Raw genomic sequence first — 57,255 nt, forward strand, 5'->3', positions numbered from 1 at the left:
CAGCAACCCCATCCAGCGCTGGCGACGGGTGGCCCACCTCTGCGAAGCGTCGGCCTCGTTCAAGTGCCGGGTCCGCAACTGCGCCTGCGTCACCACGACGAACAAGTCGCTCCACGGCCAGGGCACCTGCTCCTGACCCCTCCCGAGGGGAAGCCCAGGGCCCAGGCCGCATGAGGCGCGTCCGGACATCATCCTGGAAGAAGGCTACAAACCCGGATACCGGTTTCCATGGCGGGAGCCGCCGGGGAGGACGTCTGATGAAGGGCCTGTGGCTGCTGGGAGGGATGTTGCTGGGCGCGGTCCTGACGCTCATCGCCGGGGTCGCGTATTGGTTGCACGACAGCCGCCCGCTCCGGGATCAGATCCACGTGCGCGTGGAGAACCGCACGGGCCAGGACGTGCGCGAGGTCCGCGTCGAGTACGACCAGGGGCAGGTCCTCCATCGCGTGCTGCTCCAGGGGAGCACCGTGGCCCTGGCCTATCCCGCGGGGGGCGACTCGTCCTATCGCCTCATCGCCGTGCTGGAGGACGGCAGGCAGCTGACGGGCGGCTCCAGCTACATCGGGCGCGGCGCGCAGACGCGGGAGGTGCTGGAGCCGGAGCGGGTGGTGTCGTCGGATCCCTGAAGACTTGGGGGCGTGGCGTCCTGGCCGCGCAACCGAAGCTCGCGAGGCGACAGCGCCCGCGTCCGGCCTTCCTCGCCTCCTCCCGCTGCGCCATGCTGCCCGCGCACTCAGCAAAGGGGTCGAGGGATGGCGTCAGCGGAGTACGGACTTCCACGGGATGAGCAGGAGCTGGCCGCCATCGCGGACATCACCGCGCAGGCCTTCGCGATGTCCGCCACGGACGCGGAGACGGTGGTGCTCAAGAACAGCGCGGAGTCCTCGCTGCGCATCCTGCGCGTGAACGGGGAGGTGGCCGCGACGCTCACCCTCATCCGCATGGGCCAGTTCCTGGGCGGCCGTGGGGTGCCCCTCATCGGCGTGGGGGGCGTGGGGGTCGCTCCGGCGCACCGGGGCGCGGGGGCCGCCACGCGCCTCTTCCGCCACTTCCTGCGCGAGATGCGCGACGCGGGCTCGCCGCTGTCCGTGCTCTACCCCGCGACGCAGCCGCTCTACCGGCGCGTGGGCTACGAGCTGGCCGGCGCCCGCTATGAGATCCACGTCGACGCCGCCTCGCTGGAGCTGGGGGAGCGCTCGCTGTCCCTGCGGCCCTCGCGGCTGTCGGACGACGCGGCGGTGGAGGCGTGTTACCGGCGCTTCGCCGCCCAGCACCACGGCTGGTTGGACCGGGGGGATTACATCTGGCGGCGCGTGCGGACGCCGCGCAACGACACCGCCCACGGCTTCGTCGTGGAGGGGGACTCCGGCGTGGAGGGCTACGTGTACCTCGTGCGTCAGCTCGCGCCCCAGGGCGCCGTGCCCAAGCAGGTGTTGAAGCTCACGGACCTCACGGCCACGACCCCCGCCGCCGCGCGCCGGCTCCTGCGCTTCCTGGGCGACCACCGCTCGCTGGCGCAGGACGTGGTGTGGTTCGGCGGCGCGGACGAGCCGCTGCTCACGCTGCTGCGCGAACAGACGTACCAGGTGAAGCTGTCCATGCACTGGATGGCGCGGCTGCTGGACGTCCCCCGGGCCCTGGAGGCGCGCGGCTTCGTCCCCGGCCTCTCCGGCGCGCTGCACCTGGACGTGGAGGACGACCTCTTCCCGGAGAACCAGGGGCGCTTCGTCCTGGAGGTGGAGGGGGGCACCGCCCGCGTGCGGCCCGGCGGGGAGGGCCGCATGCGGCTGCACGCGCGCGCCCTGGCCCCGCTCTACACCGGCTTCCTCACGCCCCGGGCGCTCCAGCTGGCCGGGATGCTGAGCGCGGACGACGCGTCGCTCGACGCCGCCAGCGCCCTGTTCGCGGGCCCCTCGCCGTCGATGCGCGACATGTTCTGACGCGGGCCCGGGCTACCCGGGGCCCCTCCGGGGATGGTAGGAGCGGCGTGCTCTGGCAGGGAGGCTTCACACGTGCGCGCGTTCGTCACTGGTGGCTCGGGGTTCGTCGGGAAGCACCTGCTCACGGCGCTCGCGAAGCGCGGGGAGCCGGCGCGCGCGCTGGCCCGCTCGCCCGGCGCCGCCCAGGCGGTCCAGGCCGCGGGGGGCGAGCCGTGGGAAGGCGAGCTGACCGACCCGGAGCGCCTGCGCCTGGGCATGGAGGGCTGTGACACCGTCTTCCACGCCGCCGCGCACGTGAAGATGTCCGGCCCCCGCGCGGCCTTCTACGAAACCAACGTGCGCGGCACGGAGGCGGCGCTGGAGGCGGCGAGGGCGGCGGGCGTGAAGCGCTTCGTGCACGTGAGCACCGAGGCCGTGCTGGCGGATGGCGGCCCCATGGTGAACCTCCATGAAACGCACCCCTTGCCCGCGCGCGCCGTGGGCCCGTACCCGTCCACCAAGGGCGAGGCCGAGCGGCGCGTGCTCCAGGTCCACTCGCCGGAGTTCACCACCGTCGCCGTCCGGCCCCGGCTCGTCTGGGGACCGGGTGACACCACCGTGCTGCCGTCGCTGGTGGCCGCGGTGAAGGCGGGGCGCTTCCGCTGGATTGGCGGCGGGCACTACCTGACGTCCACCTGCCACGTGGCCAACGCCGTGGAGGGGATGCTGCTGGCCGCGCAGAAGGGGCAGGGCGGTCAGGCGTACTTCCTCACCGACGGGGCGCCCGTGGAGTTCCGCGCCTTCGTCACCGCGCTCCTGAAGACGCAGGGCGTGGAGCCCGGCGACAAGTCGCTGCCCACCGCGCTCGCCGCGGCGGTGGCCGTGGTGGGCGACTTCGCCTGGGACCTGCTGGGTTTCAAGGGCGCGCCGCCCCTGTCGCGCACGGAGCTGCTGCTGGTGGGCCAGGAGGTGACGGTGAGCGACGAGAAGGCCCGGCTGGAGCTGGGCTACACGGGCAGCGTGTCGCGGGAAGAAGGGCTGCGGGCGCTGGCGGCGAACGCCGGCGGGGGCGCGCACGAAGGCCCCCAGCTGGGGTAGCCTCTCGGGCCATGCGCAGGTTCGAGTTCGTCGACGGCAACAGCTCCAAGTTCTGGGTGCCCGAGGTGCAGGGCGCCACCTTCATCGTCACCTACGGCCGCATCGGCACGGCCGGGCAGCGCAAGGAGAAGGTCTTCCCGGACGAGGAAGCCGCCCTGCGCGAGTACACCAAGAAGGTCGCGGAGAAGACGCGCGAGGGCTACGCCGAGGTGGGCGCCGGAGAGGCCCCGCCCGCGCCGCCCCCGAAGGCCGCCGCCGCGCCGCCCCCGGCGCTCGTGCTGCCCCGCCGCGTGGTGCCCGCCACGCCGGGCCCGGAGGCGGTGGCCGCGGCGGGCTCGGCGCTCGCGCTGCTCCAGACGCGCCTCAAGGGCCCCAGCTGGAAGGTGACGCGGCTGGCGCGCAAGGCCCGGCACGCGCTGCGCGCCCTGGGCGGCGTGGACCCCGCGGCGCACCCGGCCCTGGCCGCGCCCTTCGCCGCGCTGATGGCGCGCGTGGTGGGGCCCAAGGCGGAAGGCCGGCTCCCGCTGCGCCATGCGCTGGGGCTGCTGTCGCAGGTGGACGTGGCCGCCTTCCAGCGGGCGGCGGAGGCGTGGAAGGCCGCGCCCCAGGGCTCGGTGCCGCCGGGCGTGGCCTCCGCGCGCACGCTCAACGACCCGGAGCTGGCGCTGCGGGTGACAGCGCTGCTCGCGGAGCGCCCCGACCTGCGCGACGGCTCCGAGGACGCCTGGGCCAAGCGCTGGACCGCGCTCAAGCCGCACGTGGAGGCCCACCTGTCCGGCGCGGGCAGCTCGCTCGCCGCCTTCGTCGGTGGCGTGGAGGCGGGCGGCGACGCCCACCTGTCGAAGCGGCTGGCCCGGCTGGGGGCGTGACGCGCTGGACGCCCGCGCCCGCCTAGTTCGCGGTTCCCGCCGCGCTGCCGCTCCCGGGAGCGGCCGGGGCCTGGAGGGTGGCCGCCGTGGGCTGGCGGTCCATCTCCTCCGTGGGATAGGCGCGCGCCGCGTCCAGGTACTTCTTCGGCTGTACGCGCCGGCGCTCCGCCTTCGTCAGCCCCTCCGGGCTCAGGAGCGCGGGCTCCGCGTCCCCCGTCTTCTCCACGACGTGCCCGTCGCAGAAGAGCCACTCGGTGTGCCCCTCCGGCGACTGGCGCGCGAAGTAGAGGTCCGGCTGGCCCACCTGGGACGGCTTCGGGCACCACGTCTCGCGCGCCTTCGCCTCGCGCGCCGGGCCCTCCTCGCGCCACTGCCGCTGGGCCTCGCGCAGCGCCGCGGAGGCCTGGATGCGGGGCGCCAGGGCCATCCGCCCCTGCGCCTCCGCGAGCAGCGCCGTGCCCCGCTGCGCCAGGTCCGGGAAGGCCCCCGTGCGCCGGAAGCCACAGGTCGTCAGCGCCCGGAGGTTGTTCTCGTGCACCTTCAGCACCGGCGGCAGCGTGCGCAGCCCCTCCTCCAGGAGCGCCAGGTGCTGCGGGTGCTCCTGCGCCTGCGCGTCCTCCGCCTGCTCCGTCTCCTTGACGAAGCGCGCCAGGAGGCCGTTCACCGCGGTCAGCTCCTCCGCGAACCAGCGCGGCTCCGCGTCACAGGGGCTCGCCTTCGACCCCGTGTAGTCCCGATAATCCGCGCGGGACATGCCCAGGGCATAGTGCTGGACGGGAGGGGGCTGCTTCGCCGCGCAGCCTCCGAACACCGCTCCCAATCCCAGGAGCGCGATGCTTCGAGCCAGGGTCATCATCCGGTCCATTCTGTCATCCATTTGGGGCCAAATAAACCGGCGGAGTCCTCTCCTGGAGGGGGAGCGGCCAGGGGAGAAACCGTGAGTGATAGGGATGTGACAAGTGCGCCGCCGGGCTCCGCCGGAGTGCGACCCGGAGTACGAGGGCGGACATGAAGCCCCGGGTCCTCCTCTTCATTGGCTTGCTGGCCGCGGCGCTGGGGGTGTTCTACCTGCTGGCGGCACCGGAGGCGCCCGTCGCGCAATCGCTGGATCCGGAGCCGCGGGCTTCACCGCTCCCGTCGCGCCGGAGGGTGACGGACATCACGTTCCTCTACAGCACGGAGAAGCGCGAGTGGGTGGAGGCGGCGCTCGCGGACTTCCAGCGGACGCACCCGGGGGTGCGGGTGACGCTGGTGGGGAAGGGCTCGCTGGAGGCGGCGCGGGCCATCCTGGAGGGGCGTGAGCAGCCCACGGTGTGGAGCCCGGCGGACAGCGCGGAGCTGCGCATGCTCGCGGCGGACTGGGCGACGGACGCCTCGCACGGGCCGCTGTTCGCGACGCAGGGCGAGGCCGTGCCCCAGCCGCTGGTCATCACGCCGCTGGTGTTCGTGGGCTGGCAGGACCGGATGGAGGTGCTGCGCAAGGCGGGCGGCGGCGGAGCCCTGTCCTGGAAGACGCTCCAGCGCGCGGTGGCGAGCGACCGGGGCTGGCCCGCGGTAGGGGGCCCCGCGGAGTGGGGCTTCGTGAAGCTGGGCCACACGGACCCCACGAAGTCCAACTCCGGCCTGCAGGCGCTCCTGTCCGCGACGCTGGAGTACCTGGGCCGCCGCGCCGGGCTGACGCAAGGCGACCTGTTGGATCCGGGCTATCAGGCGTGGCTCCAGGGGTTGGAGCGGGGCGTGACGCGCTTCGAGCCGTCCACGGGCACGTTCATGACGGACCTGGTGCGCTACGGGCCCTCTCGCTACGACCTGGCGGTGGTGTACGAGAGCCTGGCCATCGCGCAGCTGGGCAACGCGCAGGGGCGGTGGGGCGCGCTGCGGGTGGACTACCCGCCGGTGACGCTGTGGAGCGACCACCCGGCGGCGGTGCTCCAGGCGGACTGGGTGACGCCCGAGCAGCGCGAGGCGGCGCTGGAGTGGGTGGGCTTCCTGCGCAGCCCGCAAGTGCAGGCGCGCGCGCTGACGTTTGGGTTCCGGCCGGCGGACCCGTCCGTGCCGTTGAAGACGCCAGACGCGGACAATCCGTTCACGCGGCTGGCGGCGCAGGGCATCCGGGTGGACGTGCCGCCCGCGGCGGACGTGCCGGACGTGTCGGTGCTGCGCACGCTGTTGGAGCTGTGGACGCGCATGGGCGTGGGGCGCTGAGGGCCCTGCCGCGGGGGCACCTCCGTCCTCCGCGTGCTGTCCTATAGGCAGACGTCTGGATACGACCGGGTGGGCCCGGGGCGCTCTTTTTTCAGCCAGCCGGGCCCGCCGAGGCCGTATGGCCTTCAGGGCCGGGGAGAATTCAATGACAAGTCATGGAAGAGTTCCGCTCCCTGTTCGTGGACGGAAGCTGTTGGGGCGGGTGTTGCTCGGGCTGGGCCTGTGCTCCTGCCAGGCGGATCCGGTGGGGGGCGTGGACGCCGGAGTGGACGCCGGCACGGAGCTGGACGGGGGCGTCGTCTTCCCGGAGCTGGCCTCGGAGGCGCGGCTGCTCCAGGTGGATGCGCGGCAGACCTTCCTCGTGTCCGCCCGGGAGGACGGGACGTATGCGCAGCCGCTGCCCACGGGTGCGGCCGTGCGCATCGCGGGCCCGGTGGAGGCCGCCGTCGCGGCGAACGACGGCAGTGCCGCGCTGCTGAGGAGCGCGCCGGTGGACGGAGTGCGGTCGCTCTGGTGGTGGCGCCCTGGCGGCTCGGACGCCATCTCCCTCACGACGCGTGCGCGGGGCGACGAGGTCCATGACGCGGCCTTGAGCTACGTGGCCTTTCTCGAAGCCGGTGCGGGGGACGTGACGTCCCTTCGCATGGCGCGCAAGGATGCGTGCACGCCGGAGGGGTGCGCGCTCACCACGGTGGTCGAGCTCCAGGGTGGGGCGCCCGAGCTTCGCGCCGCGGGGGGAACCCTGTTCCTCGTGGATGGCACGAAGGCGTGGTTTGTCGACGTCGCGACGGGCGCGGTCACGAACCTGGGCGCGCTGCCGGGAAGGCCCTTCATCTCCCCGGAGGGGACTCGGTATGGCTGGGCCGTGGAGGACCAGGTCCTGCTGTTCGACGCCGCCACCGGCTCGCCCGTCTGGGACCACGTCTGGCGCAATGACGAGGCGAGGCCGGGATGGCTGCCCCTGGACACGCCCATCATGCTCGACGAGGTACACGTCCTCGTGAACACCGAAGGCCGGTGGAAGGGCGCGCCCCAGGAGGTCCCGCTCGGGCATTCGCTCTTCGCGTGCGATGGCCAGGGCTGCCGCGAGGCGGTCTCCAGCAACATGTGCTGGACCGTCCGGCTCGCGGAGGAGCAGCGGGCCCTCTACTGCCGTGAGGACCTGTGCCCCTTCGTCCGGTGCAGCCTGGTCAATACCCTGCGGGACAGCGCGGCGGGGCTCCTCTCCATCTCGGGGGAGTCTGGCACCCTGCTGGGGCCTGCCTTCAGCGAGGGCTTCACGGCCAAGGCGCGGTTGAGGGCTGCGACGGCTCCGGACGCGGTCCCCTCACTGGAGTGGGAGCAGGGCGGCGTCACGACGAAGCGGGCCGTGCAGGGCGCGGTGCCACAAGCGCCGCTCCTGTTCGTCCCTGGCCCCCGGCGGGTGCTGTACCTCCAGGAGGTGACCGAGCCGGACGGTGTGCAGCGACACCACCTGTGGACCTGGGATCTCCAGCACGCAGTCGACCTGGGCGCGCTGGAGGGTTTTCCGCTCCACCAGGGGGCCGTCCTCGTCCGTGACAACCCGCCCGCGCTCTATCTGGACACCGTCCGGCCGGGCGCGGATGGACGTCTGGGGACGGCCGTCGTCCGCGTGCCGCTGTAGCGCGCGAAGGGGCGCGCGGCGGATTCAGGTCGCGGCTCCAACCTCGCGGTCGAAGCGTGGGTTCGTGCCTCGATGGCGCTGACGACCTGATTCCTCCGCCCAGGGCTGGATGGCCCGGCCCTGGGTTGTTGGTTCCGGGTCGTCAGTCTCCATGAACAGCGTCGCGGGGCGCTTCGCGCGCTGCCCTTCGCGCGGTCACCCGAGCGTGACCACGACCTTGCCCTTGGCGCGGCCTCCCTCGAGGTAGGCGAACGCGTCGGCGATCTGGTCGAAGGCAAAGACCCGGTCGACGACGACCTCGAGCTTCTTCGCGTCGACGAGGGCGGCGAGCTCTTCGAGCTGCTTCCCATCAGGCCGCATGAACAGGTAGCGGTAGTTGACGCCCGCGCGCCAGGCACGGAAGCGAATCCCCGCGCTCGCGAACCAGAAGAGCGTCGCGAGGCCCGCGCCGCGGCCCAGATCCTGGGTCGCGGTCTTGGGCTCGGGGAGACCGGCGATGCTGACGACCTTGCCGCCGCGGCGAACGACGGACAACGCGCCCGTGAGTGTGTCACCCCCGATGAGGTCGAAGGCCGCGTCGTAGTCGCGCAGCACGCTCGTGAACGCCTGGGTCGTGTAGTCGACGATGACATCCGCGCCGAGGTGCTCGACGAGCGCTCGGCCACGGGGCGATGCCGTCGTCGCGACCGTCGCTCCGAGGTGCTTCGCGATCTGGAGCGCGAAGGTCCCGACGCCGCCCGCGCCGCCCGGAATGAAGACGCGCATCCCTGGCTTGATCGCCAGCTCGTCGCGAAGTGCTTGAAGCGCGGTGAGCGCCGCCAGCGGTATCGCCGCGGCGTGAACGAAGTCGAGCGACGCCGGCTTCCGCGCGACGAGATCCTGATGCACGCACGCTGTCTCGGCGAAGGCACCGAGGCGCTCCTTCGACACGCGGGTGAAGACCGCGTCCCCGGGGCGAAACCGCGTCACCCCCTCCCCGACGGATGCGACCACTCCCGAGAGTTCGCAGCCGAGGACGATGGGGAGTACGTACGGATGGATGACACGCAGCATGCCTTCGCGCGTCTTGAAGTCGACGGGGTTCAGGCCCGCTGCCTTCACGTCGATCCGGACCTCACCGGGTCCGGGTTCGGGAGGAGCCACGTCGCGAAGCTCGGCGGCCCCTGGGCCGCCATATCGGTTCAGAACGAAGGCGCGCATGAGGAGGCAACGCTAGCGGTGCCTCGGCGAGCACGTCCATCCAGACGGTCTTGATCCGCGGGTTCTCCTCAACGGGAGGACCGCGCCTACCGGGGCGCCTGCGCCAGGAACTGGGCGACGCGCAGGGCCCAGGCCTCCGCGGAGTCCAGCTCGGCGCGGGCGCTCGCGTAGCGGTACAGCGACTCATCGGAGTCGTCCCGACCGAAGAGCGCGTCGTTGAACTCCTTCTGCGCGGTGGTGAGCCAGAGGCCCGCGCGCATGCGCAACCACTTCGCCACCTGCGGCGTGTGCTCGACCTGATCCAGGTCGAGCGCCGTGGGGTGGATCTCCACCGACTCTCCATCCTTCTCAAACTCTGGCATCACGTTCATGCACCGGATGTTCGCCACGGACCCAGGCGCTAGCACCCGGCCCGGTTGGACGAGACAAACGTCGATGGTGAGCAGTTGCCCGTGCTGAAATCTTCGCTGTCGGACGGAACCCAAGACTGGCGGGCTGCGTCAGATGACGCCGTCCCAGCCGGAGTCCTGGCGATGGAACGCGTCCCGGATGGCCTGGACGACAGGCTCCGGCAGGGCGCCCTGTTCCAAGGCCCGCGCGTTGGCGCGCAGGTTGTCCAGCCGCGTGGTGCCCACGATGCACGTGGCGACACCCGGCGCGAACGCGGTGAACCGCAGCGCGAGCTCCGGCCAGTCCAGGCCGTCCGTCTGGAGGCCCATGCGCTGCATCCGGTCCCAGTACTCGCCGACGTCGTGCGCGAGCGGACGTCCCGGAAAGCGCCACGGCGCGTTGGCCAGGGGCCGCTTGGCGATGACGCCCACGCCGCGCGCCCGGGCCTTCGCCACGCCGTGGTCGAGCGAGCGCTGATCGAAGAGGTTCACGGACGTCTGCACGACGGAGAACGCGCCTGTCTCCAGCGCGGCGTCCAGCCCGGCGTTGTCGCCCGAATACGCGGCGGCGCGCACCTTGCCCGCCTCCACCGCGCGGGTGAGCGCCTCCACCAACCCGGGCCGGTGCAGCACGTCCGGCGGACACGAGTGGAAGTGCAGCACGTCCAGCACGTCGGTGCGCAGCCGCTGGAGGGCCAGGTCCACGCCGCGCGTGATGCACTCGGGCGTCCAGTCCTCCACGCCGGGCACGCCGTAGCCGCACTTGGTGGACAACACGAACTCGCGGCGGCGCGAGCCCAGGAACCGTCCGATGCGCTGCTCGGACACGCCGTAGCTGGGGGCGGTGTCGATGAGGGTGATGCCCGCGTCCAGCACGCCGTGCAGCAGCGCCTCCGCGTCGGCGTCACTGAGGGCCTCACTGCCCACGGGCCCCGCGCCGAAGCCGAGCGCGGACACGCTGAGGCCGCTGTCTCCCAGAGGGCGCTGGATCATCGGGTGGGGCCCTCGCCACGCGCCGCCAGGTCGATGAAGCCGCGGATCCACACCAGGTTCACGGCGTCGCACGTCGCCAGGGGCGTGGGCGTGGTGGTCTCCAGCGCGGCGGTGTACGGCACGCCCTGGCGCATGTACCAGTCGGTGACGCTGCCATCGTGGAAGACGACGAAGCCGCTCTCGTCGGCGAAGCTGTTGTCATCCACCTTGCGGCTGCGCACGACGGTGGCGTGCGCGGCGCTGGCGTCCATCAACGGGCGGTAGGCGGCCTTGTCCCCGAAGGTGTACGCGTACGTGGCGACGCCGCCCAGGTAGTTGTCCTGGTGGATGTCGAGCGCGGCGTCCGGAGGCGGGAAGCGGGCCAGGTCGCTTCGCACGGCGCGCGTCTCCTTGGGGCCGCCGTCGTAGAGGGCCCAGCGAAGGATGGGTGGGTCGCCCATCAGCTCTCCGCGCCACTCGCCGGGGGCGATCTCATAGCGCATGAAGTCGTTGTTGGGTTTCTCGCCGCTGCGGTTGTAGCGCGTGCCGTCCTCGAAGCCGGAGGGGTTGATACACGGGTAGACGCGCAGGCCCACGCCCTTCGACTTCGCGTAGGCGACGATGTCTGGCAGGTGCTGGACGAGCGTCAGCGGGCCCGCGGGTTCCTCGCCGTGGAAGCCGGAGGTGATGACGAGCCAACGGTCGCCCGGGACGATGAGGCGGAAGAGGGGATAGTCGCGCCCTCCTTCGTTCACCTGGCCGTATTCGGAGAGTTCGCCCAGGGAAGCGTGGGCGCGGATGCGTCGTGCGTAGTCGGTGTAATCCACCCACCGACAATAACCGTGGCGACACGGCCTGCCCACGCTCGTGCGCGGTGTCACACGCCATGTGTCATGTCGCGCGCAACACCGGCGGCCCGGCCAGCGAAGACCCGGGCCGCCAGGGCAGGGCTACTGCTGACCGGTGCGCTCGCGGATGTCGCTGGCCAGCGTCTGACGCTGGGCCGGCGTGAGGGTGCGGTGGATCTCCAGCACGGCGTCCGTGGCCTTGTGGGCGAAGGCGCGGAAGGCGTCGATGCGCGCGTCCACCAGGGCGTGGAGCTTCGCGGCGTCGGGCGTGGCGGACTCGAGCTGGGTCAGGGCCTCGGTGCGCGCGGCCTTCTGCTCCTCCATGAGCGCCTGGCCGTCGTTGAGCAGGCGGTCCTTCACGGCGTGGATGGACGTGCGCTGGGCCTCGGTGGCGTCCAGGTCATCCAGCTTGTCGTCCAGCTTCCACGTCACCATCTGGCGGATGCGCTCCGGATCCGGCGTGCCACGGTGATGGCGGCCGAAGCCGAAGCCGGTGAGCAGCGTGACGGCGGCGATGGCGGTACCAGCGATGATGAGCGTCTTCTTCATGGCGTGTGTCTCCAGGCGTGGGGTTCGTTCCCGCTTCTTGACTGGAGCCAAGATGGACGCTGGCGGTTGCGTGGGTTTGAGCCAGGGGTGAAGAAGTGTGAAGGCGCGGGTCACGGACCGCGGACAGCGCCGTCCATCATGGGGGCCTCCTCGAGGATGAAGCCGTACTGGCGAACAGCCTCCTCGACGCTTGGGTCCAGGATGCAGTGGGCGTACACCGGCCGGTCGTTCACGCGCGCCGTGGAGAGGAAGTCCCAGGTGATCGCCCCCTCGATGGGCACGATCAGCCGCTTCGCCACGGGGCCCGAAGGTGCCTCGAGCTTCAGCAGGAGCCCCACCCTGCCGCGGTCGCCCCTCATCGTGTGAACCTCCTTGATGATGGCGAGATAGCGCCTCCCCTCGCGGCGGACGCGCTCGTAGCTCTTCTTCTCGCTGGCGAACAGGGCGAAGATCAGCAGCGGCGTCAGGACCAGGGGCGCCACGACGCACAGGATCACCAGGATGGGGCTCATGGGGGCTGCTTCTAGGGGAGCGAGGCGCTCCCCGAAAACCCCGCCATGGCCTCGGTGACCCCAGGAGCGTGCCCACGCCCGGACGGACGGGGGGCGGTGATTCCGCTCCGGGTGTCTCCCGGGCCGGATTCCAGGGCCCCGCGCGCGAGGGCGAACGCTTCTTTCCCCCAGGCCTGTCACTGGACTGGCGAGCAGGGGTTGCGGGCTCTAGTGTTCAGGCGCCTCTTTCTCCACCCGGGAGCCGGAACGCCCATGTCCTTCACCCACCTTCACCTCCACACCCTCTATTCGCTGCTGGATGGGGCCATCCGGATGAAGGACCTCATCAAGACGGTGAAGGAGAAGGGCATGTCGAGCGTGGCCGTGACGGACCACGGCAACATGTTCGGCACCATCGACTTCTACAAGAAGGCGAAGGACGCGGGCATCAAGCCCATCCTGGGGCTGGAGGCGTACGTCGCGGGCCCCAAGGGGCGCGAGGACCGTTCGGAGAAGGTGGCCCACCACCTCATCCTCCTGGCCAAGAACGCGGAGGGCTACGCGAACCTGCGCTACCTGTCCTCCACCGCGTACATGAACGGGTTCTACTACCACCCGCGCATCGACAAGCAGGTGCTCGCGGAGCACAGCAAGGGGCTCGTCGGCCTCACCGCGTGCCTGGGCGGCGAGGTCACCAGCGCGTGCTTCCGCGGCGACATGGACCACGCCCGCCGCGTCGCCGCTGAGTACAAGGGCATCTTCGAGCCCGACAGCTTCTACCTGGAGGTCCAGTCCAATGGCATGGCCGAACAGGACAAGGCCAACGAGAACCTGAAGCAGCTGTCGCGCGACCTGGACATCCCGCTGGTCGCCACCGCGGACGCGCACTACATCAAGCGCGAGGACGCCAAGGCGCACGAGCTGCTCATGTGCATCGCCAGCGGCAAGACGCTGGCGGACAACAAGCGCCTGCGCCACTCCACCGACAAGCTCTACGTCACGAGCCCGGAGGAGATGCTCGGCTTCTTCGCGGACTCGCCGGAGGCCGTGCACAACTCCATGCGCATCGCGGAGATGTGCAACGTGGAGCTGAAGCTGGGCAAGCCCATGCTCCCCACGTTCAAGGTCCCGGACGGCCACACCCCGGACACCTTCATGTCGGAGCTGGCGTACGAAGGCCTGCGCCAGCGCTTCAAGGAACTGGAGGGCCAGTACCCCATCGACCGCGAGCAGTACCAGGCGCGCCTCACGCTGGAGCTGGGCGTCATCCAGCGCATGGGCTTCAGCGGCTACTTCCTCATCGTCCAGGACTTCATCAACTGGGCCAAGGACCACAACATCCCGGTGGGCCCGGGCCGTGGCTCCGGCGCGGGGTCGCTCGTCGCCTACGCGCTGCGCATCACCGACCTGGACCCCATCCCGTACAACCTCCTCTTCGAGCGCTTCCTCAACCCGGAGCGCGTGTCGATGCCGGACTTCGATATCGACTTCTGCCAGGACCGGCGCGACGAGGTCATCAAGTACGTGGGCCGCAAGTACGGCGAGATGAACGTGGGGCAGATCATCACGTTCGGCTCGCTCAAGGCCAAGAGCGTGCTGCGCGACGTGTGCCGCGTCTTCGGCCTGCCCTTCAGCGAAGGCGACCGCATCGCCAAGCTGGTGCCGGAGGTCCTCAACATCACCTTGAAGGAGGCCATCGAGATGGAGCCTCGCCTCAAGGAGATGATCGAGAAGCCCCAGAACATCGGTGAGGTGGAGGGCAACCCCGTCACCACCAAGGACGTGCTCGAGATCGCGCTCGCGCTGGAGGGCCTGCACCGCCAGCCCGGCATGCACGCCGCGGGCGTGGTCATCGCGGACAAGCCGCTCTGGGAGTTCGTGCCCGTCTATCAGCCGCCGGGCGAGAAGATCCTCATCACCCAGTTCGCCAAGGACGAGGTGGAGGCCGCGGGCCTCGTGAAGTTCGACTTCCTGGGCCTGAAGACGCTCACGGTCATCCAGCACGCGCTGGACCTGGTGAACCGCAACCACGGCAAGGACATCAAGCGGCACGAAATCCCGCTGCACGACGAGAAGATGTGGCAGCTGATGGCGGACGGAGACACCGCCGGCGTCTTCCAGATGGAGTCCAGCGGCTTCACCGAAATGGTGATGAAGCTCAAGCCCACCTGCTTCGAAGACGTCATCGCCGCCGGCGCGCTCTACCGCCCCGGTCCGCTGGACTCCGGCATGGTGGACGTCTTCATCAACCGCAAGCACGGCCGGGAGAAGGTGGCCTATCCGCACCCCAACCTGGAGCCGGTGCTCAAGGACACCTACGGCGTCATCGTCTACCAGGAACAGGTGATGCAGATCTCCCAGGTGCTGGGAGGCTACACCCTGGGCCGCGCCGACCTTCTTCGCCGCGCGATGGGCAAGAAGAAGGCGGAGGTCATGCAGGCCGAGCGCGCCGGCTTCCTGGAGGGCTGCAAGACCAACAACGTGGACCTGAAGGTCGCGGGCGAAATCTTCGACCTGATGGAGAAGTTCGCCGAGTACGGCTTCAACAAGAGCCACTCCGCGGCGTACGGCCTGGTCACCATCCACACGGCGTGGCTCAAGGCCCACTACCCGTGCGAATTCATGGCCGCCCTTCTCACCAGCGAGAAGGACAACACCGACAAGGTGGTGAAGCACATCGGCGAGGCCCGCGAGTCGGGCACGCAGGTGCTGCCGCCGGACGTGAACCAGTCCGACCTGGCCTTCGGCGCGGTGGAGGGGAAGATCCGCTTCGGGCTGGGCGCCATCAAGGGCGTGGGCGAGGGCGCCATCGAGTCCATCCTGGAGGCGCGCAAGGAGGGCCCCTTCAAGAGCCTCTTCGACTTCTGCGAGCGCGTGGACGGCCGGCGCGTCAACCGCAAGGTGCTGGAGGCCCTGGTGAAGGCGGGCGCCTTCGACTTCGAGAAGCGCCCGCGCGCGCAGCTCTTCGAGACCATCGAGCGCGCGATGAACCGCGGCTCCTCCAGCCAGAAGGACCGCGCCGCGGGCCAGAGCTCGCTGTTCGGCATGCTCGCGGGCCCCGCCACCTCCGGCACCGGCCTCAAGGACGACTACGCCGCGGTGGAGGAGTGGCCGGAGAAGGAGCGCCTGGCCTTCGAGAAGGAGGCCATCGGCTTCTACGTGTCCGGCCACCCGCTGTACCAGTACGAGAAGGAGCTGAAGCGCTACGCGCGGCCCATCACCGCCGTGCAGCGCGCGCGCCGCGACGAGAAGCTCACCGTGGCCGGCATCATCACCGTGCTGCGCGAGCGCCCCACCAAGACGGGCAAGCGCATGGCGTGGGTGACCATCGAAGACCTGTCCGGCTCCACGGAGCTGGTGTGCTTCCCGGGCAAGGACGGCACGCGCAACGTGATGGGCAAGGACGGCAAGTGGTCCAAGCAGGGCCCCAAGCCGGGATACGAGCACTGGGAGCACCTGCTCAAGTCGGATGACCCCATCCTCGTCTCCGGCACCGTGCAGATCTCCCAGCGCGATGAGAACACGCCCACCGCCGAACTCATCGTCGACGACATCCAGAGCCTGAAGTCCGTGCGCGAGAAGCGCACCAAGCGGCTGGAGCTGCGCCTGCCCGCGGAGGTCGTCACCGAGGAGCGGCTGGCGAAGCTCAACGAGCTGGCGAAGAAGTACGCGGGCGCGACGCCCGTGGCGGTGAGCGTGCTCTTCCCCGGCGAGGCGGAAGCGCACATCGCGGGCACCACCCTCAAGGTGCAGGTGAACGACGATTTGCTCCTCGCGGTGGACAAGCTCTTCGGGCAGAAGGTCGTCGAGTTCGGCTGATTTCCAAAGGGAGCGATTCCATGGCGGACAGCGTGTTCAAGGACGGGCTGCTCAAGGGCAAGACGGCGTTCATCTCCGGGGGCAGCAGCGGCATCAACCTGGGGATCGCCACCGCGCTCGTGAAGGCGGGCGCGAAGGTGGCCATCAACGGCCGCAACGTGGAGAAGCTGGAGGGCGCGGTGAAGGGCCTCCAGGCCCACGGCACCGCCATGGGCGTCGCCGCCGACGTGCGCGACTACGCGTCCGTGGAGAAGGCGCTCCAGCAGGTGAAGGACGCGTACGGCGAAATCGACGTGCTGGTGTGCGGCGCCGCCGGCAACTTCCCCGCGCCCGTGCTGGGCATGTCCTCCAACGGCTTCAAGGCGGTGATGGACATCGACGTGCTGGGCACCTTCAACGTGTCCCGCGCCGCCTTCGAACACCTGCGCAAGCCGGGCGCCGCGGTCATCAACATCTCCGCGCCCCAGGCCTACCTGCCCATGGCCATGCAGGCCCACGTGTGCGCCGCCAAGGCCGGCGTGGACATGCTCACCCGCGTGCTCGCCATCGAATGGGGTGGGACGGGCGTGCGCGTCAACGCCATCACCCCGGGTCCCATCGAGGGCACCGAGGGTATGAGCCGTCTGGCCCCCAGCGAGGCGTCGCGCCTGGCCATCGAGAAGGCCCTCCCGCTCCAGCGCTTCGGCACCCCGGATGACATCGCCCGGCTGGCCCTCTTCCTCGCCTCTGACGCGGCCTCCTTCATCACCGGCGCCATCATGGTCTGCGACGGCGGCCAGTCCCTCCTGGGCGGCGCCGCGCTGCTCCAGGCGATGACGGGGTGAGTTACAGTTGAAATGCAAAATTCCGGTCTCATTTCGCGGAGGCCGGAGGATGTCTGCTAGAAAGCGATGCAACTCCGCGCAGGCCTTCACTGCCGCGCGGAGCTGCTCGCTGGTCGGAGACATCCATGTCCCCACGTTTCGAAATGCTCGCCCGCGCTGTGGGTTTGAGCGTGTTGTGTCTGGGTCTATCGCTGGGATGCAGTGACTCCGGGGACTCCCCTCAGCCTCCGCCGGTGGTGGAAGGCGTGGTGGACGCGGCGGCCTCCACGGTGGTGGTGGACCGGGCCACGGGAGTGCTGGCGGACGGCCAGGACACGGCGGTCGTCACGGTGACGGCGCTGCGCAAGGCGGACGGCTCGCGGCTGTCCGGGCGCCCCGTGACGGTGACGGTGGAGGGGGAGGGCGCCACCGTCGTGCAGGCCGCGGAGGTGACGGCCAGCAACGGCGAGGCGAAGGCGCGCGTGGCGTCCACGGTGGCGGGCGTGAAGACCGTGAAGGCGTCGGTGAAGGATGAGAACGGCAAGCAGGTGCCGCTCACCGCCACCGCCACGGTGGAGTTCGCCGCGGTCTCCAGCGTGACGAAGCTGGTGTTCCGCGCGCCGCTGCCGGACGGCGTGGCGGGCGTGCCGCTCAGCGGGCTGGTGGTGGAGGTGCGGGATGGACGCGGCGCGGTGGTGGCCGACAGCACGGCGGAGGTGACGCTGTCGCTGGGGTCGGGTGGCATCGTCTTCCCGGAGGGCCTGCTGAAGGTGGCCGCGGTGAACGGCGTCGCGACCTTCCCGGACGTGGTGCTGAAGCAGGCGGGCGCCAACTACCACTTCATCGCGAACGCCCCGGGCTTCGAGCCCGCGGCGAGCAGCTTCTTCAAGGTCCTGCCGGGGGCTCCGGCGGCCCTGGGGCTGAGCACGCTGCTGGACTCGGTGGCCGCGGGCGCGACGCAGGACCTCCAGGTGACGGTGCAGGATGCGTACTTCAACACGGTGACGAACTACGCGGGCACGGTGACGCTGACGTCCACGGACGGGGCCGCGACGCTGCCCGCCGCCCACCTGTTCACCGCGACGGACGCGGGTGTCTTCACGTTCAAGGGCATCACCTTCCACACCGCCGGGCACCAGTTCCTGGGCATCAGCGACGGGACCAGCGCCCTGACGTTCACCCTGGCCGTGGACGTGACGGCGGCGGCTCCCGCTCGCCTGGCCTTCTCGCAGCAGCCCGCCTCCCGCGTGTCGACGCGCGCGTCACTGGGGAGCGTGGCGGTCCAGGTGCGGGACGCCTTCGGCAACACGGTGCCGGTCACGGCTCCTTCGGTGAAGCTGTCGCTGCCGCAGGGCGCGCTGGTGCTGTCGGGCACGGCGCAGGGGGCGCCGGTGGGTGGCACCGCGACGTTCACGGGGTTGAGCATCGCGGGCCATGGCACCACGCACCTCGTCGCCTCGGCGCAGGGGTTCGCGGACGTGAGCAGCGCGGACGTGCAGGTGGTGGACGACGTGGCGCCCGCGAAGCCGGTGCTCGCGCAGACGGGCTCCACGGAGACCAGCCTCACGGTGCAGTGGACGGGCGTGGGCGATGACGGCGACCAGGGACAGCTCGCGTCGCACGAGCTGCGCTACTCCGTGACGCCCATCACGACGGACGCGGCGTTCACCGCGGCCACGCCGGTGAGCATCGGCGCTCCCGTGCCTCCGGGCACCGCGCAGGCCGCCACGATCTCCAGCCTCGCGGCGGGCAAGACGTACTACGTGGCGCTGAAGGCGACGGACGCGCACGGCAACTCCGCGCGCTCGGACAGCCTCGCGGTGTCCACGGCCAACCCGCTGGTGACGCAGCTGGCGTTCGTGACGCAGCCGGCGAACGGCACCGCGGGCTCGGCGCTCGCGGACGTGCGCGTGGCGCTGGAGGATGCGCGCGGCGACGTCGTCACCTCGGCCACCACGGCGGTCACGCTGACGCTGACCGGGCAGGGGGGCTTCACGGCGGTGACGGTGTCGGCGGTGAACGGCGTGGCCACCTTCAGCGGGCTGCGCGTGGACACGGCGGGCTCGTTCACGTTCACCGCCACGGCGGGCGCGTTGAACAAGGCGAGCCAGTCCTTCACGGTGGGCGCGGGCGCGGCGTCGAAGCTCACCGTGTCGAACCTCCCGGCCTCCGTCTCCGCGGGCACCGCGTCCTCCGTGGTCGTGGCGGTGACGGATGCCTTCGGCAACCGGCTCCAGGGCTACACCGGCACGGTGCACTTCTCGTCCACGGACGCGCAGGCGGTGCTGCCCGCGGACGCGACCTTCACCGCGGCGGACCAGGGCCAGCGGACCCTCTCCGGCGTCGTCTTCAAGACCGCCGGGACGCAGTCCCTCACCGTCAAGGACACCGTCAACGCGGCCCTCACCGCGACGGTGACCACGGAGGTGCGCTCCAGCGCGGCGACGTCGTTCGCGGTCGTCGCGGGCGCGGGCCCCTTCGTCGCGGGTGTGGCCACGGGCTTCGAGCTGGTGGCGCGGGACGCCTTCGGCAACGTGGCGAAGGACTACGCCTCCACGGTGACGTTCTCCTCCACGGACGCGCAGGCGGTGCTGCCCGGCGCCTACACCTTCACCCTGGTGGATGAGGGCCGGCATTCCTTCAGCGTGGAGCTGCGCACCGCCGGGAACCAGGACGTCGTCGCGGCGGACGTGGCGGCGCCCACCCTGAAGGGCACGCACACCTATGCCGTCGTGCCCGCGGCCGCGGCCCGGTTGGCGTTCGCCTCCGCGCCCACGACGGGCTCGGTGCGGCAGGCCCTGGCGGACATCCAGGTGGCGCTGCGCGACGCGTATGGCAACACCGTCAGCGGCGCGCAGGCCGACGTGACGCTGTCGCTCGCGGGGGGCGCCTTCGCGCAGGGCGCGCTCACCCGCACCACCGTGAGCGGCGTGGCGACCTTCTCCGGGGCCGTGGTGAACGACGAGGGCACCTATCAGCTCCATGCCCAGGCGGCGGGCCTGCCGGACATCACGTCCGGGGACCTGAGCATCTCCGACACCGTGCCCCCGAACGCCGCGCAGGGCTTCCACGCGACCGCGGTGTCCGACTCCAGCATCCGTCTGGACTGGGTGGCCCCGGGTGACGACGGCGACCTGGGCACGGCCGCGAGCTACGAGCTGCGCTACTCCACGGCGGCCATCACCAGCGCGAACTTCGACGCGGCGACCCGGGTCTCGGGCGTCGGCGCGCCCCAGGCGTCCGGCACGGCGGAGTCCTTCACCGTCACGGGCCTCCAGGCGGGCGTGACGTACCACTTCGCGCTGAAGACGTTCGACGGCGCGGGGAATGCCAGCGCGCTGGCCACCGCGAGCAGCGCGACCACCAACCCGTGTGACGGCTACGTGTGCACGCCGCCCGCGTCCCAGTGCGCGGAGGACGGCACGTCGCTGGAGGTGTACGCGTCGGTCTGCGTGGTGCAGGCGGGCGTGCCGACCTGCGAGCCCGGCAACACCACCCTTCAGCCGTGCCCCGGCGCGGACGCGGTCTGCTACGCGGGCGCGTGCGCCACGGCGCCGCACCCGGGCGCGGGCGAGCTGGTCCTGTCGGAGGTGATGCACTCGCCGTCCTCGGGGACGACGGAGTACCTGGAGCTGACCAACACCACCACGAAGCTGCTGGATGCCAACGGCCTCGTGGTGAACCTGGTGGACGGCGCGGGCACGGCCACGTCCTTCACGGTGAACCACGGCCACGCGCTGCTGGTGCCGGCGGGAGGCCGCACGGTGCTCGCGCAGGACGCGAACTTCAACCGGAACGGTGGCGTGTCGGCGAACGACGCTTGGGGCACCGACATCTCCCTGGGGAGCACGGGCTCCATCACCCTCAAGCAGGGGACGACGACGGTGGACAGCCTCGTCTACACGAGCGCGTTCCCGCAGACGCCGGGCCGCGCGATGAGCCTCGCGGCCAGCATCGTGGGGACCCCGGGCAGCGCGCGGGCCTGGTACTGGTGCGACTCCACCGGCAGCCTGCCCGGCGGGGACCGGGGCACGCCCGGCAAGCCCAACGACGACTGCGGCCTGAACGTGGAGAAGCCGCTGAACTCCTGCGTCATCCAGTACCCGAAGACGTTCCCGTCGGGTGACGGCGCCTACCCGGCGATCATCGTCACCACCGACAGCTACGACATCTTCAGCCAGTTCTACAGCTACGACGTCACGACGCGGAACACGAAGGGCAACGACTTCTTCCCGCGCATCGAGGCGCAGCTGGGCTACGGCGCGGACGCCACCAACCCGGCGGGCTGGACGTGGACGGCGGCGGACTTCAACTCCAGCTACAGCCCGGCGAACTCCAACAACGACGAGGTGAAGGCGACGCTGCAGATCCCCACGCCCGGCACGTACAGCTATGGCTTCCGCTACCGCTTCACGGACGCGGGCGAGCCGTGGGTGTACTGCGACCAGAATGGCAAGACGGTGCCGCCCGCGGGCACCTACGGCTCGGTGACGGTGGGCAAGGCGCCGCTGACGAACCACGTGGTCATCAGCGAGTTCAGCGGCGGCACCACCGCCTCCTCGACGGACGAGTTCATCGAGCTCTACAACCCGACGAACTCGGACGTGGACCTGTCCAACTGGCAGGTGAGCTACAAGTCCGCCACCGGGGCCACCTGGGGGGCGCCCGTCACGATTCCCGCCGGGAAGGTCATCCGCGCCCATGGCTACTTCCTCCTGGGCGGGACGACCTACAGCGGCACGGCCATCAAGGACGTCGGCTACACCTTCGATGCGTCGGCCTCGACGACGGGGGGTGGCAACATCCGCGTCCAGCAACTCGTGGGCGGGACGTACGTGGACGTGGACAGGCTGGGGTACGGCACCGGGAATGCCCCCGAGGGCACCGCGTCCCCTGCGCATCCGGCGTCGGGCGGGAGCCTGGAGCGCAAGGCCGTGTCCAACTCCACTCCCGCCACCATGGGCACGGCCGGCGCGGACGCCCTTCGTGGCAACGGGTACGACACGGACAACAACAGCGCGGACTTCGTGACCCGCGCCGCCCGGCAGCCGCAGAACTCCACGAGCCCGCTCGAGTTCTACTGACGCCTCCGTCTCCCCCTTGAAGTCCCAGGAAGGCCGCCCCCGGCACCCACGCCGGGGCGGCCTTCCGCCTTTGGGGCACCGACCGCCCGTCCGCCGCCCGACGGACGGGGCAGGGGAGGGCGTCCACTGCACGGCACCCGCTCACGCCACGCCACACGGATGCTGCCAGCGCCGACGGAGCGCATTAGCTTTGGGCACCTTCCCTGACACCCACGGCTTGAGAGGAGCCCCTCCCGTGTCCGAGCCCCTGGTCCCCGACGCCGCCCGCCATGTCACCTGCCCGCCGGAGGAGTTCCGTCGCGCGAGCGAGGAGGCCCTGGCCAAGGCCCGCGACGGCATCGCGCGCCTGAAGACGCTGCCCGCCTCCACGCCCTCCCAGGACGTGCTGGAGCTGTTCGACGAGTCCTCCGCGGCGCTGGATGACGCCGCCGCGCGCGCCAGCGTCGTGCGCCACACGCACCCGGAGGCTGCCCTGCGCGAGGCCGCGGAGCAGGCCGAGCAGGCCATCGAGAACCTGGCCAACGACATCCGCATGGACCGGGGCGTCTACGATGTCCTGGCGCGCGTGGACCTGTCCCAGGCCGACGCCGCCACGCGCAAGTGGATGGAGAAGGTGCTGCGCGACTTCCGCCGCGCTGGCGTGGATCGCGACGACGCCACCCGCGAGCGGGTGAAGGCGCTCCAAGAGGAGCTGGTCCGCATTGGCCAGGAGTTCAGCCGCAACATCAGCCAGGACACCCGCACGGTGGCCCTGCCCCCGGTCGCGCTGGACGGCCTGCCGGAGGACTATGTCCGCGCGCACGCCCCCGGCCCGGACGGCCAGGTGCGCATCTCCACCGACTACCCGGACCTGGTGCCCTTCCTCACCTACGCGCGCGACGGCAAGGCCCGCGAAGAGCTCTGGCGCGCCAACCGCCAGCGCGGCTACCCCGCCAACGTGGACGTGCTCCAGAAGCTGGTCCAGAAGCGCCACGAGCTGGCCACGCTGCTGGGCTACCCGCACTGGGCCGCCTACGCCACCGAGGACAAGATGGTGCGCACCGCGGACGCCGCGGGCACCTTCATCCGGAAGATCGCCGACGCCGCGGAGGCGCGCATGAAGCGCGACTACGCCGTGCTCCTGGAGCGCAAGCGCAAGGACGACCCGGGCGCCGCCAACGTGGACCCGTGGGACTCCGGCTACCTGGATGACCGCGTGAAGGCGGAGCAGTACGCCTTCGACTCGCAGACGGTGCGCCCCTACTTCGAATACACGCGCGTGAAGCAGGGCGTCCTGGACCTCACCGCGCGCCTGTTCGGCGTCACCTACCGCCCGGTGAAGGACGTGCCCGTGTGGCACCCGGACGTGGAGGCCTATGACGTCTACGAGGGCGCCACCCTCAAGGGCCGCTTCTTCCTGGACATGCACCCGCGCGCGGACAAGTACAAGCACGCGGCCCAGTTCACGCTGACCAGCGGCAAGGCGGGCCGGCGGCTCCCGGAGGGCGCGCTCATCTGCAACTTCCCCAAGCCCGGCGCGGAGCCCGCGCTGATGCAGCACGGCGACGTGGTGACCTTCTTCCACGAGTTCGGCCACCTGCTGCACCACATCTTCGGCGGCCACACGCGCTGGGCGGGCCTGTCCGGTGTGCGCACGGAGTGGGACTTCGTGGAGGCCCCGTCGCAGATGCTGGAGGAGTGGGCCCGCGACGTGACGTGCCTCCAGACCTTCGCGAAGCACTACCAGACAGGAGAGGCGCTGCCCGCGGAGCGGGTGGAGCGCATGCTCCGCGCGGACGAGTTCGGCAAGGGCCTCTTCGTGCGCCAGCAGATGTTCTACGCGGCGCTCAGCCTGGAGCTGTACCGGCGCGACCCCAAGGGCCTGGACGCCACCTCCCTCGTGCGCGAGCTGCAGGGCCAGTACATCCCCTTCCCATACCTGGAGGGGACGTACTTCCACCTCACCTTCGGGCACCTGGACGGGTACTCGTCCAACTACTACACGTACATGTGGTCGCTCGTCATCGCGAAGGACCTCTTCACGGTGTTCCAGAAGCAGGGCCTGCTCAGCCCCGCGCCCGCGCAGGCCTACCGCCGCGCGGTGCTGGAGCCGGGCGGCTCCGACGACGCCGCCCACCTCGTGCACCACTTCCTCGGCCGCGACTACGACTTCCGTGCGTACGAGGCCTGGCTCAACAAGGCCGCGTGAGCGGCGGCGCGGTGGCCCCGGCGAGGATGCCGGGGCCGTCCGCGCCCGGGGCCCGCGTCACTCCACGCGGGTCTGCTGCACGTGCCAGATCTCCTCCGCGTACTGCTTGATGGTGCGGTCCGAGGAGAAGATGCCCGCGCGCGCCACGTTGATGATGCACTTCTTCGTCCAGGACTCCACGTCCCTGTACGCGCGCGCCACGTCCTCCTGCTTCGCCGCGTACGCCGCGAAGTCCGCCAGCACCAGGTAGCGGTCCTCGTTGAGCAGGCTGTCCACCAGCGGCTGGAAGAGGTTGCGGTCCTCCGGGGAGAAGAAGCCGGAGCGGATGAGGTCCAACGCCTCGCGCAGCTCCGTGTTGGCCTCGTACACGTCGCGCGGCCGGTAGCCCGCCTTCTTGCGCGCGATGACCTCGTCCGCCGTGAGGCCGAAGAGGAAGAAGTTCTCGTCGCCCACCGCGTCGCGGATCTCCACGTTGGCGCCGTCCAGCGTGCCCAGCGTCAGCGCGCCGTTGAGCATCAGCTTCATGTTGCCCGTGCCGGAGGCCTCCCAGCCCGCCGTGGAGATCTGCTCGGACACGTCCGCCGCGGGGATGATGCGCTCGGCCAGGCTCACCCGGTAGTTGGGCAGGAACACCACCTGCAACCCGGTGGCGCCCGCGTCGCTGTTCACCACCTCCGCGATGCCGTTGATGAGCCGGATGGTCAGCTTCGCCAGGTGGTAGCCCGGCGCCGCCTTCGCGCCGAAGAGGAAGGCCCGGGGCGTGATGACGCTCGACGGGTCGCGCCGCGCCTTCATCCACAGCGCCACGATGTGGATGGCGTCCAGCAGCTGCCGCTTGTACTCGTGCAGGCGCTTGATCTGCACGTCGAAGATGGCGTCCGGGTTGAGCTGCACCCAACGCAAGTCCCGCACGTGCTGCGCCAGCTCCTCCTTGTTGGCCCGCTTCACCTCGCGGAAGGCCTTGCGGAACTCCGCGTCCTCCGCGTGCGGCTCCAGCTTGAGCAGCTGGTCCAGGTCCGTGGTCCACCCCTCGCCGATGCGGCTGGTGATGAGCTTGGACAGGCGCGGGTTGCACCAGGCCAGCCAGCGGCGGGGCGTCACGCCGTTGGTCTTGTTGTTGAAGCGCTCCGGGTACATCTGCGCGAAGTCCGGCAGCACGTCCCGGCGCAGCAGGTCCGTGTGCAGCGCGGCCACGCCGTTGATGCTGTGGCTGCCCACCACGGCCAGGTGGGCCATGCGGATCTTCTTCTCCGGGCCCTCCTCCACCAGGCTCATCCGCTGCTGCTTCTCCACGTCGAACGGGTAGCGGATCTGCACCTGGCGCATGAAGCGCTGGTTGATCTCGAAGATGATCTCCAGGTGCCGGGGCAGCAGGCGCTCGAACAGCGACACCGGCCAGCGCTCCATCGCCTCCGCCAGCAGCGTGTGGTTGGTGTAGCCGAACGTCTCCTGGGTGATGGACCACGCCTCGTCCCAGAGCAGGCGCTTCTCATCCACCAGCACGCGCATCAGCTCCGCCACGCCAATGGCCGGGTGCGTGTCATTGAGCTGGATGGCGCACTTGCGGGAGAAGTCCCGGAAGTCATTGTGGTTCTTCAGGTAGCGCCGGACGATGTCCGCGATGGAGCACGCCACGAAGAAGTACTGCTGCTTGAGGCGCAGCTCCTTGCCCGCCTGGAACGCGTCGTTGGGGTAGAGGACCTTGGAGATGACCTCCGAGTCGTTCTTCTCCACCACGGAGCGCTCGTAGTCGCCCGCGTTGAACAGGAGCAGGTCGAACTCCGCGCTCGCGCGCGCCTGCCACAGCCGCAGCGTGTTGACGGTGTTGTTGCCGAAGCCCGCGATGGGCGTGTCGTACGGCACGCCAATCACCGTCTTGCCGCCCACCCAGCGCGCCACCGGCCGGCCATCCGGGCCCTGGTGGTGCTCCACGCGCCCGAAGAAGCGCACCGGCACCGCCTTCTCCGGCCGGACGATCTCCCACGGGTTGCCGAACTTCAGCCACTCGTCCGCGCGCTCCACCTGGTGTCCCTCCACCAGGTCCTGGGAGAAGATGCCGAACTCATAGCGGATGCCGTAGCCCATGCCCGGGTAGCCGAGCGTCGCCAGCGAGTCCAGGAAGCACGCGGCGAGCCGCCCCAGACCGCCGTTGCCCAGGCCCGCGTCCGGCTCCATCTCCAGCAGCTGGCTCAGGTCCACGCCGACCTCCTGCATGGCGGCCGCCGCGGCGTCGTACATGTTGAGGTTGAGCAGATTGTTGCCCAGCGCCCGACCCAGCAGGTACTCCGCGGACAGGTAGTAGGCGCGCTTGACGTCCTGCTCGTAGTAGGTGCGCGCCGTCTTCACCCAGCGGTCGGTGAGGCGGTCGCGCACCGCCAGGGACAGCGCCATGAAGCGGTCATGCGGCGTGGCCGTCTCCGGGTTCTTGCCGCGCGAATACCGCACGTGTTCGAAGAAGCCGCGACGGACGCTGGCCGCGTCGAGCCCGGTGCGGCCGCTGTCTTCGGGCGCGCCCGAAGCGGAGGACGGGGACGGAACGGGGCGCGCGGAGGCGGGAGGAGCCATAAGTCGGTCGTCTCGAGGGTCGCGAAAGGGTGGGCACTGCGGACACCCGCGCTTTGACGCGGGCGCACATGGCGGGAGGGTACCGTGTCACGCCAGCCCAGGGCAGGGGAAACCCACGCACTGTCCTCGGGTTGGCCGCTCCCTCAACCAGGGAGGGAAGGTGCCCGCGGACCCCCGTGACGCGGCCCGGCCCCAGGGGCGATCGCGCGCGGACATCGCCCTCGTGGGAGGGGCTGGCGTTGCTGGGAAGTGGAGTACAACGGCTGTGAATGGCGTTCCCCCTGGATGATCTGGACCAACGCATCGCCCTGACCCGACCCGGGGACACGGTGCGGGGGCTGAGCTTCGCGGCGGTGCTGCGGCTGACGCACCAGCGTCTGGGCCGAGACACCGCGGAGCGCCTGCGCGCGCCGCTCATGCAGCGAAGCCCGGTGGACTTCTTCTCCTATCCCGCCGTGGACTTCCTGCGCCTGTTGGCCTTCGCGTCAGAGGCGCTCCAGCCGGAGTTCGGCACGCGCGACGCGGCCCTGCGAGGCTGCGGCGAGGCCATTGTCGGACACTTCTTCGACTCCACCGTGGGCCAGACGCTGCTGCGCCTCACCTCCGGCGGCGGCGACCCCAAGCGCCTCTACAGCAACGCCCCCACGTCGTACGCCACCGCGGTGAGCTACGGGCAGCGCGAATACCAGCCCCTGGGCGACAAGCGCGTGCGCCTGGCCTTCAAGGGCGACCTGCTGCCCGTGCAGGTCCACGAGGGCATCCTCGGCGGCGCCCTCACCGCGCTCCACCGCGAGGGCCAGGTGCGCGGCACCGAGCGGGCCCTGGGCGACTCCGAGTTCCTCATCGAGTGGACCTGAGACGCGAAGGGCCCCGCTCCACCGTGAAGGGGAGGGGGCCCGGATGCGAGGCGTGCGCGGTGGCGCGCTACTTCGTGGCGGTGGCCGGCGCGGCCGCCTTGCCCGCGACGGCCGCCACGGACACGGCATCCAGCTGCTGGGCCATGTCGTGCGCCTTGGCGAGGAAGTCCGCCGTCAGCTCCTTGGGCAGCGGATCCGCGCGGGGGAACTTCTGCGTAAGCGGGTTGGCGTAGGCGCCGTTGCGCTTCAGGCCGAAGTGCAGGTGCGGGCCGGTGGAGCGGCCGGTGTTGCCCGAATAGGCAATCACCTGCTTCTGCCGCACGCGCTGACCGGCGCGCACGCCGTCGCCGAAGCGCGACAGGTGCATGTACTGCGTCTCCATGCCGTTGGCGTGGCGCAGCAGCACCATGTTGCCCGCGGCGCCCGCGTTGCCCGCGGACACCACGGTGCCGTCCGCCACCGCCCACACCGGGGTGCCAATGGGCGTGCCGTAGTCCACGCCGTTGTGGTTCTTCACGTACTGGAGCACCGGGTGGAACCGCGACCCGAAGCTGCTGGTGACGTGCGCGTACTTCAGCGGGCTCTTGAGGAAGGTCTTCTTCGCGCTGGCGCCGTCCTCCTGGAAGAAGTTGGCCTCGCCGTCGGGCAGCACGTAGCGGAACACGCGCTTGTTGCCCACGAGCCCGCCTTCATACGTGGCCGCCAGCACCTCGCCGTAGCGCAGCACGCGGCCCTTGGAGACGAACTTCTCCACCAGGGCCTTCGCCTTGTCGCCCTTGCGCACGTCCCGGTAGAAGTCGATGTCCCACGCGAACACGTCCGACAGCACCAGGCCGATGGACGGGTCCTCGCCCGCCGCCAGCGTCGCCTCGTACAGGGACGAGGTGATCTCCAGCGACACCAGCGACACCTGCTTCTCCACCTCGATGGAGCGCTTGCTGCCGACGTACTTCTCCCCGTCGCGGCGCACCTGCCACTCGTCCACGGTGCTCTGGCGGTAGTCGAAGAAGTCCAGCTCGCCGTTGCGCATCACCAGCCGGAACTGGTCTCCCACGCGCGACTTGCGGAAGTCGAACACGCCCTCCAGCGCGGCGATGACCGCCTCCACCTGCGCGTCGGGCAGCGCCGCTTCATGCAGCGCGCCCGCCAGCGTCTGGCGCGGCTCGATGCGGCGGTTCTTGATTTCGAAGTGGGTGGCGGCTTCGGACGTCGAAGCCACCCCGAGGGCGGCCAGGCAGAGGAGGGAAGCGGTCTTCATGGGGGGCGATACAGGAGTGTAGAGGACTGTTGGTCCTCCGCCCAACTCCTGACTTCACTTCGCCCGCCCGCCCGCCTGCTCCCGCCCGGCCCAGGGGCCCGGGGGCCTTACAGCTCCACTTTCTTTTCCGAGTGGTGCTGCCCGTCGTAGCGCAGCAGGCTCCCCTTGCCGTCGTAGCGGGTGATGATGTTCACCGGCCGGCGCCAGAGGGACTGGAGGTTGCGCAGGGTCTCCCGCGCGTAGTCGCCCTTCAGGTCCTGCCCGTCGTGCTTGTGCGCGAGCAGCAGCTCCGAGCGGTTCTCGAAGTTGCCGTCCACCACTTCGATGATGGGCTGGCCGAAGTTGGTGAGCGACGTGAGCAGCTTGTTCTTCACCTTGCGGAACTCGCGGTCGAGGATCTCCCACGAGTTGCGCTTGTCGTTGAAGCCGTAGACGAAGAGCTTCTGCTGCTGGGCGAACTCGGCGGTGAGGAACGTGTCGATGAAGGTGATGTCGTTGTAGTGCTTGCGGACCTCGAAGATCTTCTCACGCCCCGCGCCCAGCTTCTTGTCCCAGGCCTGGCGCGCGCGGAGGTCGTCGCACTCGTCCCATTCCTTGCCGAACTTGCCCTTGTTCCACCGGTCCTCGATGTCCCGCCACAGCTCGATGCCCAGCTTGTACGGGTTGATGGCGCCGGGGCGCACGCCCATGGTGCCGGAGTGGTGGTCCGCGTAGTCGATGATCTCATCATCCCGCAGCGCCCGGCGGGTCATGATGGTGGAGTGCCAGTAGCTGGCCCACCCCTCGTTCATGATCTTCGTCTGGCCTTGCGGCGCGAAGTAGTACGCCTCGTCGCGCAGGATGGAGAGGATGTCCACCTCCCACGGCTCCAGCGGCGCGTGCTCCAGGAGGAAGTAGAGGACGTCGCGCTGCGGGCGCTCCGGGAAGCGCTTGCGCTGCTGCTTTTCGTCCTCCGCGCGCTTCCTCTGCGAGTCCATGAACTCCGACGGGTTGATGAAGCCGCGCATGTACTCGCGGTTCACCTTGAAGCCCTCCACGCGCTCGTTGGACTTGGACTCCTCCTCCGCGCGCTGCGGGTCCGGGTTGCGCCGGATGTGCGGCGCGTGCTGGTCGATGAGGTTCTCCAGGGACAGCGTCCGGTCGATGAAGTCCTCCACCTTCTCCACGCCAATCTTGTCCACCCACCGCCGGACGCGGGTGGCGTGGTTGGCCATGTCGTCGATCATCCGGCGGTTGGTGTGCCGGAAGGAGAAGTTGTTCTTGAAGAAGTCGCAGTGACCGTAGACGTGGGCCATCACCAGCTTCTGGTCCACCTCCGGGTTGCTCTCCATCAAGTACGCGTAACAGGGGTCGTTGTTGATGACGAGCTCGTAGATCTTGCTCAGCCCGTACTCGTACCCCTTCGCCAGCTGCTCGTACTCCATGCCCCAGCGCCAGTGGGGATAGCGGGTGGGGAAGCCGCCGTAGGCGGCCACCATGTTCATCTCGTCGTAGCTCACCATCTCGAAGACGGTGTCGAAGAAATCCAGGCCGAACTCCTTGGCGTAGCCGTGGATTTCATCCCGCAGCGCGGCGAGGCGGGGCGTCAGGCTCTTGGGCATCGGGCGGGTGCTCCGGTTGGGGATGGGCGGACGCTTCAGCGCCCCTTGCCGAGGAAGTCCTTGATGGAGGCGTAGATGGCGTCCTTGTCCGCGATCTCGCTCAGCGCGACGTTGGTCGTGTCACCCACCGCCTCGCGCAGGTCCTTGATGAACTGCCCGCTGCCGTAGGGGGACTCCACCTGCCCGTAGGCGAACTGGTTCACCTGGGGGAGGATGTCGTTGCGGAGCATGTCGATGCACTGGCGCGTGTCGTCCGCGCTCCAGTTGTCCCCGTCGCTGAAGTGGAACGGGTAGATGTTCCACGCGCTCTTCGGGTAGTCCGCCTGGATGATGTCCCGGCACAGCTTGTACGCGCTGGAGATCATCGTCCCGCCGGACTCGCGGGTGTGGAAGAACGTGTCGCGGTCCACCTCGCGCGCCACCGCGTCGTGGATGATGTAGCGCGACTCCAACCCCTTGTACTGGTGCTTGAGCCACGTATCGAGCCAGAAGCTCTCCACGCGGACGATCTCCTTCTGCTCGTCCCCCATCGAACCTGACACGTCCATCATGTAGATGATGACCGCGTTGGTCTCTGGCAGCTCCTGGAGCTTGTAGCTGCGGTAGCGCCGGTCCTCGCGCGTGGGGATGATGACCGGCATCTTCGGGTCGTAGGTGCCGGTGGCGATCTGCCGCTTCAGGGCCTGCTTGAAGGTGCGCTTGAAGTGGCGCAGGGACTCCGGGCCCGTGGTGTTGACGCCCGTGTACTTCACCTTCTGCGTGACGATGCGCTCGTTCTGCCGCCGCTCGATGCGCGGCAGCTGGAGCTCCTCGCCCAATATCTGCGCCAGCTCCTCCAGGGTGACGTCCACCTCCAGGGCGTGGTCTCCCTCGCCCTGGCCGGCCTGATGCCCGTCCCCGGGCTCCACCGCCCCGGGGCCGAGCTGCTGGCCGACCTCGCCCTCTCCCTGTCCGACGCCGCCCTGCTCCTTGTGGCCGTACTTGAAGCGCGGAATGTCGATGAAGGGGATGGGGATGCTGATGGCATCCTTGCCCTTCTTCCCGAGCATCTCGCCCTTCTGCACGTACTTGCGCAGGTTGGCTTTGATCTTCCCGCGGACGATCTGTTTGAAGCGGGAGTGGTCCTGGTGGATCTTCAAGGTCACGGTGTCACGTCCCTCCTGGACTGAGCGCTGGCGTTACTCCTTGGCGTCACCGCGGGCGAAGATGCTGGCCACGAAGTTCAGCACGTCCGTGGAGCAGATCTCGCAGTACCCGGAGTTCTTCATCATCCGGTCCTTCACCAGGTCGATCTTCTCCTGGGTCTCCTTGTCCACGACGGACGACACCAGGTTCTTGAGCTTGATGCTGTCCTTCTGGTCCTCGAACAGCTTCAGCTCCAGCGCCTTGTGCAGCCGCTCGTTGGTCCGGTAGTTGAAGGTCTTGCCCTCCACGGCGAGCGCGCCGATGTAGTTCATGATCTCCCCGCGGAAGTCGTCCTTGCGGCTCTCCGGGATGTCGATCTTCTCTTCAATGGAGCGCATCAGGCGCTCGTCCGGGACCTCGTAGATGCCGGTGTACTTGTTGCGGACCTTCTCCTTCTGGGTGAAGGCCTTGATGTTGTCGATGTAGTTGCCGCACAGCTTGCCGATGGCGTCCTCGTCGGCGCTGATGGCGCGCTGGACCTCGTTCTTGACGATGTCCTCGTACTCCTGCTTCACCGTGGTGAGCAGCTCCTTCATGCGCTTGCGCGCGTCCTCGGTGTTGATGAGGGAGTGCGTCTTCAAGCCGGCTTCCAGCTCGTTGAGCACCATGAAGGGGTTGATGCAGCCCTCGCCCTTGTCGCTCACCAGGGCGTTGGAGATTTTATCCTGGATGTAGCGGGCGCTGATGCCCTCCAGGCCCTCGCGCACGCTCTCCTTGCGCAGCTCCTTGATGTTGTCCTCGGTGAAGTTGGGCAGCGTCTTCCCGTTGTAGAGCTTGAGCTTCTGCAGGAGCGACAGGTTGTGCTTCTTGGGCTCCTCCAGGCGCGTGAGGACGGCCCACATGGCGGCCATCTCCAGCGTGTGCGGCGCGATGTGCTTGCCCTTGATGGCGCGGGAGTTGAAGTCCTTCTCGTAGATCTTCACCTCTTCCGCGAGCTTGGTGATGTACGGGATGTCAATCTTCACCGTACGGTCGCGCAAGGCCTCCATGAACTCGTTGTTCTCGAGCTTCTTGTACTCGGGCTCGTTGGTGTGCCCGATGATGACCTCGTCGATGTCTGTCTGAGGGAACTTCTTCGGCTTGATCTTGTGCTCCTGCGACGCGCCGAGCAGGTCGTAGAGGAACGCGACGTCCAGCTTGAGCACCTCGACGAACTCGATGACGCCGCGGTTGGCGATGTTGAACTCGCCGTCGAAGTTGAAGGCGCGCGGGTCGGAGTCGGAGCCGTACTCGGCGATCTTCCGGTAGTTGATGTCGCCGGTGAGCTCGGTGGAGTCCTGGTTCTTCTCATCCTTCGGCTGGAACGTGCCAATGCCGACGCGGTCCTTCTCGCTGAAGATGAGCCGGTTGACGTGCACGTGGCCCATGACCTTGGCGAAGTCGCCGCCGTACTGGGTCATCAGCTCCTTGAAGACGAAGCGGCAGGCGGGGCACAGCTCGCAGCCGTCCGGGATGGTGTAGCCGGTCTCCGGCGGGGAGAGCTCGGAGAAGACCTTCTGACGCCACTCGCGCGGGACGAGGTTGAGGGGCTCCTCGTTCATCGGGCACTTCATCTTCTCCTTCGTCACCGAGCCGTCAGGCTGCTTCTTGTCGGTGAGCCAGGAGAACGTGTAGGCGGCGCCCTCGGCGGTCTTGGAGTACTCCTCCATGCCCTTCTTGAGCAGGCGGGCGATGGTGGACTTGGACGAGCCCACGGGGCCGTGCAGGAGGATGACGCGCTTCTCCGTCCCGTAGCCCTGGGCCGCGGACTTGAAGACGTTCACCAGCTTCATCAGCGGCACGTCCAGGCCGAAGATGGCGTCCCGGCCGCCGAAGCGCTCATCGCTGAAGAAGTGGTAGCGGGTGAGCTTCTTCTTGTTGTCGATGTACTCCGACTTTCCGTGGCTGAGGATCATGTCGTAGATCCTCTGGAAGGCCGTGCGGGTGACCTTCGGATTCTTCCGGACGATTTCGAGGTAGTCCTCGAAAGAGCCCTCCCAGTTGAGTTCCGCGTAGGTCTTTACATCCTGGAACGCGGCGATTCTGGAGACCCACGAGCCCTTCTCAGCGTCCTTCATGTCTCTCCCTCGTAGCCTCCTGGGGGACGCGAACGGTCGCATCCATCCGGGGCGGCCAGCATGGTGAACCTGGAGGGCTGGAAGGCCATTCCACACCCACTCCGAAGAGGTCCCAGGCGACGACAATCGCGAAGCTTCCGCCCCTTCGGGACCCCGCCGCGGAGTGGGACCGCGCGTCAGCTCGTGTCGGAGGGGAGCTGCCCTCCTTCACGGGGTGAAAAGGCACTTCGATTATAAGGACCCGGACGTGCCACGGGAGGAGCCCCCCCGGTGCGATGTGTCGGGTCCCACCTCTCCCAAGCGCGCACTTCCCGACGCTTGGTCCCCGCTGGAGAACACCCCGGACAGGCGTGCCCCCCTGTGGGGCGGCGTCCGTGTCCGCTCCACATGTCGGCGTGACGGCCGGCGCACCGGTTCCGCCCCGTCCAGAAGGGTCCGTAACGGCGCGAATCCCACGCTGCTCGGGGAAGTGTTTCGTGTGGAGGGGCGGCGGCAGGCGGGCGGGCATCAGCCAGGTGGGAGGTGCGCCGGCTTGGCTTTGAGGCCTGCCTGCGTATCCTCGCGCGCGCCATGGTTCCCGCCTCGAGTCCCGCCGCCGCTGCCCCCACCCCCGCCGTGCCCGGCCTGTCGGCCGTCCCGGCGCCCCAGCCCGAGCCGTCCACCCGGTGGTTGGTGGGCCTCTTGCTGGTGGCGGCGCTGCTCCCCCGGATGGGGGTGTTCTTCCTCAACGAGAACCTGTTTGGCGACGCGGTGGTGCGCACGGAGCTGGCGGAGCGGTGGCTGGCGGACCCGCACGTCATCACGTCGTACAAGGATGGGACGTTCCAGTTCGGCCCCCTGCACCTGTACCTGGTGGGCGCGGTGCTGTCGGTGTTCGAGCGCGACGTGGCGGGCCGGCTGGTGAGCCTGGTGTTCGGCGTGCTGTCGGTGGTGCCGCTGTTCGCGCTGACGCGGCGGCTGTTCGGTTGGCGTGCGGGCGTGGCCGCGGGGCTGGCCTTCAGCGCCTGGGGCATGCACCTGCAGTTCTCCACCACCGCGGGCAGCGAGGCGGTGTCGCTCTTCTTCATGCTGTGCGTGTTCGCGTTGGTCGCGGAAGGGGTGGAGGAGAACCGCTTCCAGCCGCTGTTCTGGGGCGCGGTGCTGCTCAACTTCGCGTGCGCGCTGCGCTACGACGCGTGGATGTACATCCCGCTGCTGACGGTGGCGCTGGTGTTCAGCAGCGAGGACCGGGTGGCTTCGCTGACGCGCGCGGTGGGCTTCGGGCTGGTGTGTCTGCCGTTCCCGCTGCTGTGGATGCAGGGCAACGAGCTGGCGCACGGTGATCCGTTCTTCCCCATCAAGGCGGTGGACGCCTTCCACCAGCAGTGGGTGGTGGACTCCGGCGGGGCGGGAGGGCCGCTGGGCTGGCGGCTGCAGCAGCTGGGGTTCTGGCCCGCGGTGGCGCTCTTCACGCTGACGCCCGGCGTGGCCCTGCTGGGCGGGTGGGGCATGGTGAAGGCGTGGAAGCAGCACCCGGAGACGCGCTGGCTGGTGGTGATGGCGGTGGTGCCCGCGCTGTACTTCACCTTCCGCGCGGCGGTGCTGCTGAGCTTCGTGCCCCTGGCCCGCTTCACGGTGACGCAGCTGGTGCTGCTGCCCGTGTTCCTGGCGCCGGGCTTCGCGGCGGTGGTGGGGAGCCGGGGCGTGCTCGCGCGGCGCCTGGTGGTGGGCGTGAGCGCGGTGCTGGCGATGGTGATGCCGGTGGCGCTGGGCATCTACACGTTCCGCACCGAGGGCGGCCTGCACGACTCGCTGCGCCCGGTGAGCCCCACGTCCACCAACCCGGTGGCGGTGATGCAGGTGGCGCGCTTCCTCAAGGAGGAGGTGGCGTCCCGGGGCGGCGCGGCGGCCATCGACGACGACCCGCGCTACATGGACCTGCAGGTGGCCTTCTTCTCCGGGCTGCCGGAGATGCGCATGGCGCGCGTGCGGTGGGACACCTTCCGCCAGCGCATGCAGGACGCGCGGCCGGACGTGCTGGTGCGCTTCGACCAGGGCAAGCTGGTGAAGGACCCGGGCGTGACGCTGGAGGGGCGGACGCTGACGCTCGACGGCGTGGCGTATCAGGAGCAGGACGGCTTCTCCGCGCCGCTGCACGTGTACCGCCGCCAGCCGTAGCGGTGGCGGGGCGTCCAGGGCCTGTGACGCTCAGGCCTCCGGGTCGTAGTCGTCCGGGTCGTAGCCGTCGTCTGCGGGGCGGTGCGCGTCCAGCCAGCCTTGCAGGATGAACTGCGCGGCGAGCTGATCAATGACCTCGCGCCGCTTCTCGCGGCGGACGTCCGCCTCCAGCAGGGTGCGCTGGGCGGCCACGGTGGACAGCCGCTCGTCCCACAGCTCCACGGGCAGCCCCAGAGCGCTTTCCAGCACCTCCGCGAACTTGCGGGTGGCCTCCGCGCGAGGCCCCTCCGAGCCGTTCATGTTGAGCGGCAGGCCGAGGACGAAGCGCGTCACCTCGTGCTCCTTCACGAGCCGGGACAGCTCCGCCAGGTCCGCCTTGAGCGACGCGCGCCGCACGGTGGTGACGGTCTGGGCGGTGAGCCCCAGTCCATCCGAGACGGCCACCCCGATGGTCTTGGTGCCGTAGTCGAGCCCGAAGGTACGCATGGGCGCGGGACTCTAGCCGCAATCCTCCGCCCTGGACCGCCCCGTCCACCTCCAGGGACGCCGCCGCGCCGCCCCTTCCCGCAACCCCTGGATTCGACTCGGCGCGTGCGTGCGCGTGCCCGGCATCGCCGCTGCAATGCCCCGTCCCGTCCGAAGAGACAGCGCGCGGCACCTTCCGGCAGCACCCACTTCAACCCGTCGCGCGGGAGTTTCGATGCTCGACATCCTCAAAGGCGTGGCCAATCTGCTCGGCGGCCCGATGGCCGCCGTGGTGGACCTGGGGGGGAACGCCCTGGGTCTTCCTCCGGTGCTGACCCAATCCATCAAGACGGCCGCGGGGGTGATGACCGGCAACGTGATGATGGCGGCCAGTGGCGCGCTGGGCGTCGCGGATGAGCTGAAGAAGAACCCCTCCGCGAAGACGGAGTACTGCGCGCCTCGGGACGCGGCGAAGGCGGGGGCGGGCTACGCGACGGCCGCGCGGACGGAGGACTCCCGGACGCAGGGCCCGTCCGGGAGCCGCAGCCCGTTGGATCCGAAGCTCCTGGACTACTCGGATGCGCTGCGCACGCTGGAGGCGAACTTCGGCTACCTGGACCTGCTGGACGGCAGGAAGGACGGCACGCTGTCGCACGGCGACCTCCAGCGCATCGCGCAGGACCCGCAGGTGTCTCCGTCGCTCCGGGAGGCGGCGAAGTTCCTCGTGGAGAACCGGGGCTTCTTCGAACAGGTGGACACGGCGAAGAAGACGCTGCTCGGCATGCCGATGCTGAACTTCAACGACGACCGCCTCGACCTGCGGAGCCTCCAGCAGGAGTCCCAGCGGCTGTCCGCGGAGTTCGCGAAGTACGGGCGCCCGGAGCGGCCGGGCCGTCCGGCTCCCACGCCGTCGGACGGTGGCCCGCAGCCGTCGGACTGCGCGCCTCCGTCCAAGGGCGGGGGCTCCGGGCCCGTGCCGGGCAGCGGGGCGGGGCGCCCGGGGAGCGGCGCGGGACGGCCGGGCGGCGGCACGGACGGCGCGTCGGGCCGGCCCGGCCCCGGCGCTGAAGGGACGGGGCGCCCGGGGAGCGGAGGGAGCACCGGGAGCACAGGGGCGTTGGATCCGAATTTCGCGGGCTACCGCGACGCGCTCCGGGTGCTGGAGCAGAACTGGGACACCTTCGACACGGCGGTGGGGACGAAGGACGGCAAGCTGGCGATGGCGAACTTCGAGGCGGTGCTGAACAGCCCCGCCGCGTCGCCCACGCTCAAGCGCGCCGCGCAGTTCTTCAAGGACAACCCGGAGTACTTCAGCCGCCTGGAGATGGCGGCGGGCAGCGGGGGCCGGGATGGCGTCGCCAGCCGGCAGGACCTGAGCGCGGAGCTGGCGGCGGTGGCGAAGCTGCCGGGCGGTTCGTCGTCCAGCGCGAGCGGCCGGAGCGCGGGGGGCACGCGGGCGCGGGACATCGTGGACAACCCGAACATGAGCATCGAGCAGAAGGTCCAGGCGCTGCTCATGGGCATCACGGAGGACACCGACGCGGAGCTCTTGGACGTGATGAACGAGATGGCCAGCGCCCGCGAGGAGCGCGCCACGCTGGGCAGCAGCGACGCGGACAAGGCGCGCGGCGCGAAGCTGGACACCAGCATGCAGGAGCTGGAGCTGCGGCTTCAGACGCTGATGGAGAAGCGCAAGGCGATGTTCGACCTGATGAGCAACATGTCGTCGAAGTTCAACGAGATGGCGAAGACGGCCATCTCCAACCTGCGCAGCGCGTGAGGGCCGCCATGGGACGCATCATCAAGCACGAAGGCGGCGAGGCGCCGAGGATGGAGACCGGAACGGCGCGCAGGCTGAAGGCGTTCGCTCGCGGGGAGACGACCTGGGCGGAGGTGGAGGGGATGACCTTCGAGGAGGCGAAGGCCATCGCGCAGGTGGGCTGCGACCTGGCGGCGGCGGGGCGGCTGGAGGAGGCGCGCATCCTCTTCGAGGGGCTCGTGGAGGGGAACCCGAAGGACTCGGCGGCGCACGCGGCGCTGGGCACGGTGTACCAGAAGCTCGGGCGGGTGGAGGACGCACTCACCGAGTACACGCACGCGCTGACGGGCGACCCGCGCAACCCCGTGGCGCTGACGGGCCGGGGGGAGCTGCACCTGCGCCGGGGGGAGCGGCAGGGCTTCACGGACATCGCCAACGCGGTGGAGGTCGATCCCCACGGGGAGACGGCCGCGGGCCGCCGCGCGCGGGCGCTGGTGAAGGCCATCACGCTGGTGGCGGTGGAGAAGCTCAAGGACGGGGCTCCGACGACGTAGAGGCCCTGCTTCGGGCGTGGCGCCGTCAGGAACGTGGCGGGCCGCCCGATATGGAGAGAGGGGACGACGTTTCAAGCTTCAAGACGGATGTGCCGCCGGACAGTTGGGGAGCGGTCCGGGGGCGGCCACCGGAGGATGGGGATGGACGGCGAGGGGGAATGGAGTAGGGGCCCATCCACCGGTGGCTTCTTGAAGCGGTTCAGGGCGAGTCGAGCTGGGCGAGCCGTTCCCCGATGGGCGGATGGCTCATGCCCTTGAGCACGACCCAGCGGGGGGGCTCGGGGTCCATCTTGTTCACCCGGGCGGCCTTCACCAGCATGCGGCGGAAGGCCGCGGGGTCGCCGGTGAGGTTCAGGCCGTAGCGGTCCGCCTCGCGCTCGCGTTCGCGGGAGAGGGCTCCCGACACGGGGGCCACGAGCGTGATGAGGATGAACACCACGAGCGACACCAGGGGCTGGGTGCGGATGTCGCCGACGCGCTGGACGCCCCACCAGCCCCGGCGGGCGGAGAGGCGCAGCAACTGGTCGATGAGGAAGAGCAGCGCCACCACCGACACGGAGGACGCGATGCGGCCGGGCCAGCGCGCCTCGTTGACGTGTCCCGCCTCGTGCGCCACCGCGGCCAGGATTTCGTCCTCCGCGAGCTCGCGCAGGATGACGTCGTTGAGGACGATGGTGCGCGTGGGGCCCTGGCCGGCGAAGTACGCCTGGATGCGCTTGGACGTCACGGAGGTCTTCTCCACCACCACGTCGGAGAAGGAGATGTCCGCCTGGCGCATCAGCGCGGTGATGCGCGAGCGCAGCGGGCCCTCGGGCAGGGGCGCCTGGTCGAAGTAGAGGCGGGCGCGGTAGGGGTCCAGCGCGGACGACACCAGCATCAGCAGCGCCACCGGCACGCCCAGCACCAGCCACCAGCGCCGCACGCGGCGGGCCAGGCCGTACAGGCCCACCACGAGCGCGGTGAGGGCGATGGCGCCCACGACGCCGCCCTTGAACCAGGTCCACGCGAAGGTGGCGGGCGTGTCGTTGGACAAGCCGTGCCGGTGCTCCAGCACGTAGTAGAAGTACACGTTGGCGGGGGCGTAGAGCAGCTGGGTGGCCAGGTCGATGAAGAGCGCGAAGAGCAGCGCGGCGCCCCAGCCGGGCTCACCCCACAGCCGGTCCATCGCCCCGAAGAACGCGCGGCTCACCGGGGCCGTGCGCAGGAAGCCGAACCGGCGCTCCAGCGCCGCCGCCGCCGCCCCGGCCCCTCGGTGGAAGGGCCGCACGAAGACGGCCAGCAGCAGCACGAACAGCGTCAGGCGCACCAGCGGCTCCACCGCCGCCCGGATGTAATAGGGCTGGTGGTAGGCGTGGATGTCGGCGAGCTGTTCAGGCGTGAAGAGCGGTTCCATGGGCGGTGGAGCGCAAGGCTACGCCCGGCGGTGGCCCCGTGCCCAGCGGGGGCCCGTCAGCGGTGCTTCGCGCCCGCGTTGGAGGCGGGCATGGGCACGGAGACTCCTGCCTCGTCCGTCTCCGCGTCCGCGAGCAGCAGCGACTTCACCTTCTCCAGGCTCTGGCGCGTGCGGTCCACGAAGGCGCTCTGCGAACCGATGCGCTCGGCGGCCTCCAGGGTGCGCTCGTAGATGTTGATGGACTTGGTGAGCAGCACGCGGATCTTCTTGCGCAGCTCCTGGCGGTAGACCCCCGCCTCCTCCGCGTTGAGCTCCGGGGGCGTGGGCGAGCTCACCATGTGCTCGTAGAGGTTTTCGTAGAGGGCGCCAATCTGCGCTCCGGCGGCGGTGGCCCAGTAGCCGTTGCCCACGCGGATGGAGCGCAGGTAGTGGCCCTGCGCGGACAGGAGCAGCTCCGCCTTGTAGTTGAGGTCCTGCGCCAGCCCGTCGCTGCCCCGGCTGGCCTCCAGCTTCACCGCCTCGTAGTGCAGCCGGTAGATCTCCCCGACGAAGAAGTGCGCCTGCGCGGGGAAGTAGTCCTCCACCTCCGTCTTGTCCGACAGGGCGTCATACGCGGCCAGCGCCTTGCGCAGCGTCGCCTCCGCGTCGTCGGTGCGGCCCGCCTCCACCTGACAGATGCCCTGCTGCACCTGCGCTTCGATGCGGCGGCCCGCGGGCAGGTCCGCGCGCGCGGACAGCGTGGCCAGCAGCTTCGTGGCGTCCTCGTAGCGCTCCAGATGGTAGAGCGTCTCCGCCAGACGGAACGACGCCTCCAGCGCGTCGCCCTGGCCCTTCTCCGGCTCCGCCAGTTCGGCGAAGCGCGCGTAGGCGTCGTCCCACTCCTTGAGGCGCTGGTGCGCGAGCCCCGCGTTGTAGAGGGCCTGCCGGCGGTGCGGACTGTCCGGGTGGAAGTCCGCGAGCCGGCCGAAGTAGCGCGCCGCCTGCTTGAAGTCGTTGGCGGCGAAGGCGGAGGTGCCGCCCGCGAAGAGCTCCTCGTCGTTGAGGCGGTCCAGCTCCAGGTCCGCCGTCACCGTCACCGGGTCGAACTCCACCACCTGCTTGTTCGCCGTCGCGTCGGGCTTCGCCGCCGAGCCCGTGGTGCGGCAGCCCGTGAGCGTCAGCCCCAGGCCCAGCACGCCCACCCACAGCCACCGCCGGGCGCTTCCGGTCGCATCCATCCGCTTGCTGCCGTCCATGCACCTGCTCCCGTCCGGAAAGCCCCGGCGTCACCCGGCGTGGCTCCGGCATCGACACTCCGGAGACCCGGCGGGTTCCCCGGACCGCTTCCCCCGAAGGCCTCCGGGGGGCGCCAGTCTCCAGTCTAATGCGGTCAGGCATCCCGCGCGCCTGTCGCCCGTCCGCCCGGCACCAACGCGGCCACGCGCCGGAAATGCCCGGTGCCAGCGGGTGTCACGCGGGGTGGGGGAGGGCACTCAGGCGAGGACGTCGTCGCCCAGGAGGTAGCGCCCGGTGCCCCACAGCGCGGTGAGGTCGTGCACGTCCAGCCCGAAGCGGGGCACCTGGATGAGGGGCGTGCCCGGACAGGCCGCGCGCAGCTGCGCCATGCCCTCCAGGTCCTGCTGCGCCAGCACCTGGAGTTCGCGCAGCGTCTCCTCCACCTTCGCGCGCCGGGTGGGCGTCAGCGTGGCCGCGTCGCTCCACTGGGCCGGGGTGGGCACCGCGTGCACGCGGTTCACCACGATGGCCGTCATCTCCATGCGGTTCTGCTTGAGCAGCTTGTGGAAGTGGATGGCTTCGTCCAGCCGCTCCGGGTTGGGGCTCGTCACCAGCACGAACCCCGTCGTCTTGTCCTCCAGGAGCCCGCGCACGCCGCGCGCCCGTTCGCGGAAGCCCTCGTTCATGGTGGAGAGCGTCAGCATGAAGGAGGACAGCTCCTGGAGCATCTCCGTGCCGGTGAAGCGCGACAGCGCGCGCGTCACGTAGCTGCCGCCCAGGTTGAAGAGGTTCAGGCCCACCTTGCCCGCCTTCAGCGCGGGCGTGAGGAGCCACTTGGCCGCTTCGTTGTCCAGGAAGTCCAACACCCGGTTGGGCGCGTCCAGGAAGTCCAGCGCGTGCGCGGTGGGCGGCGTGTCCAGCACCACCAGCTCGTAGTCGCTGCTGCGGCGCAGGTCCCAGACCTTCTCCATGGCGATGTATTCCTGGCTGCCCGCCAGGGCCGTGGAGAGGGACTGGTAGAAGCGGTTGGCGAAGATGCGCTCGCGCTGCTCGGGCGGGGCCACGCGGGTGATGAGGTCGTCCCAGGTGGCCTTCATGTCCAGCATCATCGCGTGCAGGGAGGCCTTGGGCTTCACGCCCAGCGGCTCCAGCACCGACGCGTGGACCTCCGCCTCCGCGTTGCCCAGGCCGGACAGGCCCAGCGCGTTGGCCAGGCGCTTCGCCGGGTCGATGGTGCACACGATGCTGGGGCGGCCGTCCACCGCGGCCCTCAGCGCGAGCGTCGCCGCCACCGTCGTCTTGCCCACCCCTCCGGAACCCACGCAGATGAGCACGCGCTTGCTCGCGAGCGCCGCTTGCAGCGCCGTCATGCTCCCGTGCCTCCCGTCACCAACGCATCCAGGTGCCCCATCACCGTCTCCACCGCGTCCCGTCCGAACCGCGGCACGAACAGCCGGGGCACCGTGTACACCGGCGCGTGGAGGTTGCGCTCCAGCTTCGTGCCCGCGAGCACCGCCTGCGAGGCCCGGTCGTGGTGCGCCTGGGCCACGCGGAGCAGCTCCGGGTGGTCCACGAGCGCCTCCAGGTCCGCTTCCGTGAAGCGGGCCGGGAAGGCCTGGTTGAGCACCGCCGCGTGCGTGCGGATGTGCACCCGGTCCCGCAGCGCGCCGTGCAGCTCCAGCGCCTCGTTGACCGGCATCTCCTCCGGCAGCGCCACCAGCACCGCGGCGGTGACGGCGGGGTCCACCAGCAGGTCGCGCATCTTCAGCGCTTCGCGCGTCATGGGGCCCGGGGGCACCGTCTGCAGGAGCACCTGCGGCACGCTCAGGAAGGAGATGGCGTGGCCGGTGGCGGGCGCGTCCAGCACCAGCGTCTCGTACTTCCAGCGGCCGTCCGGCAGCTTCTCCTGCAGGTGGAAGAGGATCTTCCCCAGCAGCACCAGCTCCTGGAGCGACGGGATGAAGCGCAGGAAGTAGCGCACCAGCCGGTTCTCGAAGACCGTCTTGTAGAGGGTCTCGAAGCGCAGGACCATCAGGCCGTACTCGCGCATGGACTCCTGGGGGCGCACGTCCACCGCCCAGAGGTTCTCCTCCAGGCGCTTCACCTCGGGGCCCGCTTCGGGCAGCTCCAGGAAGCGGCTGACGCGCTCCTGGGTGTTCACTTCACACACCAGGGTGCGGCGTCCGGCGCGCACCGAGGCCAGGGCCAGGGCGGCGGCGACCGTTGACTTCCCCACGCCCCCCTTGCCGGAGACGATCCACAGGCGTTTGTCGAGCAGTCCGGCCATAAGAGGGCGCGCGAACCGTAGGGATGGCCCCCTGGAGAGTCAACGAGAGTCCACGACGTGAAACTCCCAGTGTTGCCCTGCTTGACACGCCGCGTCGCCCCCTCCCAGAGTGCGGCGTCTTTTTCCTGACGTCCCGCCTGCCCCGACGGACATGTCCGTCGTCCGCGGGCCTGAACGGTTCCCAGCCATGCTCAAGAACAACCCGGTGATGAAGAAGCTCGTGGAGTCGGGCGAGGAGCGCGTGGGCAAGCTCGCGCAGCAGCTGCTCTCCAATGAGAAGTTCGTGGCGGCGGTGCAGTCGCTGGTGTCGCGCTCGCTCGCGGCGAAGGGGACGCTGGACAGCGCGCTGCGCACGGCGCTGTCGGCCATGAACCTGCCGTCCACCGCGGACCTGGAGCAGCTGCGCTCGAAGGTGGAGGACCTGGAGCGGCTGCTCGCCTCCGTCGAGGGCAAGGTGGACACGCTCGTGTCGAACGCGTCCTCGAAGAAGAAGTAGCGCCGGCGCTTCCAGGGCCATGCGGCGCATCGCGTTCATCAACGAGAAGGGCGGCACCTGCAAGACGACGCTCGCGGTGAACACCGCCGCGTGGCTCGCGCGGGAGAAGCGCCGCCGCGTGCTGCTGATGGACCTGGACACGCAGGGCCACGCGGGCAAGTCCCTGGGGTTGGACGTGCGCACGCTGCCCGCGAACGTCTTCCACCTGCTCACCGACCCGGGCGTGTCGCTGGCCTCCGTGGCGCGGCCCACGGGCGTGCCCGGGCTGGACGTGGTGCCGTCGTACAAGGAGATGGCGGACTTCCCGGTGATGGTGGCGCAGGACCCCCGGCGCGCGCACCGGCTGGCGGACCGGATGGGGGAGGCGGAGGCCGCGGGCTACGACGTGGTGCTGTTCGACGCGCCTCCGTCCATGGGGCTCACCACGCGCAACATCCTGGTGGCGGCCACGGAGGTGGTGGTGCCGGTGGCGCTCACGTACCTGGCGCTGGACGGGTGCGCGGAGCTGGCGGAGACGGTGCGCCAGGTGGGCGAGGCCGAGGGCCGGCCGGACCTGCGCGTCAACAAGGTGGTGCCGACGCTGTACCGCAAGACGGCGCTGGCGACGGCCATCCTGGAGCGCCTGCGGACGTACTTCCCCGACGCGCTCGCCGCCACGCCGCTGGGCTACAGCGTCAAGGTGGACGAGGCGCAGAGCCACGGGAAGACCATCTGGGAGTACGCGCCCCAGAGCCCGGGGGCGCGGATGCTCGCGGCCATCGCGGCGGAGATCCACGGAGGGCCCGCTCCGGCGAAGCGGAAGCGGACTCCTCCGAAGGTGGCCTGAGGCGGCGCCCGTTGCTCGTGGGCGCCCCGACCCCAGGGCCGGGCGCTAGGAGGCGCCCGGGTCCTTCTTGTCGCCCTTCTCCGCGGCGTCGAGCTTCTTCTCCAGCTCTTCCAACCGCTGCGTGAGCGCCTGCATGTCGCGGCCCAGGGCGGGGAGGTTACCGGTGAGGTTCTCCACGACCTGCTTCACGCGCTCGTCGATGCGGCGCTGGAAGTCCTCGAAGGCGCGCTGGCTGGCCTTGAGCAGCTCCGCCGGGTTGAGGCTCGCGGCGCCCGCTTCCGTCTGGGCGGCGGGCGTGGCGGCGGCGTCCGGAGCGGACTCCTGCGGGCTGCCGTCCTCGCGGCGCAGCAGCTTGTCCAGCCGCTGCTCGGCCTCCTCGCGGATGGAGGCCACTCGCGGAGTGACCTCCTTCTGGATGAACCCGGAGATGGACTCGCCGGGGTGGCGGATGATCTCCCGCAGCACCGACAGCGGCATCTGGTTCTTCTTCTTCTCCTCCTCGAAGATGATCTGCGCGAGGGTGACGGAGGTCAGGTCTTCCTTCGTGCGGTTGTCGACAATCCGCACCTCGGTGCCCTCCTTGATCATCGCGGCGATTTCATCGAGCGTGACGTACCGGCTCTCCACGGTGTCGTAGAGCTTCCGGTTCGTGTAGCGCTTGATGATCTTAGGCTCCTTGCTGCTGCTAGGAGCATTTGCTTGCTCGGCCTCGCTCATGTCTGTCGTCTCCGACCCCGGCTGCGCCTTGGCATTTACTCGTTTACTACCTGATTTCCAAAGGGGCGAACCTCGTATCAAAGGGGTTGGAAGCGAGCAAGTTGCCCGGGTCCGACTCGCCGTGTCCGGCAGGTGGGCTTATGCTTCGAGTCCCCCCGGCCCGACCCCATGATCGTCCAGTGCGAACAGTGCCAGACGCGGTTCAAGATCCCCGACGAGAAGGTGACGGAAAAAGGGGTCAAGGTCCGCTGCACCAAATGTCAGAACACCTTTCGGGTGGCGCGTGAGCCCACGCCTGCCCTGAGCGCCCCCCCGCCTGCCCCCTCCCCGGGTGGGCAGGCGGACCCGTTCCAGGCATTCGGTGACGCGCCGGAGCCTACCGGCGAAGTCACCCGCCCGGGCGCGGCCTACTACGCGCCGGGCGCACCCGGGGTGAAGTCCCTGGTCCATGCCTGGGGTGATGTGGAGGTGGACATCGACGTGGACCTCCCGCAAGCGACTCCCGGACGTGCCCCTGCCACGCCGGGCGCGGGGGGGCCGATGACGCCGTTCGATCCGCCCGTGCCGCTCCCGGGCGTCGCGTCCCGGAGGCAGGCGGCGCCGGTGCCCTCGCCGGGGCGCCTGGAGGGGCTGGACGCGGAGGATCCGTTCGCGGACTTCATGTTCGATGCGCCTTCGCCCGCTGCTCCCGCGGCGGCCCCTCGGCCCGTAGCCCCGGCGGGTGCGCCCCGACCGGCGCCTCCGGGGGCCTTCGCGCCGCCCACCGCCCGTGCCGCTCCTCCCGGGGCGTTCGCGGCGGGGCCGCCTGGCGCGTCCCGCCCTGGCCCCATGGCTCCCGTTCCCACGGCTCCACCGGGGGCGCTCGGGGGCGCTCCGGGCGCCTTCGCGGGTGACGCCTCGGCGCTGTCTGACTTCGGGGACTTCGCGGACGGCGCTTCATCGCTCGGGGCGCCTGGGAGCTACACGGGCGACGCTTCCGCGCTGTCCGACTTCGGGGACTTCGCGGACGACACTTCGTCCCCGTCCGGGGCAGGGGCGTACTCGGCGGGGGCTTCGTCCCCGTCCGGGGCTGGGCCCTACTTGGCGGGTGCTTCGGCACCGTCCGGGGCAGGGCCCTACTCGGCGGGTGCTTCGTCGCCGCCGGGTCCCGCGACCATGGGGCGCACTTCGTCGCATGCCGGACAGGGCGCACGCCCAGGCGGCGCTGGGGCGCCTTCGGGAGCGGGGAGCCCTTCGTCTCCGACAGCACCTGGTGGCGTCCGCGCCGGGGCCTCGGTCCCTCCAGGAGTCGCCTCCTCGCCAAGGGCTCCGGCACCCCCGGTGGCTGCCCCCGCGCCGAAGGCTCCGGCGCCTCCACGGGCTGCTCCGCCCGGAGCCGTGGCTCCTGCCGCGGCAGCGACCCGCGCTCCGGCGCCGGGCGCCTTCGCGGGAGGGCCCACCGGACCGTCACGTGCTGGAGGCGCGGCTGTGTCTCCGGGCCCTTCCGCGGCCGTCGCGACGGACGCCGCGCCGGATCCGCTCTTCGACTTCTCCTTGGATGCCCCTCCGGCTCCGGATGCGGCGTCCCTGCGCCACGCCGCGAATGCCGCCGCCGCGCCCGCGCCGAGCGGGGCCGCGGCGGTCGGGCCGATGACGCCCGCCCCCAGCTTCGAAAGCGAGGATCCGTTCGCCTCCATCGACATGGTCGCGCAGGCCCCGAACCTGTCCGCCGCGCATGACGACCCCGGGGCCTCCCCGGAGCCGATGGGGGACCTGTTCGACTTCTCCGGCGCGGGGGCTTCAGGAGAGGAAGGCCTGGCCGCCTCCGACACCGGTCGCGCCGACCTGCTGGGCGACGTGCCTTCGGGTGCGGACGAGCCCGGCGGCATCTCGCTGCTGGGCGACGTGCCGGCATACGACGACGGCGACCCGTTCAAGATCACCACGCCCCGCCGCGAGGTGGTGGACCTGGCCAACATGCGCGGGGGGCCCGCCGTCACGGTGAACAAGCCGTCCGCCCGGATGGAGGACGTGGGCATGCCCCAGCGCCGGCTGCCCGGCCGCGCGCGGAAGCTCACGGGCTTCGTCGTCAACCTCACCGTCGCCACCGCGCTGGTCGTGGCCCTGGGCGCCTTGGGCACCGTCTACCTTCGCGACGGCAGGGTGGACCCCACCACGCTGTCCCCGGACCGGCTGCGCACGCTGGTGCTCCCGCCGTCCCGCCCGTTCATCGCCAGCGACGTGTCCAACGGCCTGTACGAGACGCGCGACGGCCGCATGCTCTTCATCGTGCGCGGGGAGGCGGAGAACCGCACCGGTGCCGCCGCCGCCGTGCGCGTGCGCGCCGCCCTGTTCGACGGAGATCAGCGGGTGCGTTCCTCGGAAGGGCTCGCGGGCGCGCTGGCCACGCCGGAGGACCTGCACGCCGTCACCACCCGCGAGGACGCCACCGCGCTCCGCCAGCGCATGGACGCGGCCGCCCTCCCGGTGCCCCCGGGGGGCAAGGTGCCCTTCCTCGTGGTGTTCCAGGAGTTCCCCGCGGACCTCAGCGGCTTCCGGTTGGAGGTGACGCTGGAGCCCGCACCCTCCGAACCCACGGCGGACCGCACGGGAGGCTGAGCCCACATGTCCACCCTGGAGGAGGCCCGCGCGCTCGCGCGCAACCTGCACGCCCTGGGCGGAGGCGCCACGGTGCGCCGCAAGGCCGCCGCGCGCGAAATGGCCCGGCGTGAGCCGTTCGACACGAACGAGCTCATCGGCCACCTGCTGTCCCTGTCCCGCGCCGGGCAGGCCCCCGCCACCTGCGTGCTGTCGGACTTCCTGGCCGCGTTGGATCAAGAGGCCGAGCACATCCCCCACGTGGAGGCGCTCCGGCGCATGGCCCACGTGCAGTCCCTGGAGGCGGTGGCGGACCTCTTCGCCCGAGGCCCCGCGCGCAAGGAGCTGGACGCGGACGCGGCGGCCCGCGCGGACGCCCTCGCGGCGCACCAGTCCCTGGGGCACCTGAAGCAGCAGGCCCGCCTGACGCGCGACCCGGACGTGCTGTCGCGCCTGGCCACCGTCAGCAACCCGGCCGTGCTGCGCAACGTGCTCATCAACCCGCGCCTCACGGAGGACCTGGTGGTGCGCATCGCCGCGCGCAGGCCCGCCCGTCCGGAGCCGCTCGTCGAGATCTGGAAGTCACCGCGCTGGTCCGTGCGGCACAAGGTGCGCCGCGCGCTCGCCTTCAACCCGTACCTGCCACCCGAAGTGGGCGCGAAGCTGGTGCCGCTGCTCAACTCCGCGGACCTGCGCGAGCTGGTGGACGACGCCGGACTGCTCCCCGCCCTGCGTCAGCAGGCCGCGCGCCTGCTCCTGGCGCCAGCGCCCGGCAGCCCGCCCGGTCCACTGGTGCTCCCGGGCGGCGAGGAGTTCTAGGCGCGAGGGTCCTTGGGGCCGCCCTCGGTGAAGTCCGCGTCGGTGCTGCCCCGGCGTGAACCGGGCAGGTGCTTCACGTCCACCAGGTCCTCGCCGCGCGACGCCTTGCGGAAGGAGTAGACGAACTTGCCCACCGCGTTGCCCAGCTGCCCCATCCGGGCGGCCGAGAAGACGACCAGCAGGACGAAGCCGAGGACGATGAATTCTCCGAGGCCCAGCATGCTTCGGACACTGCAATAAACCCACCCGCGAGGCAAGCCGTGCCCGCGTCCACCCCTGGACGCCCGCCCGTCCCCGACACTGCGCCCGGCGCCGGTTCCAGGCGACACTGCGCGTCCCATGCTCCTGCTCGCTCACCGTGGTGCCAGCGCCGACGCCCCCGAGAACACCCTGGAGGCCTTCACGGAGGCCGTGCGCCAGGGCGCGGACGGCGTGGAGCTGGACGCGATGGTGTGCGGCTCCGGCGAGGTGGTGGTGTGCCACGACGAGCGCCTGGACCGGCTCGCCGGGCAGCCGTGGGAGGTGCGTACGACGCCCTGGTGGAAGCTCTCCCGCGCGGACGTGGGCACGTCCCTGGGCTTCGCCCCCGCGCGCATCCCGCTCCTGGAGGACGTGCTGGACGCGCTGCCGGAGCACTTCCTCGTCAACATCGAGCTGAAGTGCGACCGGTTCGATGACGGCGGTCTGGCCGCGGCCGTGGCCCGGCTGGTGCGCGACCGGGACCTCGCGAGCCGCGTGGTGGTGTCCAGCTTCAACCCGCTGTGCCTCTTCCGGCTGGCGGCGGCGGACCCCTCGCTGCGCCGGGGCTTCCTCATCGACCCGGATCGCCCCTGGGTGCTCCAGGCGTACGGGCTCAGCCCGCTGGTGTCGTCGCACTCGGTGCACCCCTTCCACGAGGCGTGCACGCCGGAGCGGGTGGCCGCGTGGAAGGACGCCGGGCTGCGCGTGGCGGCATGGACGGTGGACGACCCCCAGCGCGCCAGGACGCTGCGCGAGATGGGCGTCTCCTACCTCATCACCAACCGCCCGGGCCGCGTGCGCGAGGCCCTGCGGTAGCTAGAAGTCCAGGCCCAACGTCGTGTTGAAGGCGAAGACGGAGGGCAGGTCGCGGCTGGTCGCACCGGTCTGGTCGAAGCTGCCCAGGCTGGTGATGGAGACCTCCGCGCCCAGTTGGAGCGCGCCGCCAATGAAGCGCGCGCCCGCGTAGAAGCGCGGGGTGAGGTTGTCGCCCGCGGACACCCGCGTGTACGAGGCGGTGTTGATCAGCGCGTCGCGCGAGTCGTTGCCCTGCGTGTCCGCCACGGTGCGGGTGGGGTCGAAGTCCAGCGTGCGCGTCGTGGCGCTGACGAAGTTGAGGTCCAGGCCGCCGTAGGGCGTCAGCGTCACCATGCCGCCCAGGGGGAACTGCTTGCCCACGCCGATGTCCAGGCCCGTGGTGGTGAGGTCCAGGTCGTGCGCGCCGAACAGCTTGGTCACGTGCAGGCGCAGGCCCACGTCCGGCAGGTAGGTGAAGCCCTCGTTGACGGCCCACTTCAGCTCGCCGGTGGCCGTCACCATGCTGCTCTTCTCCACCCAGCCCACGCGCCCGCCCAGCTCCAGCGAGAAGGGCAGGCCCTTGCGCACGTGGAGGGAGGGCACCAGCACGGAGCCCGGCTGCGCCCGCTCCGTGGGCAGCGCCACGCTGTCCGGGAGGGACACCACGGACAGCTCCGCGTTGAACGCGTAGCCCGAGTGGCCCGTGGTGCGGGGAGGCATCAGGTTCGCGGAGGACATCACCGCGCCGAACGTGCGCGCGAAGGCGCGGAAGTCCGCGCTGGCCTCCGCGAACTCCGTGCCGGTGATGACCGGGGTCGAGCCCCGGCGGTCGACGCCGAAACGGGCAATGGACAGGTCGTTGTCGTCCGCGTGGGCCGCGGCCCCGGACAGCGCCGTCGCGAGCACCAGCCACCGACTGAACGTCCGCATGGGGGAATCACGCCTCCGGGACGCATGCCGGCCAGCGGGCGCCCACCTGCGCGGACCCTAAATCGGCGCTCGGTGAAGCGTCAACAAAACGGGCGGCCCTCCTCCAGGGAAACGCCCTCCCGGAAGGGGAGGGTGTCCACTGGAAGTGAGCCGCCCGAGGGTCAGGCGCTCCGGCGGGCCTGCCCGGGGACTACTGCTGGCGCGGCTTCACCGGCGTCACCGCCGCGGCGGCGGGCGTCGTCACCTTCTGGGCCACCTCCGCCGGACGGCGGCGGATGACCAGGGTGCGGCGGCTGGCGAACTCGGTGCTCTCACGGGCCACCACCAGCACGTTGTTGTTGCCCTCCTTGAGCGCGAAGTCCGAGGTGAACTTCAGCGTGTTGGGCTCGCCGCCCTTGGGGTCCACGGCCTTGAAGTAGACCTTCTGGTCGTTGACCAGCACGTAGACGTCCAGCAGGCCGTTGGGGTCCTTCACCACGCCGGAGAGGGTGAACTTGTCGCCGTTCACCACCACGCCGCCGTGCGAGGGGTCCACGTCCAGCTTGATGTCCGGCGGCTGGTGCGTGGTGGTCCACGCCACCGTCTTGGGCGCCGCGGCCTTGCCGGTCTTCACTTCCTTCGCGTCCTGCGTGCGCACGAAGGCGAAGCGGTCCTTGTCCAGGGCGACCTTGTAGAAGCCCTTGGTGGTGGCCTCCATGGCCAGCGTCGCGCCCTGGGGCAGCTTCGCCACCGGACGGGCGTCCGCGGTGGGCGCGCCGAACAGCTCCGCCTTGTCCGACAGCTTCACCAGGCCCTTCTTCACCTCCAGCGGGGCCACCGGGCCGTCCTTCACGGGCAGCTGGAGCTTCTCCAGGACGAACTCCTCCAGGGGCTCGTCGAGGATGGCCAGCTTCAGCGGGAAGGTGTCGCCCTTGTAGCCCTTCTTCAGGGACACCTGGAAGCGCGCCGTCTTCGTCTCGCCGGGCTTGATCTCCCCCAGCTTGAAGCGGCCCTTCTCGATGAAGATGTTCGCGTCGCCGCCGTTCTTGATCTGCGCGAACGAGTCCAGCGCCGGGCCCACGCCCGTGTTGGTGACGTCCATCACCACCGTGACGTCCTCGCCGCGCTGCACGACGCCGTCGCCGTTGCACTCGGCGCAGTCATCCACCACCTGCCAGTTGAAGGCGAACGCGGGGCGGGGCAGCTCCACGAAGGACAGCTCCGACACGAGCGTGTCGCGCAGCGGGCCGTTGTCGTCGAACAGCTTCACCTTCACGTCGTCGCGGCGGCTGGTGAGGTCCTTGGGCAGGCGCACCTGCACCTTCCAGGACTTCTTCTCCCCCGGCGCGATGGCGCCGAAGAGGAACTCGCGGCGGTCGAGGAACGCGTTGTCGCTCTCCGTCCACCCGCGCACGCGCTTGAGCGGCTCCGTGCCCTTGTTCTCCACGTTGATGACCATGTCCAGCGCGTCGCCGGCGTTGATCTTCGCGTCGTTGCCCGGGGAGAAGCTGGCGTCCAGCTGCACGTTCTTCGGCGTGGGGCCGGGGCTCCAGTCCAGGCCCAGCGCGGCGATGGCGTTGTTGATGCGCTGCTCCTCCTCCTGGCGCTTCTGCTCCACGAAGGTCTTGCCCTGCTTGAGCTGCTCGGTGCGCTTCACGGCCGGCACGCGCACGATGAAGTCGTGGGCGAACTGGACCTCGAAGTCCTCCTTGATCTCCTCCTGGGCCTCCGCGTCCAGCTGGTCGTCCAGGTCCTCGCCCCGGCCGGCCACGTCCACGTCCAGCAGCGGATCATTCTCCCCGTGCTCCTTCTTGTCCTTGGCGCCCTTGGCCGCGACCTTCTCCTTGGGCTCCTCCTTCTTGGCGGCGGCGGCCTGGACGGCCTTCTCCTCCACCTTCAGGTACTTGAGGCTGGTGCCCGGCTTCTCGCGGTCCAGCACCTCCTCGCGCTTCTTGGCGATGGTGGTGGAGTCCGGGTTGCCGAAGTGCTGGTCCAGGTCCGCCTCGCCCATGGACTTCCGGGGCGCGAACACGTCCACCCGGTCCGCGGTGACGCGCGTGGGCACGAGCTGGATGTCCGGCACGATGCCGACCTCCTGGATGGAGACGTCGCCCGGCGTGAGGTACTTGGCGATGGTCAGCTTGAGCGCGCTGTCGTCCGGGAAGTCATAGAGCACCTGCACGCTGCCCTTGCCGAACGTCTGCCGCCCGATGATGACCGCGCGGTCCAGGTTCTTGAGCGCGCCCGCGACGATTTCAGAGGCGGAGGCGCTGCCCGCGTTCACCAGCACCGCGATGGGGTAGGACTCCTCGCCCTCCGTGGGGCGCGCGCGCTTCTCCTCGCGCAGCTTGTCGCTGAAGCCCACCGTTGCGACGATGGTGCCCTTGGACAGGAACGTGTCCGACACCTGGATGGCCTGCTCCAGGAGGCCGCCCGGGTTGCCGCGCAGGTCGAGCACGAGGCCCTTGAAGCCGCCCTTGGCGTCCGCCTGCTTGCGCATCTCCGCCAGCGCGGACTCCAGGTCGCGCGTGGTGTTGCCCTGGAAGTTCTTCAGGCGCACGTAGCCCACGCCGCCCGCCAGCAGCTTGTGCTGCACGGACTCAATCGAAATCATGGCGCGCGCCACCGTCATGTTGCGCGGCTTGTCCCAGCCGTCGCGCTCCACGGTGATGGTGATGCGGCTGTCCACCGGGCCGCGCAGCTTGGACACGGCCTCGTTGAGGTCCATGTTGACGGTGGACTCCTCGCCAATCTTCTTGATGCGGTCGTCCTTCTGGATGCCGGCGCGCGCCGCGGGCGTCTTGGGCAGCACCTTCACCACGGTGAGGTTTCCCTCCTTCATCTGGATGACGAAGCCCAGGCCGCCGAACTCACCCTTGGTGGACAGCTTCATCTCCCGGTACAGCTCCGGGCGCAGCAGCACCGAGTGCGGATCCAACGTGGAGAGCATGCCGTTGACGGCCGCGTACTCGATGTCGCGCGTCTCCTCGATGGGGCGCATGTTCTTCGACAGGAAGTCGAACACGTCCTTCAGCGCGAAGGACATCTTCCACAGGGAGTCCACGTGGGAGATGTCGAACTCCTTCTGCTTCCCGTTCACGTTGACGTTGAGCTTGCCCGTCTCCGCGTTGCCGTCCACGAGCACGTCCGGGACGCTCTTCTCCACGTACTCCAGGGAGGCGATCATCATCTCCTTGGGCTTCACCCGCTTCGGGTCGACGTAGTTCTCCTTCACGTAGAGGATGACCTTCGTCAGCACGCGCAGGCTGTTGAGGTCGTGAGGGGCCTTCTCGCTCTTGCTGGCAGATGGCAGGGCGCCGTCCCAGGAGTCCTGCCCCGCCTCCGCTATTCCCACGGTGAGCGGGAGGGGTGCGCGGTCACTGCCCGCGAATGCCCAGGCCCCCAACAGAACGGCGACAGCGGTGATGCGGCGGAAGATACGCGGCATGCGGTTCATCCCAGCTGGGACGCGAGTGGCGCCCCGGGTGATGCGTGAAAAGCCCTGTGAATCCGAACGGTTCGACGTGAGCCAAGGGCCTGGCAGCGGCCGGGCAAGCCTAATCACGGCTTCCAGGTGCTTCAAGGCGTGGCCTTGTCACTAGCGACCGAGAACGTCTGCCGCAGGCAATGCGTTCCCGGAGGGCTTGGACGTACGGACACCCGGCCCTCCCGTTTATTTCGCCAGGGAGGAGGGGGGCGCAGGGGCCCCGGCCCGGGGGGTGGCGGGTCCGATCGCATCCGGTGGCGGGGGCAGGTCTCCGGCCGCGCGCAGGGCCCGGTACAGGAGGGTGCCGCCAATGATGGCCACCGGAAGGAAGAAGGTGTTGAGGATGGGCACCCAGAGGAGCACGTAGACGCCCGCGCCGAAGCCCAGGCACAGGGCCCGGCGCTCGCGCAGCATGCGGCGCACCTGGGCGAAGGGGTAGAGGTGGCGCGTCATGGGCGCGGCCAGGTGTTCAGCGGCCATCCAGAGCATCGTCCAGAGGCTGGCCAGCACGGTGAACACGACGCTGCCCACGCCCGGCACGGCGTTGAGCGGCAGGAGCAGCGCCAGCCCCAGCAGCAGCAGGGCCATGCGGGCGAGCGTGTGCAACAGCCCTGTCGTCAGCCCCCGCAGGAAGGAGACGGGCGAGGCGCCAGCGTCCGCTTCGCCACACTCGGCCTCGGTGGCCTCCGACAGCGGGTCCTGCAAGGGGGCCACCAGCAGGGGCGGCACCACGTTGGCGCCCACCACCCACGCGACGAGCGAGCCCAAGACGAGCGCGATGTACCAGCCGACGCGGCCGTACCAGGACTCAGGGCGGGTCCAGACGGATTCGAGCAGTCCGGGGGCGTAGCGGTAGAGCAGGACCCCCACGCCGACCAGGGCGACGGTGGTGAGGGCCGCGCACAGGCTGGACAGGAGGAAGAGGCGGCGGGAGCGGAACAGGAGCTGGAAGGCGCGGCCGAGCACCCCCACGCCCTGGAAGAAATCCAACAGATGGGGTTGGGGCGACAGGGTGGGGGTGGGGGGCGCGGGAGGCATGGGGGCGGGGTGCTCAAATGAGGGCAAGGCCAACGAGCCCCGTTATATAGGGCGCCCTCATGTCCCTCGACCTCAAGCGCGTGGCCTCCGAGCCCCTCACGTCCGCCGCCCCCCTGGTGGAAGAGCTCCGGAAGGCGGAAAAGCCCCGGGCCGAGCACCGGCTCGGGCTGGAGCACGAGAAGTTCATCTACCCCGTGGGTTCCGCCCAGGCCGTGCCCTATGAGGGACCGAACGGGGTGGGGGCGCTGTTGGAGCGCATCGCGCCGGGGGGCTACGAGCCCTTCCGGGAGACGCCCCAGTCCCCGGTCATCGCGCTGCAGCGCGGGATGGCGGCCATCTCCCTGGAGCCCGGCGGTCAGTTCGAGCTGTCCGGCAGCCCCTTCCACACGGCTCGGGAGGCGCACCAGGAGAACCTGGAGCACCTGAAGGAGACCAAGGCGGCGGCCTCGCAGCTGGGGCTGCGGCTGGTGGCGCTGGGGTACCGGCCGGTGGGCACGACGGGCGAGATGCCGTGGATGCCCAAGACGCGCTACCAGGTGATGCGGCGCACGCTGCCGGAGCGCGGCCGGCTGGCGCTGAACATGATGTTGATGACGTCCACGGGGCAGGTGTCGCTGGACTGGGCGGACGAGGCGGACTGCGTGAAGAAGACGGTGACGGTGGCGCGTCTGTCGCCGCTGCTCGTCGCGCTGTACGCCAACAGCCCGCTCGTGGAGGGCAAGCCGTCCGGTTACATGTCGTTCCGCAGCCGCGTCTGGGAAGAGGTGGACCCCACGCGGTGTGGCTACCTGCCGTCCTGGTTCGACGGCTCCTTCTCCTACCAGGCGTACGTGGACTGGGCGCTGGACGCGCCGCTCCTGTTCCTGCGCCGCGAGGGCGAGTACCGCCACCCGAAGCTCACCTTCCGCCAGCTGCTGACGGAGGGCTACGAGGGCAAGCCGCCGGACATGGGGGATTGGACGGACCACCTGTCCACGCTCTTCCCGGAGGTGCGGCTCAAGAAGGTGCTGGAGGTGCGCGGTGCGGACTGTAGCAGCGCGGCGATGACGGGGGCCCTGGGGGCGCTCTGGCGCGGCATCCTCTACGACGCGCAGGCGCTGAGCGAGGCGGAGCAGCTGTTGCCCCGGCTGAGCTTCACGGAGCACCTGGCCTTCCATGACACCGCGCGCCGCGAGGGACTGGCTGGGAAGCTGGGCTCGCGCGCGCTGCACGGACTGGCCGCGGAGATGGTGGCCATCGCGAAGCGGGGACTGCAGCGGTTGGATCCGCTGGACGTGCCGCTGCTGGCGCCGCTGGAGGCGGTGGCGGCTTCGGGGCGGTCGCCCGCGCAGGACGTGCTGGACGCGTGGGCTCAGGACCCGCGTCCGGAGACGTTGATGACGCGCTTCGAGCTGTGAGGGCGGGAAGCGCGCTCGTCGTCCCGGGGACGCGGGCCCTGGGTCACGGACGGCTCAGAAGGTGCCGCCGACGGTGAGGTTGCCGTTGAAGAGGTTGCCCTTCGCGTCCGAGTTGGTGTCGGGGATCCTGAACAGGTTCTCGCCCCCGAGGAAGCGGAAGGTCGTGCGCACGCCGGTGTACAGGTTGCCCACGCGGTAATCGAGCCCCGCCGACAGCGGCAGCTCCGTCTGCCAGTCGTTGTTGTAGACGCTCCGCGAGCCGTCGGACGAGTGCAGGTAGCTCAGGCCCAGGCCCACGCCGACGAAGGGGTGGAACCGGTGGTGGATGACCGGCCCCAGCTTGCCCATCACCGTGGCGTTGTTGCGCCAGATCTGGTTGCCGCTGGGCACGCGCGAGTCATCGATGGGGATTCGCTGGCCTTCGTAGCCGGCCTCCACGCCGATGTACTTCCAGGGTTGGGCGGTGGCGTTGATGCTGAACAGGGGGCCCACTCCCGTCTCCCTGCCAAGCTCGCTGGTGAA

Annotated in this window: 44 protein-coding genes and 1 pseudogene (2 of these 45 cut by a window edge); 22 read left to right on the plus strand and 23 right to left on the minus strand. The window is 70.2% G+C overall.

Going from position 1 to position 57,255, the window contains the following annotated elements; genetic code table 11:
- The 5 genes from GTY96_RS21095 to GTY96_RS21115 form a co-directional block, all read left to right on the plus strand.
- Window positions 1–136: the end of a hypothetical protein gene (locus GTY96_RS21095; protein ID WP_161665609.1), read on the plus strand. Its footprint begins 467 nt before the window's first position; 136 of the gene's 603 nt are visible here — the last part of the coding sequence; its start codon lies off the left edge, out of view; it ends in the stop codon at window positions 134–136.
- A gap of 121 nt (window positions 137–257) precedes the next feature.
- A complete protein-coding gene (locus GTY96_RS21100; protein WP_161665610.1) occupies window positions 258–626 on the plus strand; it encodes a hypothetical protein in 369 nt (122 codons plus the stop codon).
- Window positions 627–752: 126 nt separating this feature from the next.
- Window positions 753–1,940, plus strand: coding sequence for a GNAT family N-acetyltransferase (locus tag GTY96_RS21105; RefSeq protein WP_143900256.1), 1,188 nt, complete (start codon window positions 753–755; stop codon window positions 1,938–1,940).
- A gap of 72 nt (window positions 1,941–2,012) precedes the next feature.
- Window positions 2,013–3,017: an NAD-dependent epimerase/dehydratase family protein gene (locus tag GTY96_RS21110; RefSeq protein ID WP_143900254.1), complete on the plus strand. Its 1,005-nt coding sequence runs from the start codon at window positions 2,013–2,015 to the stop codon at window positions 3,015–3,017.
- A gap of 11 nt (window positions 3,018–3,028) precedes the next feature.
- Window positions 3,029–3,886: a WGR domain-containing protein gene (locus GTY96_RS21115; protein ID WP_143900253.1), complete on the plus strand. Its 858-nt coding sequence runs from the start codon at window positions 3,029–3,031 to the stop codon at window positions 3,884–3,886.
- A 22-nt stretch (window positions 3,887–3,908) separates the two neighbouring features.
- On the opposite strand, the gene GTY96_RS21120 is transcribed toward GTY96_RS21115, so the two are convergent.
- Entirely contained in the window at window positions 3,909–4,742 is an 834-nt protein-coding gene (locus tag GTY96_RS21120) for a hypothetical protein (RefSeq protein WP_235685755.1), read from the minus strand.
- Window positions 4,743–4,894: 152 nt separating this feature from the next.
- On the opposite strand from GTY96_RS21120, the gene GTY96_RS21125 reads away from it, so the two are divergent.
- Both GTY96_RS21125 and GTY96_RS21130 read left to right on the plus strand, forming a co-directional pair.
- Window positions 4,895–6,091, plus strand: coding sequence for a substrate-binding domain-containing protein (locus tag GTY96_RS21125; RefSeq protein ID WP_143900250.1), 1,197 nt, complete (start codon window positions 4,895–4,897; stop codon window positions 6,089–6,091).
- 193 nt (window positions 6,092–6,284) lie between these two features.
- Window positions 6,285–7,736, plus strand: coding sequence for a hypothetical protein (locus GTY96_RS21130; RefSeq protein ID WP_161665612.1), 1,452 nt, complete (start codon window positions 6,285–6,287; stop codon window positions 7,734–7,736).
- A 195-nt stretch (window positions 7,737–7,931) separates the two neighbouring features.
- Here the strand turns inward: GTY96_RS21130 and GTY96_RS21135 are convergent, their stop codons facing one another.
- The 6 genes from GTY96_RS21135 to GTY96_RS21160 form a co-directional block, all read right to left on the minus strand.
- Window positions 7,932–8,936 carry an NADP-dependent oxidoreductase gene (locus GTY96_RS21135; RefSeq protein WP_161665613.1) on the minus strand — a complete coding sequence of 335 codons (1,005 nt, stop codon included), beginning with the start codon at window positions 8,934–8,936 and terminating at the stop codon, window positions 7,932–7,934.
- A gap of 86 nt (window positions 8,937–9,022) precedes the next feature.
- On the minus strand, window positions 9,023–9,298 hold the full coding sequence (locus GTY96_RS21140) for a hypothetical protein (protein WP_143900244.1): 276 nt from the start codon (window positions 9,296–9,298) through the stop codon (window positions 9,023–9,025).
- 138 nt (window positions 9,299–9,436) lie between these two features.
- Window positions 9,437–10,318 (minus strand): aldo/keto reductase, encoded by an 882-nt coding sequence (locus GTY96_RS21145; RefSeq protein ID WP_143900242.1) that lies wholly within the window; start codon window positions 10,316–10,318, stop codon window positions 9,437–9,439.
- Window positions 10,315–11,124: a M14 family metallopeptidase gene (locus tag GTY96_RS21150; protein WP_161665614.1), complete on the minus strand. Its 810-nt coding sequence runs from the start codon at window positions 11,122–11,124 to the stop codon at window positions 10,315–10,317. Before GTY96_RS21150 ends, GTY96_RS21145 begins: the two co-directional genes overlap by 4 nt.
- Window positions 11,125–11,247: 123 nt before the next feature.
- Window positions 11,248–11,694, minus strand: coding sequence for a Spy/CpxP family protein refolding chaperone (locus GTY96_RS21155; RefSeq protein WP_143900238.1), 447 nt, complete (start codon window positions 11,692–11,694; stop codon window positions 11,248–11,250).
- A 110-nt stretch (window positions 11,695–11,804) separates the two neighbouring features.
- On the minus strand, window positions 11,805–12,206 hold the full coding sequence (locus GTY96_RS21160) for a hypothetical protein (protein WP_143900236.1): 402 nt from the start codon (window positions 12,204–12,206) through the stop codon (window positions 11,805–11,807).
- Window positions 12,207–12,458: 252 nt separating this feature from the next.
- Here GTY96_RS21160 and dnaE point away from each other — a divergent pair, with 252 nt between their 5' ends.
- The 4 genes from dnaE to GTY96_RS21180 all read left to right on the plus strand — a co-directional run bounded on the left by dnaE (window position 12,459) and on the right by GTY96_RS21180 (window position 24,079).
- Window positions 12,459–16,004 carry a DNA polymerase III subunit alpha gene (dnaE, locus tag GTY96_RS21165; protein ID WP_143900234.1) on the plus strand — a complete coding sequence of 1,182 codons (3,546 nt, stop codon included), beginning with the start codon at window positions 12,459–12,461 and terminating at the stop codon, window positions 16,002–16,004.
- A gap of 20 nt (window positions 16,005–16,024) precedes the next feature.
- Complete coding sequence (locus GTY96_RS21170; protein ID WP_161665615.1) at window positions 16,025–16,828, plus strand: SDR family oxidoreductase; 804 nt, start codon at window positions 16,025–16,027, stop codon at window positions 16,826–16,828.
- Window positions 16,829–16,953: 125 nt separating this feature from the next.
- Window positions 16,954–21,891 carry a lamin tail domain-containing protein gene (locus GTY96_RS21175; protein ID WP_161665616.1) on the plus strand — a complete coding sequence of 1,646 codons (4,938 nt, stop codon included), beginning with the start codon at window positions 16,954–16,956 and terminating at the stop codon, window positions 21,889–21,891.
- Between the two features lie 235 nt (window positions 21,892–22,126).
- Window positions 22,127–24,079, plus strand: coding sequence for a M3 family metallopeptidase (locus tag GTY96_RS21180; RefSeq protein WP_161665617.1), 1,953 nt, complete (start codon window positions 22,127–22,129; stop codon window positions 24,077–24,079).
- A gap of 57 nt (window positions 24,080–24,136) precedes the next feature.
- Here the strand turns inward: GTY96_RS21180 and GTY96_RS21185 are convergent, their stop codons facing one another.
- On the minus strand, window positions 24,137–26,644 hold the full coding sequence (locus tag GTY96_RS21185) for a glycogen/starch/alpha-glucan phosphorylase (RefSeq protein ID WP_143900225.1): 2,508 nt from the start codon (window positions 26,642–26,644) through the stop codon (window positions 24,137–24,139).
- A 269-nt stretch (window positions 26,645–26,913) separates the two neighbouring features.
- On the opposite strand from GTY96_RS21185, the gene GTY96_RS21190 reads away from it, so the two are divergent.
- Window positions 26,914–27,501 (plus strand): DUF2378 family protein, encoded by a 588-nt coding sequence (locus tag GTY96_RS21190; protein WP_161665618.1) that lies wholly within the window; start codon window positions 26,914–26,916, stop codon window positions 27,499–27,501.
- Between the two features lie 67 nt (window positions 27,502–27,568).
- Here the strand turns inward: GTY96_RS21190 and GTY96_RS21195 are convergent, their stop codons facing one another.
- The 4 genes from GTY96_RS21195 to GTY96_RS21210 form a co-directional block, all read right to left on the minus strand.
- Entirely contained in the window at window positions 27,569–28,759 is a 1,191-nt protein-coding gene (locus GTY96_RS21195) for a peptidoglycan DD-metalloendopeptidase family protein (RefSeq protein WP_143900221.1), read from the minus strand.
- A gap of 107 nt (window positions 28,760–28,866) precedes the next feature.
- Window positions 28,867–30,360 (minus strand): SpoVR family protein, encoded by a 1,494-nt coding sequence (locus GTY96_RS21200; protein WP_143900219.1) that lies wholly within the window; start codon window positions 30,358–30,360, stop codon window positions 28,867–28,869.
- Between the two features lie 35 nt (window positions 30,361–30,395).
- The gene (locus tag GTY96_RS21205) at window positions 30,396–31,505 is read right to left on the minus strand and encodes a DUF444 family protein (RefSeq protein WP_143900217.1); all 1,110 of its coding nucleotides are present in this window, start codon (window positions 31,503–31,505) and stop codon (window positions 30,396–30,398) included.
- A 33-nt stretch (window positions 31,506–31,538) separates the two neighbouring features.
- Window positions 31,539–33,602 carry a PrkA family serine protein kinase gene (locus GTY96_RS21210; RefSeq protein WP_143900215.1) on the minus strand — a complete coding sequence of 688 codons (2,064 nt, stop codon included), beginning with the start codon at window positions 33,600–33,602 and terminating at the stop codon, window positions 31,539–31,541.
- 570 nt (window positions 33,603–34,172) lie between these two features.
- On the opposite strand from GTY96_RS21210, the gene GTY96_RS21215 reads away from it, so the two are divergent.
- The gene (locus tag GTY96_RS21215) at window positions 34,173–35,759 is read left to right on the plus strand and encodes an ArnT family glycosyltransferase (RefSeq protein ID WP_201756263.1); all 1,587 of its coding nucleotides are present in this window, start codon (window positions 34,173–34,175) and stop codon (window positions 35,757–35,759) included.
- Window positions 35,760–35,789: 30 nt separating this feature from the next.
- Here GTY96_RS21215 and ruvX read toward each other — a convergent pair whose 3' ends face one another.
- Window positions 35,790–36,245, minus strand: coding sequence for a Holliday junction resolvase RuvX (gene ruvX, locus GTY96_RS21220; RefSeq protein WP_143900211.1), 456 nt, complete (start codon window positions 36,243–36,245; stop codon window positions 35,790–35,792).
- Between the two features lie 214 nt (window positions 36,246–36,459).
- Between ruvX and GTY96_RS21225 the strand changes: the two genes are divergently transcribed.
- Complete coding sequence (locus tag GTY96_RS21225; RefSeq protein WP_143900209.1) at window positions 36,460–38,004, plus strand: hypothetical protein; 1,545 nt, start codon at window positions 36,460–36,462, stop codon at window positions 38,002–38,004.
- Window positions 38,005–38,012: 8 nt separating this feature from the next.
- Window positions 38,013–38,537, plus strand: a complete 525-nt coding sequence (locus GTY96_RS21230) for a tetratricopeptide repeat protein (RefSeq protein WP_143900207.1) — start codon at window positions 38,013–38,015, stop codon at window positions 38,535–38,537.
- 199 nt (window positions 38,538–38,736) lie between these two features.
- On the opposite strand, the gene GTY96_RS21235 is transcribed toward GTY96_RS21230, so the two are convergent.
- The 4 genes from GTY96_RS21235 to GTY96_RS21250 form a co-directional block, all read right to left on the minus strand.
- On the minus strand, window positions 38,737–39,930 hold the full coding sequence (locus tag GTY96_RS21235; protein ID WP_161665620.1) for a M48 family metalloprotease: 1,194 nt from the start codon (window positions 39,928–39,930) through the stop codon (window positions 38,737–38,739).
- A 56-nt stretch (window positions 39,931–39,986) separates the two neighbouring features.
- Window positions 39,987–41,165 carry a tetratricopeptide repeat protein gene (locus tag GTY96_RS21240; RefSeq protein WP_161665621.1) on the minus strand — a complete coding sequence of 393 codons (1,179 nt, stop codon included), beginning with the start codon at window positions 41,163–41,165 and terminating at the stop codon, window positions 39,987–39,989.
- 237 nt (window positions 41,166–41,402) lie between these two features.
- Window positions 41,403–42,515 carry an ArsA family ATPase gene (locus GTY96_RS21245; RefSeq protein WP_161665622.1) on the minus strand — a complete coding sequence of 371 codons (1,113 nt, stop codon included), beginning with the start codon at window positions 42,513–42,515 and terminating at the stop codon, window positions 41,403–41,405.
- Window positions 42,512–43,432 carry an ArsA family ATPase gene (locus tag GTY96_RS21250; RefSeq protein ID WP_143900199.1) on the minus strand — a complete coding sequence of 307 codons (921 nt, stop codon included), beginning with the start codon at window positions 43,430–43,432 and terminating at the stop codon, window positions 42,512–42,514. The genes GTY96_RS21245 and GTY96_RS21250 overlap by 4 nt, the downstream gene beginning before the upstream one ends.
- A 187-nt stretch (window positions 43,433–43,619) precedes the next feature.
- On the opposite strand from GTY96_RS21250, the gene GTY96_RS21255 reads away from it, so the two are divergent.
- On the plus strand, window positions 43,620–43,928 hold the full coding sequence (locus tag GTY96_RS21255) for a hypothetical protein (protein ID WP_143900197.1): 309 nt from the start codon (window positions 43,620–43,622) through the stop codon (window positions 43,926–43,928).
- Between the two features lie 19 nt (window positions 43,929–43,947).
- Window positions 43,948–44,754 carry a ParA family protein gene (locus tag GTY96_RS21260; protein ID WP_143900195.1) on the plus strand — a complete coding sequence of 269 codons (807 nt, stop codon included), beginning with the start codon at window positions 43,948–43,950 and terminating at the stop codon, window positions 44,752–44,754.
- 45 nt (window positions 44,755–44,799) lie between these two features.
- On the opposite strand, the gene GTY96_RS21265 is transcribed toward GTY96_RS21260, so the two are convergent.
- Window positions 44,800–45,471, minus strand: a complete 672-nt coding sequence (locus tag GTY96_RS21265; protein WP_143900194.1) for a polyhydroxyalkanoate synthesis regulator DNA-binding domain-containing protein — start codon at window positions 45,469–45,471, stop codon at window positions 44,800–44,802.
- 168 nt (window positions 45,472–45,639) lie between these two features.
- Here GTY96_RS21265 and GTY96_RS38730 point away from each other — a divergent pair.
- From GTY96_RS38730 to GTY96_RS21275, 3 genes and pseudogenes are all read left to right on the plus strand, one after another.
- Window positions 45,640–45,738: pseudogene (locus GTY96_RS38730) on the plus strand (zinc-ribbon domain-containing protein); the annotation flags it as partial.
- 1,200 nt (window positions 45,739–46,938) lie between these two features.
- Window positions 46,939–48,069 carry a DUF3426 domain-containing protein gene (locus GTY96_RS37730; RefSeq protein WP_235685756.1) on the plus strand — a complete coding sequence of 377 codons (1,131 nt, stop codon included), beginning with the start codon at window positions 46,939–46,941 and terminating at the stop codon, window positions 48,067–48,069.
- Window positions 48,070–48,075: 6 nt separating this feature from the next.
- Window positions 48,076–48,867 carry a hypothetical protein gene (locus GTY96_RS21275; protein WP_161665624.1) on the plus strand — a complete coding sequence of 264 codons (792 nt, stop codon included), beginning with the start codon at window positions 48,076–48,078 and terminating at the stop codon, window positions 48,865–48,867.
- Here the strand turns inward: GTY96_RS21275 and GTY96_RS21280 are convergent.
- On the minus strand, window positions 48,864–49,088 hold the full coding sequence (locus GTY96_RS21280; protein ID WP_143900189.1) for a twin-arginine translocase TatA/TatE family subunit: 225 nt from the start codon (window positions 49,086–49,088) through the stop codon (window positions 48,864–48,866). The genes GTY96_RS21275 and GTY96_RS21280 overlap by 4 nt on opposite strands.
- Before the next feature lie 118 nt (window positions 49,089–49,206).
- Between GTY96_RS21280 and GTY96_RS21285 the strand changes: the two genes are divergently transcribed.
- Complete coding sequence (locus tag GTY96_RS21285; RefSeq protein WP_143900187.1) at window positions 49,207–49,923, plus strand: glycerophosphodiester phosphodiesterase; 717 nt, start codon at window positions 49,207–49,209, stop codon at window positions 49,921–49,923.
- On the opposite strand, the gene GTY96_RS21290 is transcribed toward GTY96_RS21285, so the two are convergent.
- The 3 genes from GTY96_RS21290 to GTY96_RS21300 form a co-directional block, all read right to left on the minus strand.
- Window positions 49,924–50,832 (minus strand): hypothetical protein, encoded by a 909-nt coding sequence (locus GTY96_RS21290; RefSeq protein ID WP_161665625.1) that lies wholly within the window; start codon window positions 50,830–50,832, stop codon window positions 49,924–49,926. It abuts the gene before it with no gap.
- Between the two features lie 190 nt (window positions 50,833–51,022).
- The gene (locus GTY96_RS21295; RefSeq protein WP_143900183.1) at window positions 51,023–54,268 is read right to left on the minus strand and encodes an MXAN_5808 family serine peptidase; all 3,246 of its coding nucleotides are present in this window, start codon (window positions 54,266–54,268) and stop codon (window positions 51,023–51,025) included.
- Window positions 54,269–54,484: 216 nt separating this feature from the next.
- Window positions 54,485–55,336: an EI24 domain-containing protein gene (locus GTY96_RS21300; RefSeq protein ID WP_143900181.1), complete on the minus strand. Its 852-nt coding sequence runs from the start codon at window positions 55,334–55,336 to the stop codon at window positions 54,485–54,487.
- Window positions 55,337–55,395: 59 nt separating this feature from the next.
- Here GTY96_RS21300 and GTY96_RS21305 point away from each other — a divergent pair, with 59 nt between their 5' ends.
- Window positions 55,396–56,733, plus strand: coding sequence for a glutamate--cysteine ligase (locus tag GTY96_RS21305; RefSeq protein WP_161665626.1), 1,338 nt, complete (start codon window positions 55,396–55,398; stop codon window positions 56,731–56,733).
- A gap of 54 nt (window positions 56,734–56,787) precedes the next feature.
- On the opposite strand, the gene GTY96_RS21310 is transcribed toward GTY96_RS21305, so the two are convergent.
- Window positions 56,788–57,255, minus strand: partial view of an outer membrane protein gene (locus GTY96_RS21310; RefSeq protein ID WP_143900177.1) — the 3' portion only. 159 nt of this gene lie beyond the right edge of the window; the window shows 468 of its 627 coding nt (coding positions 160–627); its start codon lies off the right edge, out of view; its stop codon occupies window positions 56,788–56,790.

Origin of the sequence: Corallococcus silvisoli, assembly GCF_009909145.1 — a bacterium.
Classification (GTDB): domain Bacteria; phylum Myxococcota; class Myxococcia; order Myxococcales; family Myxococcaceae; genus Corallococcus; species Corallococcus silvisoli.

Coding starts and splice junctions, on each gene's coding strand:
- GTY96_RS21100 (WP_161665610.1), top strand. CDS start 258: ATGAAGGGCCTGTGGCTGCTGGGAGGGATGTTGCTGGGCGCGGTCCTG.
- GTY96_RS21105 (WP_143900256.1), top strand. CDS start 753: ATGGCGTCAGCGGAGTACGGACTTCCACGGGATGAGCAGGAGCTGGCC.
- GTY96_RS21115 (WP_143900253.1), top strand. CDS start 3,029: ATGCGCAGGTTCGAGTTCGTCGACGGCAACAGCTCCAAGTTCTGGGTG.
- GTY96_RS21120 (WP_235685755.1), bottom strand. CDS start 4,742: ATGATGACCCTGGCTCGAAGCATCGCGCTCCTGGGATTGGGAGCGGTG.
- GTY96_RS21125 (WP_143900250.1), top strand. CDS start 4,895: ATGAAGCCCCGGGTCCTCCTCTTCATTGGCTTGCTGGCCGCGGCGCTG.
- GTY96_RS21135 (WP_161665613.1), bottom strand. CDS start 8,936: ATGCGCGCCTTCGTTCTGAACCGATATGGCGGCCCAGGGGCCGCCGAG.
- GTY96_RS21140 (WP_143900244.1), bottom strand. CDS start 9,298: ATGCCAGAGTTTGAGAAGGATGGAGAGTCGGTGGAGATCCACCCCACG.
- GTY96_RS21145 (WP_143900242.1), bottom strand. CDS start 10,318: ATGATCCAGCGCCCTCTGGGAGACAGCGGCCTCAGCGTGTCCGCGCTC.
- GTY96_RS21155 (WP_143900238.1), bottom strand. CDS start 11,694: ATGAAGAAGACGCTCATCATCGCTGGTACCGCCATCGCCGCCGTCACG.
- GTY96_RS21160 (WP_143900236.1), bottom strand. CDS start 12,206: ATGAGCCCCATCCTGGTGATCCTGTGCGTCGTGGCGCCCCTGGTCCTG.
- dnaE (WP_143900234.1), top strand. CDS start 12,459: ATGTCCTTCACCCACCTTCACCTCCACACCCTCTATTCGCTGCTGGAT.
- GTY96_RS21170 (WP_161665615.1), top strand. CDS start 16,025: ATGGCGGACAGCGTGTTCAAGGACGGGCTGCTCAAGGGCAAGACGGCG.
- GTY96_RS21175 (WP_161665616.1), top strand. CDS start 16,954: ATGTCCCCACGTTTCGAAATGCTCGCCCGCGCTGTGGGTTTGAGCGTG.
- GTY96_RS21185 (WP_143900225.1), bottom strand. CDS start 26,644: ATGGCTCCTCCCGCCTCCGCGCGCCCCGTTCCGTCCCCGTCCTCCGCT.
- GTY96_RS21190 (WP_161665618.1), top strand. CDS start 26,914: ATGGCGTTCCCCCTGGATGATCTGGACCAACGCATCGCCCTGACCCGA.
- GTY96_RS21195 (WP_143900221.1), bottom strand. CDS start 28,759: ATGAAGACCGCTTCCCTCCTCTGCCTGGCCGCCCTCGGGGTGGCTTCG.
- GTY96_RS21200 (WP_143900219.1), bottom strand. CDS start 30,360: ATGCCCAAGAGCCTGACGCCCCGCCTCGCCGCGCTGCGGGATGAAATC.
- GTY96_RS21210 (WP_143900215.1), bottom strand. CDS start 33,602: ATGAAGGACGCTGAGAAGGGCTCGTGGGTCTCCAGAATCGCCGCGTTC.
- GTY96_RS21215 (WP_201756263.1), top strand. CDS start 34,173: ATGGTTCCCGCCTCGAGTCCCGCCGCCGCTGCCCCCACCCCCGCCGTG.
- ruvX (WP_143900211.1), bottom strand. CDS start 36,245: ATGCGTACCTTCGGGCTCGACTACGGCACCAAGACCATCGGGGTGGCC.
- GTY96_RS21225 (WP_143900209.1), top strand. CDS start 36,460: ATGCTCGACATCCTCAAAGGCGTGGCCAATCTGCTCGGCGGCCCGATG.
- GTY96_RS21230 (WP_143900207.1), top strand. CDS start 38,013: ATGGGACGCATCATCAAGCACGAAGGCGGCGAGGCGCCGAGGATGGAG.
- GTY96_RS21235 (WP_161665620.1), bottom strand. CDS start 39,930: ATGGAACCGCTCTTCACGCCTGAACAGCTCGCCGACATCCACGCCTAC.
- GTY96_RS21240 (WP_161665621.1), bottom strand. CDS start 41,165: ATGGACGGCAGCAAGCGGATGGATGCGACCGGAAGCGCCCGGCGGTGG.
- GTY96_RS21245 (WP_161665622.1), bottom strand. CDS start 42,515: ATGACGGCGCTGCAAGCGGCGCTCGCGAGCAAGCGCGTGCTCATCTGC.
- GTY96_RS21250 (WP_143900199.1), bottom strand. CDS start 43,432: ATGGCCGGACTGCTCGACAAACGCCTGTGGATCGTCTCCGGCAAGGGG.
- GTY96_RS21255 (WP_143900197.1), top strand. CDS start 43,620: ATGCTCAAGAACAACCCGGTGATGAAGAAGCTCGTGGAGTCGGGCGAG.
- GTY96_RS21260 (WP_143900195.1), top strand. CDS start 43,948: ATGCGGCGCATCGCGTTCATCAACGAGAAGGGCGGCACCTGCAAGACG.
- GTY96_RS21265 (WP_143900194.1), bottom strand. CDS start 45,471: ATGAGCGAGGCCGAGCAAGCAAATGCTCCTAGCAGCAGCAAGGAGCCT.
- GTY96_RS21275 (WP_161665624.1), top strand. CDS start 48,076: ATGTCCACCCTGGAGGAGGCCCGCGCGCTCGCGCGCAACCTGCACGCC.
- GTY96_RS21280 (WP_143900189.1), bottom strand. CDS start 49,088: ATGCTGGGCCTCGGAGAATTCATCGTCCTCGGCTTCGTCCTGCTGGTC.
- GTY96_RS21285 (WP_143900187.1), top strand. CDS start 49,207: ATGCTCCTGCTCGCTCACCGTGGTGCCAGCGCCGACGCCCCCGAGAAC.
- GTY96_RS21290 (WP_161665625.1), bottom strand. CDS start 50,832: ATGCGGACGTTCAGTCGGTGGCTGGTGCTCGCGACGGCGCTGTCCGGG.
- GTY96_RS21295 (WP_143900183.1), bottom strand. CDS start 54,268: ATGAACCGCATGCCGCGTATCTTCCGCCGCATCACCGCTGTCGCCGTT.
- GTY96_RS21300 (WP_143900181.1), bottom strand. CDS start 55,336: ATGCCTCCCGCGCCCCCCACCCCCACCCTGTCGCCCCAACCCCATCTG.
- GTY96_RS21305 (WP_161665626.1), top strand. CDS start 55,396: ATGTCCCTCGACCTCAAGCGCGTGGCCTCCGAGCCCCTCACGTCCGCC.